Here is a 54,695-nt window from a genome sequence, read left to right on the forward strand (position 1 = left end):
ATCTACGGCCTATTCAAAGAGCCGTTACTGATAGAATTCCTCCGTTTCAGGGCCAGGTAAGCAAAATACGCTAGTCAGTAGGTGTGCGAGGTGACCAGTGCGAATCCGATCAGACTGCGTCAAGATTCGGAGCGTCGTACTGAACACGGAGCGCATAGTCAGCACGTTCCGACCGTAATCGAGGAGCATGGGCGATTGCTTATCTACAGAGAAAATCTGTATCTCGGACGCCGTCGGGCAGGCTGAAGTGACTGGAATCACTCCTCGCGTTTGCCGTACGTTTCCTCACCCCAACCATAGTCAGACGCTTCGTCGGTCCGTTCGAGGTAGTCTTCCAATACCCCCTGTACCGTTCGGCCAAGGTCGTCCAGCTCACCGTCAATCATCGAAACCGTGCTCGAATCGAGCGACTCAGTCGCATCTCGCTCCCGCCAGTCATCCGAAATCGTTGGGGGGTCGAAGCGAAGGCGGTCTTCGGTTGGATCCCAGTAGAAGTCGAACGCCTGGAACAGATGGGCATGCTAATCTGGGCCGTATCGTCAATGGTCTCGAGACAGCAAAGGAGTTCGCTGAGACCGACGGCGATGAGGTCGAACTCATCTTCGATGGTGCTGGTACCCAGTGGATTCCCGAACTCGAAGACCCAGACAGCGAACAGCACGAACTCTACCAAGCCGTCAGAGATGATGCGTCTGTGTGTGATTACTGCTCGGGAGCATTCGGTGTCGACGATGCAGTGAACGATTCCGGAGTGGTTCGGCTCGACGATCACGACGGGCATCCCAGTATCCGCTCGCTCGTCGACGACGGCTACGAAGTCATCACGTTCTGACGGTCAGAACAGCTGCTCCCGTCTCAGAACCAGTATACGAATATAATCCAGAGTGATTCTTACCGCTCTGGTCTGTATCAATCGTACGCGAAAGCGCTTGAATGGTTGTCGTATAATAGAGTCATCCCCACAGCGCGAAAGTGGAGGGTCACCCACGACCGCCAGCCAGTGCAGTTGCCTCGGGAAGCCGTCTGAGCCACAGCATTGCAACAGTCCCAACGACCGGTCCGATAACCAGTGGTGCAAAGGCCCATTGCCAGCCAACGGCACCGGCGATAATCGGCGTGATTTGGATCGACCCCACGATGAATAGAAAGCCGATGGCAGTCTGTAGCGTCAGGGCTGACCCGACGTAACTGTCCTCGGCGAGTTCAGAGACGGCCGCTGAGAACTGCGCGGAGTCGGCGACGATGACGAACCCCCACATCAACAGGAACGGGATGAGACGACCAGGGGCCCACCAAACACGAAGCCGGCACCAATACAGGCAGTGCCACTAACGATCATACTTCCGCTCGTGACGGAAACGAGGCGTCGCGACGCGTCACGAGCGGTCCTCCGTCAGCACTTGATTGGGAACACGAGACACGAGGTGGTCCGCGTCGAGGTGGTAGGCCCGGACGTACGAATCGTCGACATGTGCGTACAGCACGCCGCGGTCCGGGGAGATCTGCCAGAATGCGCTGGCGAAGGTGATCGTCTCCGCGTCGGGGTCGCTGACGAGCGGTTCCTCGGAGACCCACTCCACGATTCCATCCTCGTAGTTGTAGACCATGAGCCCGACCGAAAAGGACCCGAACACGGTCTGGCCGTCGACACGACGGTTCTCTTCGCGCCCGTTTAGCAGTCCTACCCGTCTGTTGTCGCCGACGTCCACGAACGACCGGGGCAACAGCGGTGCGGGCGAGACGTGACCGGCACACCAGTCGTGGGGATTGTGCGCCGGGTGGTACGCGATCTCCCTGTACTCCCAGGGGCCGCTCAGATCCGGCGCGACGGCTGTCCGCAGAACGGAGTACGACGTATTCTCGACCGTGTCCTGGGACTCGACTAGGTTGTAACGGTGCCCCGCGCTCGACCGGGGGGCGATGGCTACTTCCTTCGCACCGGAGTGGACGCTCCGTTCCGGGGAGAGGACTGGTTCCGTCATGGTTAGCGAGTCCACGCTGTCGCCTTCTGCATGGCCGAGATAGAGGGCGAGGTTCCCGGTGTTGCGGTCGCGAAACGGGATCGTACAGTAGTAGTGTAGCGTCTCGTTTTCCAGGTCACACCACAGGTTCGGGTCCTCAAATCCTAGGAACTCGCACATCTTGTGCTCCCTAAGATCGCTCACGACCTCTTTGGCGCCCTGTATCGCGATCTCCGGTCCCATATCGGCCTCGTACGGCGTCTTCCGCTCGACGAGGGAGACCTGGCTGCGGTCAACGAATCCCGAGACATCGACGCTCCCTTCCCGGCTTACGATACACCTGATGACGCCGTGGTCGTGGGCGGTACGGGGGTCGAAGTGGAGCGCCATGATGTGCGTACACGGGTCGTCGGCCACGATCACCGGCTCGACGACCCGCTCTACCGCGTCGTTCAGCCGGTCGGTGTTTTGACTCACGGTTGTGCTCGACGAGATATCCGAGTAGCCTCGTGGTACGATACCTCACCTTCCGCATCCAGTCGGACGTAGTCCTGACGAAGGCCGATCTCGCGGCGACAAGGAGAGGACTCCTCGCGTGCGTGTGGTGGAGTTACGCCGATCCGCTGGACCCGAGCGGCCATACTCCATCGCTTGTCTGGTCGGCCCATCGCTAACATACGGTTACTACACGGGGGAGACAGAAAGGTGCTTCCCGCTCTTTCGGCTCCGGATCGATACCGGAGTGGACATCCCATGTCCGGTGGACTGTAGTTGGTATCTTACCCTGTGACCTAGACCTTGCACTGCGTACTAGCGATCTGGGCCTTCAGGAACTAGATATAGAGGGGGATGGAATTATAGGCTCTTTCGAAGCTCTGACAAGCGTGACAAGACGGGTCTTCGAAGGCGATAATCGTCGCCTCGCCCTCCCCGATGTCGGGCCCGAGCGTCGGTTCGTCGGCCACTCCCTTTGCAGCGATATGAGCGAGTGGTGTCTCTGGGGATTGATCAGCAGTGTCCTGGTTCTCAGTGGTGGAGCTCTGCCTATCGTTCGTAGCCCCGTTCTGGTTGCTACCGAGGCAACCGGCGAGGAGGGGTGTCGTAGACAAAGCGGCGAGAAAGCGTCGTCGGGTACCGGCTTTTTCATCCATCATTGGCTCGATGGGTCTCTATAGCCAGATATTCGTAACACGGCGAGGGGTAGTTCAGAAGTGGTATTTATTCTACTGTAGTCTCGCGTAGGGCACGCACAATTAGTCAAGGTTTATACAAAATTGATTTATGCTTCGGTTAGAGCCAACAACGATGGAAAGGAGGCGTATTGAGAACAATATCTCATAATTCGAAGGGAACTAATTAGCATGTGTGAGAGAGGCACACAACCGGTCAACCGTTAATTCTCTATCATCCGTTCTATCCGTTAATGGAATTCACCCGACGCCAGTTCGTCGCAGTAGCCGGGCTCAGTGCACTCGCTGGCTGTACCAGCGACGCAGACCGTAATTCGGAGAGAGAACCGGCCACGACAGAGGGGTTGAGTGATGCCGGATCAACGTCAGTCGCTGACGGAGCCGTCCCAACTGCCGAAGAGACGCTGAAATTACCGATGGAACCCAGTGAACTCGAATCGCTCGCGGTTTCGGGCGGCCCGCCCAAAGACGGGATTCCATCCATCGACGACCCCTCGTTCGTCGGACCTGATGATGCCGATTTTCTCGATCCCGGCGATCCTGTATTCGGTGTTGCACTGAACGGTGATGTCAAGGCATACCCACAGAAAATCCTCGTCCAACACGAGATAGTCAACGACCACCTCGGTGACCGCTCCGTCGCAGTAACGTACTGTCCACTCACCGGGACCGTTCAAGGGTTCGAGCGCGGGCAGACGACCTTCGGTGTTTCTGGCCGTCTGATCAATAACAATCTCGTCATGTACGATCGGGCAACAGAGGCCTGGTGGCCACAGATTCTCGCCACGTCGATACCCGGCCCGTGGAACTCGAATCCCGAAATCCGCTCGTTACGGGAGTTCAGACTCGTATGGACGACCTGGAAGCAGTGGCGCGAGCGCTATCCCGAGACGCAAGTCCTCTCAACTGAGACGGGCTTCGCAAAAAACTACGGTAGAGACCCGTACGGCTCGTACAACCCACGCAGTGGATACTATACCAATGAGAACACGCTCTTCGAAACGCTCGAGGAAGACGACCGGTTCAGCCGGAAACGCGTCTTCATGGGTGCCCGGACTGCTGACGGGGCCGTCGCCTTCGACAAATCCACGCTCCTCGAAAAGCATATCCTGACGGGCGAACTGAGCGAGACACCGATTGTCGCAGTCGCCGACCAACGCCTGAATACCGGGTACGTCTATCTGAACCCTGACGAACGGACAGTCACAAGCGACGGTAACAAGGTGTTGGTTGGAGATTCCTCGTACGAACCGGATACCTTGCCGCTCACGAGAATCTATACGTTCGATGCGATGTGGTTCGCCTGGCACGGGTACTACCCAGATACCAATGTCTACGCCTAACAACTCCCCTCTCGGGCGGCTCGGGGCTGCCGTCTCCCGAACGATTGCAGCCACAGCAGCAGTATTCCGGCATCCTGATGCGACGCTCGTCGTCGTCGGGACGGCAGTCGGTTATCTCTTGATCTACCTCTACGCACTTGGGCATCTGGCACCGGGTATCGGCGGATTCGACATTATTGTCGTCTCTGGGGCCCTCGAGAAATTTTTCCAACCGGAACTCGGCCCGTTTTCGTTCACTCCCGTCGCTCGCGTGTCAGTCGGCCCGGTGACCTACTTGTTTTCGCTCAACACGGTCTTAGGTCTCGGTATCGCCAGCCTGGTCGGTCTAAACCTCGGTCTTACGTATCTCGTGTGGCGTCAGCCCGCAGCCTGCGGAATCGGGTCCTCGTCGTCCGGATTCCTCGCGAGCATTCCGGCGGTTCTGTCGGGAACCGCCTGCTGTGGACCCGTCGTCCTCATCGTCCTCGGAATCCAAGCATCGGGCATCATCGTGACTGCGTTCCAGTTCCTGTTGCCAATCGCTGTCGTGCTGTTGCTCGGGAGCCTCGTTCTAGTCGGTCGACAGATCAACCCGGCGAGGCTCTGAATGGGGATTTTGCCGAGAAATCTGGAGCTTTGACTGGACCTCCAGCCACTGCTGGAACTGTTCGCTAGCCTGAGCCTCATCGGTCAGCTCGGCGAGGTCCTCGACCCACGCATCGAGCTGGTCGCGCATGTCGTCGGCTCGGGTGTCCGAATCGTCGAAGGTGCAAGTATTGTGCTGGCTAGACGCCGCTGCGTTGGGAAGGTCAGTTTGGATTGTCGCCATTGGTCTGTATCGAGACGCACTCTCGGGTGCGCCCCCGCACCACCCCCCGGAGGGCAGAAAATCGCCGGCCGGGAACTACTCGTCGTTCCGTGCCTTCGCAGCCGTCCAGCCCGCGTGGAAGTACGCGAGCGCTTGGTTCGACTCGAACACTTCTCCCGACGGCGAGTGGGCGAGCAGCTGCTCCTCTGGGATAACGTCGATCACTCCCGCAGCACGGAGGTCCTCGACGAGATATCTCGTAGCTAGTCGAGCCTGCGTATCGGTCGTGGGCATCGAACTGGACGTATGCAAGCGGCACTGCGTGGACGAATGCCTCAACGCTTTCGTGTTCGTCCTGATTGAACCACGTTTCCGCGACGTGGCGGACGTCCGATTCCAGCACGGGAAGGGATGAGCGGTCGGACAGTGGGCTAGATTCGTACGTTGGCCATTCAACGTAGGATTGCTGGGCGATCTGGCGGAAGGCGGTGCGGCGAGACTCACATATCGAGGGCACGGAGGAATGCTGATTACGGGACGTTCAAGTATTAGTCTGACTGCTCAGTACAGGCCATTCATGTTCTAACGCTATCGAGTGCCTTATTCAAAATTGGAGTGATAACTATAAACCCAATAAAGATTGCAATAACGTAGAAGAGGAACTCGACACCAATCGTGACTGGGTCAGCAATATCGCCAGTGTAGGTGTTGTAGATTGTGAATATGGTTGCAGCAACTACCGCGTTTGGAAGGTAATCGGAGACCAACTTTCGCAACTCCATAACCGAGATTGTCGGCGAGTCTGTAAATTCGTATTGGTTAGGACGTAGTTGCCAGAGAATAGATACGAGTAGTATGCAGACACAGTGAGCAGTTGATCTACCCAGAACTCTTTGGGAATATCTTGACCTGCCCATCCATATGCATTGAGATGGCCAGTCTCAACTACTGTTGGAGTTTGTGAGTTGAGACTACACAGGCTATGGGTGCAGTTTGTTATCGTCTTCGAAGAGGTGTGGGACGATGGTTAGTTCGTCGTCGGTGTCGGCGCATTTCGCGCAGATGATGACGTACGGGTCGTTTTCGTTCGATTTCTCTGCCTCCGACGATGGCGACCTTGAACTGCACGTCTCCTCCACAGACGCGGACTACACCCAACACTACAGCCGAGCTCCGTCGACTTCCGGCAGCGATGCTACTTAGATATCACGCGAACCCATACTGAGGGCTGTACTACCCGGTCCCTGTTTCCTTCTTCAATAACGTCAGCGTCTTGTCGGCTGTCACGATGGGCGAATACATCATTGCGATGAGTCCAATTTCAACGTGATGGACATCCTGACTGAGTTGGGGTACCGACGGGAGCAACAAACCCGAGACCTACACCAATAGCCATCGCACCGAGAATACACACAGTGCGATACTTAGCAAGGAAGTCCATCACCCAAGACAGTCTCCGCAGTAGTAGAATGCAGTAAGACGGCCAGTCTCACGACTGGGATCAAGTCGGGAGTTACCGCCGCTCCAGTAGCCACGCGGCGAGCGCGACTGGGCCTGCGACCCATGTGAGGGCTGTTACGAGCGTGAGCGCTGTCGACAGCCCCGCCTCGCGAACGACCACGGCGAACCCGCCCGCGAGGTCGGCGAACTGGGCCAGCGCCAGCACGCGGAAGCAGTCCACCGGGTTCGTCAGGACGGCGACGACGACACCCGTCTTCGACAGGTCTAGCGCCGCAATGGTGCCCAGCGCGAGCAGGTCGTGGAGCAGGACGAACCAGAGCCAGACAGCCAGCGCGAACCCCAATGCGTGTGTTCGCTCGCGGGCGACTGTCGAGACCAGCAGGCCGATTGCGAGGAACCCACAGGCCGCGAGCAGCGCCGCGAGCACGACGACGGCGTACGGACCAATGGCGGCCGGACCGGTCAAAACGACCACCAGCGCGAGTCCGGGCGCGAAGCCGACGAGCAGCGACCCGGCGAGTGCACCGGCTCGACCGGCATACTTTCCGACGACGACGGTCCAGGCGGGAGCGGGGAGCGACCTGACGAGCGCTAGCGATCCGTTCGCTTCGGCCCCGACGATGGCGTCGTAGCCGACCGACAGCGCGACCAGCGGGACGAGATAGACGCCGAGTTCGACGAGGCTCACCAATACAGCATCGAACTGGCCCGGGCCCGCGGTGGAAGCCCCGAAAGCCACGACGCCGACCGAGAAGGCGGCGAAGACGAGCGTCGCGCCCAGGCACCACCGTCGCCGCATCGCCAGTCGATACTCGCGGGCTGCCAGCACCCACGTCTTATCGAGCGTGTCCCAGATTCCGTTCGCCATACCGCCGCTCAGCGCCGGCGACTCGCGGACGTAGCCACCGTCCGTCTCGGCGTCGTCCGGCCGCGTCGGTTCGGTCACGCGTTCGCCCTCCGTTCAGCCACGGCAGCCCGAAACGCCGATTCCAGTCCCGGATCTCGGACGGTGAACCGCTCGACATCGACGCTCTCGTGTAGCTCATCAAGGACGGCAAAGGCCCGCGTCGAAATACACTCGACGATCAACTCGGTGTCATCCTCGGTCACGTATTCGACGTCGTCGCGGGACCGGAGACGCTCGGCCGCCGAGTCCGCGTCTCCGTCGCTTCCCAGCGTCGCGTGGACGGTGACGTTCTCGTCCGTCTGCCGCCTGAGCGCGTCGACACCTCCGTCGACGACGACCCGACCGTCGTGGACGACGGCCGCTCGGTCACACAGCGTTTCGACCTCGTCGAGGACGTGCGAGGAGAAGACGACGGTGACGTCGGCGGTCGACGCGATTGCACCGAGCACGTCGTGGAACGCCTCGACGCCGTAGGGGTCGAGCCCCGCGGTAGGCTCGTCGAGTAGGAGGATGGCCGGGTCGGCGACGAGAACGGTCCCCAGTCCGAGACGGCGCGCCATCCCGTTCGAGTAACCCGCGACCCGCCGGTCGGCGGCATCGGTCAGTCCGACGGTCTCTAGGACACGCGCGATGCGGTGGTCGCGGTGCTCGGCATCGACACCTCGCATCCGGGCGTGGAACCGCAGCACTTCCCGGCCGGTCAGTTCGTCGGGGAACCCGGCGTGTTCGGGGAGGTATCCCACCCGTTGCCGAGTGGTTACCCCGTCCGTTGGATCGCGGTCGAGTACCTTGACGGAGCCGCTGTCGGCCTTTCGCAGACCGACCAGCAGTTCGAACAGCGTCGTCTTCCCGGCCCCGTTGGTCCCGAGCAATCCGACGGTCTCTCCCCGCTCTACCTGGAGGGTAAGCCCGTCGAGGGCCGTCACCGTGCCGTACTCCTTTCGTGCGTTCTCGACCTCAATTGCGTACATAGTATCGTCTCCAGTCGTCGTGAAGTGGCTCGGTCAGCGGTCGCTCGTCGACGACGCCGGGCGCGTCGAGGAGCGGAACGGTGCGCTCGGCGCGACGGACAGCGTCGAACGCCGGACTGGACGTAAAGACCCGCGCGCTCGGATGATCGGCGAGGAGGCGCTGGACGGCACCGGCGGGTTTATAGCGGCCGTCGCCGACGCCGTCGTCGTCGACGTCGGTCACTGTCGCGTCGCCCCAGTAGTTGCCGACGCTCTCGTTCCACGTCACCCGCTCGCCGACGACGGCCCACACGGCCTCGCCGTTGCGGAGAAATGTGTTGTTCGAGACGCGCTCTTCGACGCTCCCCGCGGTCAGGTGGACGCCCACGTCGTTTTCCAGCACCAGGTTCCGCCGCACGTCGTTGTGCAGCGAGTTATAGAGGAACAGCCCGTTCTCGTTGCCCACGAGGTCGTTCCCCCGAACCGTCGTCTCGTCGATGCTCTTGAGCAGGATGCCGTGACCGCTGGATCCGGTGTTGTTGATGGCGACGTTGTCGACGACGGTCAGACGCTTCGACACCATCAGCGCGTAGCCCACGTCGTTGTTCGCGGCGGTGTTGTTCACCAGTCGGTTGTCGTCCGAGTACATGTAGTGGACGCCGTAGCGCACGTCCCAGACGACGTTCTCCCGCGCGACGACCTCGCTGGCCCACGAGTAGTAGAGACCGTCGCGGACGTCGGTTATCCGGTTGCCCGCTATGAGCGAGTCCTCGGTCTTCCAGATCTGAACCCCGTTGCCGCGGTCGGTCAGCGGCGTGATTCGCTCGCGGCCGCGAATGGTGTTGTTCGTCACGCGAGCGCCGTCGACGCCGTCGAGCCAGACGCCGAACGTCGCCTCGGTGATTCGGCTGTCGCGCAGCGTGAGGTCGTCGCCCTCGACGAGAACGGCGGCGTCGTTGCTCTCGGTGCGATACCCGGAGTTTCGGATCCAGAGGTTCTGCACGGTGACATCGTCGGCCGCGACGGTGAGGACGTCTCCCGACCCGTTGCCGTCGAGGACCGCGGCGTCGGGACCGTCGGCGACGAGCGTCACGTTCGGCGTGTCGACGACGACGCGCTCCTCGAACCGACCGTCGAGGTGGACGGTGTCGCCCGGCCGCGCCGTGTTCAGCGCGGCGGCGACGCTATCGTATCGCTCCCCGCCGACGCGGGCCATGCCCTCATCTTGAGGCAGTTCGGGGTTCTCCTCGATATTGGGTAGTTCGATGCCAATGCGGGTCTCGTCGCCGTCCGTCGGCGCGCTGCCGGTCGCCGTCCCCGCCGCGACGAGCGTGACTAGCAGGAGGCCGGCCGACAGCAGCGCGAACGCACGGTCACGTTCGAGCGCCGGACTCATCGCTCACTCCGTGCCGGCGGCGTCTCAGTCGGATCGTCCCTACCGAGCACACGCTCTCGGACGGCGCGGAGGCGAGCGGCGACCCGACTGGGCAGGTCGCCGACCGTCACCGTCGTATCGCGGTAGTAGTAGGCGATTACGAGCAGCGCGATGGCCGCGCCAGCCATGAATCCGCCCGCGCCGAAGTGGGAGGTGCTCGTGATGTTCGCCACCTCGTACTTTCCCCACAGCGGCGGCGTGAAGCCGTCGACGCCCATGACCGGGGCGTCGGGGTCGAGCGTGTGGCCCGACTGGTAGAGACGGTACTGAATGTCGGCGAGCATGACGCCGAACACCGCGACGGAACCGACGAGTTGCCACGTCAACCCCCGCTTGAGCTTCGCCGCGGTCGGCGCGACGGCGACGAAGACGGCGAGCAGCGACACGCCGACGAACGCGAACGGTCCGACGGACCACTCGGGAACGTCGATAGCTCGCGGGTGCGGGGCGTAGTTCGGTTGCCAGTACACCGGGTCCGGGTAGTAGAACCCGATGTAGTGGTTGAGCCGCGCGACCTCGGTGTAGTCGCCGGCGATATGCGGGTACGCGTACAGTTCGAGGTGCAGTACCGTCTGGGGGTACTGGACCGCCTCGATGTGGATGTGCCACATCGGGAACAGCAGCGCCCCCGCGAACAGCAGCGCGGCGAGCGCTGGCAGGCCGCGGCGGACCTCGCGGAACTCGGAGCGTGATGGCAGGTTCATGGGCAGTTCGGTGCAGGCGAAACGGAATCGGTCGGCGACACGGTGCGTCGGGTCTTCGGAGTCCTCGGGGTGCTCACTCGCTCGGCTCGACGATCATGCGACTGCGCATCTCCAGGTGCAGCGCCGAGCAGAAGTACGTACAGTAGATCCAGTAGACGCCGGGGTCGTCTGCGGTGAAGGTGACCTCGCGGGTGTCCTGGGGCGCGACGGCGAGATTGACGTCGTGTTCCGGGATGGCGACGCCGTGGATGATGTCCTGCACGCCCTCGATGTTGGTCATCGTCAGGCGCACCTCGTCGCCCTCTTTGACCGTGAACTCCGGCAGACCGTACTCGGAGCGCTTGGTCGAGGCCTTGACGTGGACCGAGGACTCGCCGGTGCGTTCGACGCCGGAGTCTTTCTCCTCGACGTAGGGCTTCTCGTCGGCGTAATCGGCCTTGTCGTAGACCTTCTTGGGTGAAATCTTGTCTTTGTGCGCGAAGACGCAGTCGTGCGGTTCTGGGTAGGCCGGGTGGTCGGCGACCAGTTCCATCTCTTTCTCGCCCTGGCCGATGTGGACGAGCTGGTCGTTGTCGGGCATGATGGGGCCGACCGGGAGGAACCGGTCCTTCGAGAGCTTGTTCAGGACGACGAGCCACTCGCCGTCCGGGTCGGTGGTCATCGCCTCCAGTGCCTGGATGTGGCCGGGGTTGTAGTGGACGTCTAGCTTCTCGATGACCGGGTCCTCGGAGCCGTTCTCGGCGTCGACGGCCGCCTCGATGTCCCACTTGGCGACCTGCGAGTCGATGAAGAGAGACGTGTAGGCGTGCCCGTTGCCGTCGAAGGTAGTGTGCAACGGGCCGAGGCCGACCTTCGGTCGCCCGACGACCGCGTCCGCCGGGTCGGAGACCGAGCCGAGCTTTTCGAGGTCGAGCATCGTCACCGTCGGCGACAGTTTGCCCGCGATGAAGGCGTACTTGCCGTCGGGACCAACTTCGACGCAGTGGGGACTCTTCGGCGTCGGCACGTACTGGACGATTGGACGGTCTCCTTTGTTCAGGCGACTAGACATCGTCCCGTCGACGATGGGGACGCCGTTGACCTCCCGGTCGTACTGCCCGTTTTCGACTGCCTTCTCGATGGCGGGGATGTCGAACGCCTTGAGGTAGTCTCGGTCGTCGCGGGTCATCCCCTGGATATCGGTGGCCTCCTCGCTGTTGTAACAGGACGCGATCGCCCAGCGCCCCTCCTTGCCCGTGTCGACGATGTCGAGGTTGCCGTCGACGGACACCTGCCACTTCGTCTCCATCGTCTCCGGGTCGACGGCGACGAACAGCGACTCGTAGGCGTCGGGGTCGTTCACGGCGGTCCCGTCGTTGGGGACTGGCGCGCGGAACTCACCGTTGCCGAGGACGTACTTCGTGTCCGGCGAGAGGACAGTACAGCCGTGAATGGCCTGCATGTTCGGAACGTCCAGAATCGCGTCCGTCTCGAAGTACTTCAGGTTCACCCGGGCGATTCGGCCGTTGGCTTTGTCGTTGACGAACAGGTACTCGCCGTCGTAGTCGCCGTCGGTCTCCGAGAGGTTCGGGTGGTGGTTGTCACCCCACGTGTAGCCGCCGCCCTCCTCTAACAGCGCGCTCGTCTCGTCGTCGTAGCCGTAGCCGGACGCGCAGTCGGTGTTGAACACCGGGATACGGGTCAGTTCACGCATCGACGGAATGCCGACGACGCGCAGTTCCCCGGAGTGGCCGCCCGACCAGAAGCCGTAGTACTCGTCGTGCTCGCCCGGTGCGACCCGGTGGTCGACGCCGGACCCGGACGAGTCGGACTGTCCGCTACCGCTCCCGCCGCCGGGCGAGAGGCTCGAACACCCGGCGACTGCCCCCATCGCCCCGGCCGCGATGCCGGTCTTCATGAAGTCGCGCCGGTCGAGTTCCAGGCCGGCCAGTTCGAGCGTCGGCCCGTCGTCGTCGGGGACCGGTTCCTCAACCTCGGCCAGTACGTTTTCCAGTCGCTGTTCGTACTCGTCGACTACCGCTTCGGGACTGCGGCGCTCGCTCTCGTCGGTACCGGGGCTCATCTACACCACCTCCACCGTGCCGACCATCCCGTTCATCTCGTGGGGGATGCAGTAGTACTCGTAGGTGCCCTTCGTCTCGAACGTGTGCGAGTAGCTCTCGCCTTTCGGGACGTTGCCCTTCTGCCCGTTGCTGTAGCCGTCTTTGGCCGCCTGTTGGCTGTCGAAGTCGCCCGAGGCGAAGTACGCCGCACCGTCCGGAATCTTGCCCTCGTAGGCGGTCACGGTGTGGCCGATACTGCCGGTGTTCTTCCAGGTGACCTCCGTTCCCGCCGACACCTCGATGGTCTTCGGTTCGAACGCGAGTTCGTCGGTCATCTCCACCGTGCTCGTCTGTGCCGCGCCGCCGCCGCTCTGTTCGGTCGTCGGTTCGCTGCCACCGTCACCGCCGGACTCGCCGCCCTCGTCCGTGGACGACCCACCGCTGTTCGAACAGCCAGCGAGCGCGATGCCACCAGTCGTTACCACCGTCGCTCGGAGGAACTGCCGCCGTGATTGCGTGTTGCGGTTCATCGACATCTGGTGCTCGCTCCTCTGTAGCCATATACCGTCGAGCGGATTTCGACCACGTGGGAACGCGGGCGAACAGGTTCGCCCGCTTTTATACATACCCCCGAACGCCAGGAGCGAAAACCCAGTCACTCCTCCGAGCGGACGCCGACCTCCGCGTCGGTGAGGTAACACTGTGGGTCGGGCGCGAACAGGTCGTCGTGGACGGTGAGCGCCCGGAGGCGTGACCCACCCCGACAGATATCGCGGTACCGACAGTCGGCGCATCTGCCCGTCAACTGCTCGTCCCTGTTCCGGAGCGCACCCAAGAGCGGGTTCGACTCGTCGTCCCATATCGCGCCGAACGGCCGGTCGCGGACGTTGCCCAGCGAGTAACCCTGCCAGAACTGCGTCGGGTGGACGTTGCCCTGATAGTCGACGTTGGCCACGCGCTCGCCCGCCGGGTCGCCGCCGTTGACCCGGAGGTACTCGTGGATTCGCTCGGCCCGGGCCTCGCCGAGTCGGTCGCGGGCGTACTCGACCAGATAGCCCGCGTCGGCGTAGTTGCCGACCAGCAGCGTCTCGATTGCCTCGCCCCGAGCGTTGTACTCGCGGGTCAGGTCACAGACACGCCGGACGGCCTCCCGGCGCTCCGTCGGCGTCAGGTCGGCGTCCAGAATCTCGGTCCCGCGGCCGCCGTAGTCGAGGTGGTAGAAGCAGAAGCGGTCGAGACCGACGTCGGTCAGCAGGTCGACGACGCCCTCCAAATCGGCGGCGTTGTGGTCGGTGATGGTGTACCGGAGCCCGGTCTTGAGACCCGCGTCGAGGCAGTGTTCGATGCCGCAGACGGCCGCGTCGAACGCCCCCTCCTTGCCGCGAAAGTCGTCGTTGCGTTCGGGGAGGCCGTCGACGGAAACGCCGGCGTATTGCAGTCCAGCGTCCCGGAGCGCCGCGGCGCGTTCCGGGGTTATCAGCGTCCCGTTCGTCGAGAGAACGGGCCGCAGTCCCCGCTCGGCCGCGTGGGCGACCAGTTCCGCCAAGTCGTCGCGGACCAGCGGCTCGCCGCCCGAGAACAGGACTACCGGTGCGCCGTAGTCGGCCAGATCGTCCAAGAGTGCTTTCCCTTCCGCCGTCGACAGCTCTCCCGGTGCCGTCTCCGTGTCCGCCGAGGCGTAGCAGTGGGTGCAGTAGAGGTTACACTGCTTCGTGACGTTCCAGACGACGACCGGCCGGCGCTGCTTTCGCTCGGTTATCTGTGGCTTTCCGGACTCGCCAGCGGCGTCGTACCGGAGTCCGTCGCCTTCGGCGTCCGTGTCACAGAGCAGTTTGCTGACCGAGATCATCTATTCGAGAGCGCCGCGGTTTCGGTCGTTTGCCGCGTCACCTCGTCGGCCGGACAGAGCCACAGCGCCGCGGCGTCCCGTCCGACGTGGCGCTCGGCCCGTTTGAGCGCCGCCTCCCGCGTGGGCGCGGTGACACTCCCAACGTGTCTCGGCGATTCGGTGACATCCTCGCTGACGAACAGCTCCCACTCGCGAGCGGTACTCGCTCGCGGTGCCGTCACCTCGTGGTCCAGTTCCGGTGAGTCGTTCGGCATACCCGTCGGTTGCGCCTCCAGCTACAAACAGCCCACAGGCAGTTCCCAGCGACTGGGAACGCTCTCCTCCCGTTTTTCGGGACGAGGCGGTATCCCCCCGTATGCGAACACCCGTAGACACGGCCGAGCGCCCGCTGGTACTGATCTGGGAGGTCACGCAGGCCTGCGAACTCTCCTGTGAGCACTGCCGCGCCGACGCCCGGCCAGCCCGACAGCCCGACGAGCTCTCGACCGCCGAGGGAAAGGCGTTACTCGACGACGTTCGGAGATTCGGCGACGGCCAACTCGTCGTCCTCTCTGGCGGCGACCCGATGAAACGCCCCGACCTCGTCGAACTGGTCGACTACGGCACCGACCGGGGGCTCTCGATGACGCTGACCCCGAGCGGGACGAGCGAACTGACCGCCGACGCCGTCGAGAACCTCGCCGACGCGGGCCTCCGACGGATGGCGGTGAGTCTGGACGGCGCGGCGCCGGCGAGCCACGACGCTTTCCGCGGGGAGTCGGGGAGCTTCGAGGAGACGGTTCGGGCCGCCCGCGACGCCACCGCCGCCGGGTTGCCGCTCCAGATAAACACGACCGTCTGCGCTCAGACCGTCGACGAACTGCCAGCTATCGCCGACCGGGTCGCGGACCTCGGTGCGGTGCTCTGGAGCGTCTTCTTCCTCGTCCCAGTGGGCCGTGGACGGGTCCTCGATCCCATCTCGCCTGCGCGAGCCGAGGAGGTGATGGAGTGGCTACACGACCGCCGTTCGGAGGCCCCCTTCGGCATCAAGACGACCGAAGCGCCCCACTTCCGCCGGGTCGGTATCCAGCGGCGGCAGTCGGCCGACGGGGACGAACGGGCAGGCAACGCGAGGAAGCGCCGCGCTGGCATCGTCGCCGGCGACGGGTTCGCCTTCGTGAGCCATACGGGAGAGATCTTCCCGTCGGGGTTCCTGCCGGAAGCCGCCGGGAACGTCCGCGAGGACGACGTGGTGGAGGTGTACCGGCATTCGGAGCTGTTCACCGCGCTCCGCGACCGAAATCAGCTGACGGGGAAGTGCGGTGCCTGCGAGTACCGACAGGTCTGTGGCGGGAGTCGCTCTCGGGCGTACGCGACGACTGGCGACCCGCTGGCGAGCGACCCGCTCTGTGGGTACGTCCCCGAGGACTACGACGGCCCGCTTCCCGGAGAGGAACGAGCGGACGGCACGGCGTAGCTACGTGTTCCCCAGTGGGACACGCTGGCCGCACTATCCCGACGGGCGGTCCGCATAGTATCCTCACCCTTCCCAGCGCGTGAGAATTCGCGAGTGTAGTTTATATACCGTCACCGTACACTCTGTTGATGACAGCCGAAACCTACTCACGACGGACCGTCCTTCGAGCAGGTGCAGGCGTCGCCGTGGGCGGCGCTGCACTCGGAAACGTGCGCCCAGCACGCGGACAGACTGCCCTCGACGGGTGGTTGGACGGCGTCGAGAACTACGACGGCGTCGTCGACAAGACCGGGAGCGACTCGGTCACTATCGAAGTCGGCGTGAAAGCCAACGGCGGCAACTTCGGCTTCGGCCCGGCGGCCGTCCGCGTCGACCCCGGCACGACGGTCACGTGGAAGTGGGTCAACGGCAGCCACAACGTCGTCGACGACGCCGGCAACTTCGAGAGCGAGATGTCGGGCGAGACCGGCTTCACGTTCGAGCAGACGTTCGAGGAGACTGGCGTGGTGAAGTACTTCTGCCTCCCGCACAAGTCGATGGGCATGCGCGGCGTCGTCGTCGTCGGCGACGCCGAAGTCGGTGCCGCCGGCGGGGGCGACGGGCAGTCGAGCGGCGGGTCGGGGAACGCGAACGGCGACCTCAGCCCGGCAGACGTGGGTACGGCGGCGCTCGCGCTGTCGCTGGTCGCTGGCCTATTGTCGCCACTGGCCTTCGCTCCCGTCGTCAAACGAGACGACAGTCGGTAGCGGCGGCCGCCGGCCCGAACGTGTTCGGGGGAATCCTCCCTATCGAGCGGCGAGAATCCTCGTGCATGCAGTCCCCCGACCGTTCGATTGTACGAGAGACTGACGCACCGACCGACGCGCCCGTCGAGACGCTGGATGTCGCCGCCGCCGGTCCGCCCGCACCGCTCCGGCAGACGCTCGAACTGCTGCCGACCCTCGACGACGACGCGGTGCTCGTCCAGTACAACGACCGGGCCCCACAGCACCTCTACCCAAAGCTCGACGACCGAGGGTACGCCTACGAGACGGTCGAACGAGGCGATTCGGTCGTCACCGTAATCTGGCGGGAACCGTGACGCGCCAGTCGCCAGTGGCGGACGGTGAGCCGTCCCGGCGACGCGACCAGGCGGAAACCGTCCGCGACGAGGCCGTCGAACGCGCGTGCTCGCAGCTGCAGGCGCACGGTTCGGTCTCCGCGGAACAGCGGGCCGTCGTCGAAGAGCTGGCTGATCGCCTTCTCGAACGGCTGCTCCCGCTCTCGCTCGCTCTCCGGCAGTAGCGAGCGCTCGCGAAAAGTCGCCGAACTCGACGGCAGCGAGACCGGGTCGCCGACCAGCGCCTACGCCTTCGCAAGTACGACGAGCGCTCGCGCGTCCGTGACCGCTTCGGGCGATATCTGGCAGTCGCCGTCGAAGCGGAGAACGTCCCCCGCCGAGAGGTCGTGCGTCTCCTCGTCGAGGGTGAGCGCGATTTCGCCGTCGAGGACGTGAAAGAGAATCTGGCGCTCCGGGTGGTCGTGGGGCGGCACACGCTGGTCCGCCGAGAGAGACAGGTGAACAGTGCGGGGCTCGCCCTCGAACAGCGCCGCCCGTCCCTCTTCGTCCGCCGCATCGACGTTCGCTCGTTCGACGTCCATCCGACTCACTCTTTTGGGAGCGTCGCGACGAACTTTCCGGCGTCACGCCGCTCGCAGGTGTAGTTCTCGGCGTCGAACGCCTCGACTTCGGCCTGGAACTCGTAGAACAGCGGTTTCGGTTCGTGGTCGTTGACGATTTCCAGAGCGGTGCCGCTGTCGAGTGCCTCGAACGCCGCGTGAATCATCGGGTGGCGTTCGGGCGGCGGAACGTCGCGCAGATCGAGCGTGGTTTCCGGCATGCGACCGGAGATACCGCCCCAGCACCGGAGACGATTGCTGCGGACATGTTCGGGTCTGTCGTGATTCCTCACGTCTCCGGTTCGAACTCGCCCCGAGCGAGGCCACGTCTGACCGGGTCGTGCGCGGCGTCGTCCGGTGGCGGCGCGGTCACGAGCGTCGCCGCCAGCTCGGATTCGGCGCGGACCCCGCGGGCCTCGCCCGCCGGGACGACCACGACCGATCCCGGCTCGACGGAATGCTCGGTCTCGCCCTCGCGCACGATTCCCTCGCCTTCGTGGACCGTGATGGCCACGTCACTGTCGGGCGCGTGGACGGGGATGAACTGGCCGGGATGGAAGTAGCCCATGACCACTTTCTGCGCCGCCGACTCTGCGAGGACGTGTGCGCGGAATCGGTCGTCGTCGAACTCGCGTTCGCTGTCGAAATCTGTCGCGACCATACCGAGCAATCGTCGCCCGTCCGCCTCCCGATTGCCCCGAACACGTTCGGGGGCAGAGATAGACGCGGCGCTGCCGAACCGTCATCCATGAATCTCCCGCGACCGTTCGCGACGGGCGGTGACGAGACGTTCGACGATTACGACGAGTTCGTCGCCGACCACCTCCCAGACTCCGGGCCGTTTCTCGCAGGCAACGACGTACTGAGCGGCCGGGAACACGCCGCATTTCATCGCCTCGTGCGCGAGTGTTTCGAGGAGTGCGGCGTCTACGACGTCACCTTCGGCTACAACCTGGCCCGGCTCAATCTCGATCGCCGTCACCCCGACGCTGGCTTCCGCTACGCGCGGGAGGCCGACGACCCGTCGGTCCTCCGCGCGGAGTTCACGCCAACGACGGAGTTCTGCCCGCAGAGCGACACGCTCACGCTCGGCGCGTTCCGGGCGTGGAACGGGACTCTCGAACGCCACGAGTACGACCTCGTGCGCGTCCGAACGGCACCGATGCACCAGCAGGCGGTCGCCATCAACGAGCGATTACGCCACCAGGAAGAACAGTTCCAGGCGACGGGCGACCTGTCGACCAGCGACGGGAGCATCGGCGGGCTGTCCGGCGACACCCCCTTCTGACCGCTCACTCACAGCGTCGACGCACTCACTCTCGGTCCAGTAACGCCCGCGCCCGAGTCGGGGAGTACCTGCCGAGGAGAAGGCTCCCGACCGAGTGCTGGCTGTGATTTCGGAGCACGGACCGCATGTTCACGGCGAAGGCGACGACGCCGAGACCGACGAGTACGCCGCCGACGCCGCGGAGCGACCCCGCGACTCGGACGAGATCCGCCACGGCGAGAAGCGCCGTGCCGCTGACTAGTAACGCCGCGTCCGCGGCAGCGAGCTTGCTGTGGTAGAGGTCATCTATCATGGGTACGTCCTCGAACCCCAGTAGGTCGCTGTATCGGTGGACCCAGACGACGAACGGAACGACGTGATAGAGCGTCCCGAGGACGACGAACCCGATGGTCCCGAGGACGAGGAGGTGCGTGGTCCCCGGCCCGCCCAGCAGATGCGTCCGTGCGAGCGGCTCGGTCGCCCACGCTGGGACGGTCAGGAGCGCCCACGACGAGAGCGACGCCGCGACGACGGCGTATCGCGTGTGCATCGGCGTCCACTCGACTCGCATCTCCGAGAGTTTGCGGGCGAGTATCGTCCCGACCGAGAGCGCGGCGAGACAGACGAGCAGTCCGCCGAGCGAGGCGACCGGCTCCCAGTCGGCGAACCGACCGATAGCCAGAAGCGCGACGCCGACCGGATGACCGACTTCTTCGATTCGCTTGAGAGAGGTGTCGATACCGTGGAGTTCGGTCTGGGTGAACATCGTCCCGAGTTGGTACAGCGCGCCGTAGACCGTCGTGAGCACCGCGCCGAAGACGGCCAGCGTCGCGTGTGCCAGCACGACGTTCGACCGGCTCACCGCGTACTGAGCGAGGACCGGTCGAGTGAAATCGACGGCGAGCACGAATCCGAACGTGGTGAAGACGAGAAAGAACCCCAGCGAGAGGGCGAAGTGTCGCTCCGTGACGTCGAGACGGTCGACGCGGGCCAGCGTCCGACCGACGTTGTAGACGAACACCCAGAACCCGACGAGCATCACTCCTCCGAACACGGGTAACACGGAAAGCGCGCCGAGGAGGAGCGCGGCGACGAACCCGGTGAGTCCGACAGCGACGAGCGCGAGTTGGAGCGTCGCCAGTCGGCGCGAGTGAAGCGGGACGCCCGACCAGACGGGAACGAACTGCGTCATCGCGCCCAGTATCGTGACACAGACCCAGCCGACCAGAAACAGGTGGACGAGCGCGAGACGCCCCAGTCCGGGCACGACGCCGCCGACCAGACCGATGCCGACGAGCGAACCCGCCAACAGCGCGGTCAGCCCGACCCAGAAGTGGCGGAGCGGAACGGTCATCGGCGGCTGTAGATCGGTGTCGACGCTACCGGGAATGGCGGCCATAGCTCCCGATTCGGGCGAGACTGCCCTCTCGGTGTCTCCGAACATGTTCGTGTCCCATGTCGGTGGACGCTCCGGTAGGGGCGACGGTGCCGATTCGGTCGTACTGGGAGTTACTCGACGTGGACCCTCGTGACGTGGCCGCCGCAACCGCACCGCTCGACGTACTCGTATTCGATGGTGTCACCGTACGTCGTTTCGAGGTGGGAATAGAGGTACTCCTTCGGATGCCCGTGCGCGCCGTGTGTGACGAGGTTGACGTGGTGACCCAGTGTCGTGTGTTCGACGGCGTCGATGGCGTGGGCGAGGACGAGAGAGCGCTCCGCCGCGTGGTGGGGCTCCTCTAAGTTCGCCGACCAGGAGTTGTCGTGGACGCGGTCGGTTATCGGTTCGACGTCGCCGCTGGAGACATCACTCATAGCTAGACGCGGGAACTCGGACAGGGAGAACACTCGCCCGAACGTGTTCGCCTCACTCGCACCGCTTCGCGAGGTAGTCGAACTGGGCGTTCAGTTCGACGCGGCGCTGGCGGTCGATGACGGTGGCATCCAGTAAGGGACCGACGAGACGGGCCTGCAACGCGAAATCGGTCGTGGCGCTGACCGCGACGCCGTCGTTCGTCTCGGAGATGTCGTACCGAGTGACCATCTCCTCGAAGATGCCATCGCGTTGTTCGTAGGTCAACACCGAATTCGGGTCGTCGACGACTTCGAGGACCAACTCGATAGTGACGAGACCGACGCTGTTGGTGATAGTGACGACGTCGCCCTCGACGCTCACGTCGTCGAACCCGCCCGCACGCATGAACTCGCCGACGTCCAGTATCGCCGCGCGCACGCAGTCGGGGTCGGCGTCCAGGTCCCGCGTCACTGTGACGGTTTGCACGGGGACGACTTCGCGGCCCCCGCAGTCGAAGGTTCCGAAACGGCGCGGACGAGAGGCGAACATGTTCGGCAATACTCTTGGACGCGTGGGGCGAAGATGTTCGTATACAATGCCAGAAGCGAAACTCCGACTGACGATTCCACCGGATATCTGGATCGGCGACATCACTCGGGACCATCCCGAGACGCGGGTGCGAGTGCTCGCAGCGATTCCAGATGGGCTGACTGGCGTCGGTCTGGCGGAGGTGACGGGGCCGGGTGCAGCCGCAGTGGTTGCCGAGATGGCAGACGAGGAGGAACTGACCGATTTCGAGACGCTCCAACACCGAGACGGCGAGGCGCTCGTCCAGTTCGAGACGACGAACCCGCTGCTCCTGTTTCCCGCACGCGGGTCGGGGACGCCGCTCCAGATGCCGTTCGACATCCAGAATGGCGTGGCCAACTGGGAAGTCACTGCGCCGAACGACCGACTCTCGGCGCTGGGCGAGCAACTGGAGGAGTTCGGCATTCAGTTTACGGTCGACTACGTCCATCAGCACACGGCGAGCGAGCAGTTGCTGACGGACCGACAGCGGGAACTCGTTCAGACAGCCGTCGAGGAGGGATACTACGACACGCCTCGGGGCTGTTCGCTGACCGAACTAGCCGAGACGGTCGGTATTGCCAAATCCTCGTGTAGCGACACGCTCCACCGCGCCGAAGAGACGATAATCAAGTCGTTCGTCGAGCGACAGGTCACCGGCGAACCGCCGTCGGCGTGACCGTCTCCTCGGTGCCGAATTGCGCGTCGAACAGTTTGCCGATAGCCGCCGCCACGTGTTCCGCGAACGTCGAGCGATTGATACCCAGCGTGTCGGCGACCTCGCCGGCGTTGGCCCCTTTCGGGTACTCGAAGTACCCCATCTCGTAGGCAGTCTGCACGACATCGCGCTGGCGGTCGGTGAGTCTCTTTCCAGAGAACGACCCCCCGTCATCGTCTGCGTCCCCCACGGTCGTCAGCCGTCGGACGTTGACGCCGTCGAACGCCGCCCGGAGTCGCTCGACGACCGTTCGCACCGTCGCCAGTTCCTCGACGACGACGGTCACGAAGAGCGTCCCGTCCTCGGCTCGGATGTCGGTCGCGGGACCGGCTATCCGTTCGATGATCTCACAGACGCAGTCGCTCGCTGGGTCGCGCTCGAAGCGGTATATCGTCTCTGAATCGGTAGTAGCAACCACGTCGATACCTGGAATGGCCTCCTCGACTGACGCGTGCGCGGGGAGCCTGAACTCCTCGGTGATAACGCCATCACCGCGGAGTGACGTGCGGGCGACGTCCGTGACTCGCTCGCCCGACCGGTCCGAGGCTTTCGCGACCGGACAGCGACCAGGGGTGCCGACTGCGAACTCGACTACGAGTCCCATACGCCGAGCTACGCCGCTACCGACGAAGTGGCCGGCGGCGAACATGTTCGGGATCCGGTAACGCGGTCGAGGTACTACGCGAAGAGCTCGGTCGAGAGGTATCGTTCGCCAGTGTCTGGAAGGACGACGACGACAGCTTCGTCCGGTGCGTCGGTAGCGACTCGCTCGGCGGCCGCGATTGCGGCCCCCGACGAAATCCCGACGAGCAGTCCCTGTTCACTGGCGAGTTGACGAGCGGCCGCGGCCGCCTCGTCCGACTCGACGGTGTGGACCTCGTCTAACAGTTCGATCCGGAGTACTTCCGGGACGAACCCGGCACCGATGCCCTGTACCGAGTGGCTCCCCGGCTCGCCGCCCGAGAGCACCGCCGAATCGGCGGGCTCGACGGCGATCGACCGAACGTCGGCGTCGCGGTCCTCTTTCAGCGCCGCCGAGACGCCTGTGATAGTCCCGCCCGTCCCGACGCCCGCGACGACGGCGTCGACCGCTCCGTCCGTCGCTCTCCAGATTTCCGGGCCGGTCGTTTCCCGGTGGATGCGGGGATTCGCGAGGTTGGTGAACTGCTGTGGGACGAAACTGTTCTCCCGTTCGTCGGCGATGGCCTCCGCCGACTCGATGGCTTCGGCCATACCGCCGTCGGCAGACGTGAGGACGAGGTCGGCACCCAGCGCACGGAGGAGGGCGCGCCGCTCCTCGCTCATCGACTCCGGCATCGTCAACACGAGGTCGTATCCCTCAGCCGCCGCTGCGACGGCGAGCCCGATGCCGGTGTTACCGCTGGTCGGTTCGACCACCGTCCCGCCCGGCTCGAGGTGTCCCGCCTCACGGGCTCGTTCGAGCATGGCGACCGCGATCCGGTCCTTCACCGACCCGCCCGGGTTGGCCGCTTCGACCTTGCCGAGCAGGTTCGGCGCAAACGCGTCGAGTCTCAGCAGGGGCGTTTCGCCGACTAGCTCCGTAACATCGCTGGCTACGTTCATCGCACCGTATTTCTCCGCACCGACCTGTTACCTCCCACCCCCCGGATTGCGGGTATTTAAAACGAGAAATGACCGTATGAAGGCTGGCGGCGGGTGGCCGAACCTGTTCGGACGAACGGCTACACGACTGCGGTACCGACTACCCATCTATGTCTTCGGACACGACGCTTGACGTTCGCGACAGCGAGGACGAACCGTTCACTCGCATCGCAGCAGCCCTGTCTGACCTCGATCGTGACGAGACGCTCGAACTCGTCAACAGTTTCGAGCCGGAGCCGCTCTACGATGTCTTGCTCAGCCGCGGTTTCGAATACGAGACCGAGCAGGTCGCCGACGACCAGTGGCGCGTCCGCATCACCCGCGATTGACTACGAGGCGGCCGACGACCGTTGCGGACGGTGGGGTTTTCCGTCTCTCTCCCGTCAAGGTCTGGTATGGCCGGATTGATTCAGCGGACAGCACAGGCGATCGACGACATGTGGCAGTCGATATGGCACGAGTCGAGCCGCGCCGAGAAGATAGTGATCGCAGTTGTGCTACTCGTTACGGGACTGGCTATTCCGGTGATCCCGATCGTCTGGATTGCCCGGATCATCGCTAACTGAGCACTGCGGCGAGAAACGGAAGACGCTCCGCTCCGACTGGTGTCTTCGATCGACCGATTGCAGAGTAGCTATGTTGTATAGTCCACTTAGCTATAATTCATAGCTTATCCGAATGGCTATACTGTATAGCTTATCTGTATAGCTCAATTGTACTACCGGTGGTAGCGGGTGGTCCGGTTGGAATTCACCAGCCGACAGTTCCTTCGGGAGCAGTCGTCACCACTGAACCCGAGAAGAGACCCTACTGATTCCGTCGGATTCCGCGAGACTCACCCATGGCGAAGGTGGTCATATTCGGGTAGTCCGCGATCAGTCCGTCCGCGCCGAACTCGATGGGGTCCCGCGCTTCCCGCCAGGTGTCGACCGTCCAGACGTTCACTTCCCGGCCCTCGGCGTGAGCCGTCTCGACGAGGTCGGCGTCGAGTACACCGAGAGAGGGGTTGACCGCTTTGGCGTCGAGTTCGCGGGCGACAGCCAGATTCTCGGCGACGTTCCGTCCGAAGATCGGAGCCACGTCGATGCGCGGCGCGACGTCTTTTACCGCTCGAATAGCGTCCGGGTCGAACGAGGAGACGTAGAACCGCTTCGACTTGCACGATGCGATGCGTAGGGCACGCTCTGCGAACTCCGTCCAAGTGAGCGGGCCGGACGCCTTGAACTCGATGTTCATCGTGACGTTCGGGTCGGCCGCTTTGAGCACCTGGGCGAGCGTCGGAACCGTCTCACTGGAGCCGAGAACCTCGGCATCAAGGACTATCTCCGCGGGCGTCTCGGCGACGAGTCCCAATTCGTTCGTGAGGTCGTCGAGTCGCTCGTCGTGGAAGACGACTATCTCGCCGTCGCTCGTCGCCACGACATCGATCTCGATCCGGTCGGCTCCCAGTCGTGACGCGCCTTCGATGGCGGCGACCGTGTTCTGGGGGAACACGTCCCTGAACCCACGGTGTGCCGTCACGTACGGGCCGTCGCGTGACCCATGTCCTCGGTTCTGCTCCGTTCGTGCCGTGGTGGTGCCACTCGCCGCCGTCAGCCCGAGCATCGCCCCCGTGGCCTTGACCATGCTTCGTCGTGAGACGCGCTTCGCCAGATATGTTGTGCCTCGTGCCATCACCTATCTCGGCGCGGACGACCGGTATGAGAGTTTATATGAGGAATCTATCTCGTTCGGTACGTCTACGAGCGGCTATGCGCCGGCTCATATCGGTACCAAACCGATTGGAAGCAACGAATCGGTAGTCGGAACGTCCCCGTCTCGGACGGGGCTGTCAGGTGATTCGGCGGTAGTTGGCCCGACGGCAGCGCCGACGTATCACGGTTCCGTCTCGATCGGTCGGGCCCGCGGGCATGCCTGCGTCTTCCAAGCATGCAAGCAAACTTCCCAAGTGAAACGCGTTGCCACACCAGTCTATCGTTTATCCGATTCAGCGAGCGCGTCGGCGCTCGTCCGACAGTAGCGAGGGTCCACCGGGGAAACTATGAGTGCGAGCGAGCAGACGGAGAACGAAGGGACGCTGTTACAGCGAACCGGGTCCCGCCTCTCCGAACGAGTCGAACGGTGGATGCCGAGCCCGTTCATCTTCGCCATCCTCCTCACGTACATCGTTTTCATCATCGCGTTCCTCGTCCAAGGAACCGGGCCGGTACAGTTGGTCCAGTACTGGTTCGACGGCTTCTGGGTGTTGTTATCGTTTACTATGCAAGCAGTATTGATTCTGGTGACCGGGTTCGTGCTGGCCTATCACCCGTTCATCCAGAATCAGATAAAGCGGCTCCTCTCCATTCCATCGACTGCCAGACAGGGGATTCTGCTGGTAGCGCTAATAGCGATGGTGACGGCGTGGTTCCATTGGGGACTCGGTCTCATCGTCGGTGCACTACTGGCACGCGAGATGGGGCGACAGGCGAACGAGCGAGGGCTGAACATCCACTACCCGCTGCTCTGCGTGGCGGGGTACATGGGACTCGCGCTGACGTGGAACATGGGTCTCTCGGGGGCATCCGTCCTCCTGATGAACACCCCGGGTAACATCTTCATCGAGCAGGGGATCATCGACCAGCTCGTCCCCGTGACGGAGACGATATTCCACCCGTACATGGTGTCGCTGTTGGTGATTAGCATCGCCTACTCGTTAGTCGTGCTCTACTTCCTCTCGCCGCCTGACTCCCAGTCGGAGGGTATCACGGAGTTCCTGCCCGAGAGCGAGTTGACCGAGGCGAACGTCCGGGCCGGCGATACGACGGCGACCGACGGGTCGGGCGAGGCGGGTCCCGAGAAGGACCATGTCGGTGACGAGGCCCCGGACTCCCCGACGCCGTCCGACAAGATGAACAATAGTCGTGTGATCGGCGGCGTCATCGCGGTAACCGGCGTCGTCTTCGCCCTCTACACGTTCGCGACGAGAGGGCTAAACGCGCTGAACCTCAACACAGTGAACTTCGCGTTCCTGTTCATCGGGTTCGCCCTGTTCACGAGCCCGCAGGCCTATGAGGAGCGGTTCGCGGAGGCCGTCGACTCGACCGGTGACATCATCCTCCAGTTCCCCTTCTACGCGGGGATCATCGGGATGACGCAGAACTCCGGTCTCGCGGAGACCATCGCAGAGACCATCGTGGGAGTCGCCGGGCCGGAGACGTACCCCGCCGCCGTGGTCATCGTCTCGGCGGTCGTCAACACGTTCGTCCCGTCGGGTGGCGGCGAATGGACTGTTATCGGACCCATCGTCGTTCCCGCGGCCCAGGACCTCGGTGTCCCCCTCGGGCAGACGCTGGTCGCCTACACGTTCGGCGCGTCGCTCGCGGACCTCGTCCAGCCGTTCTGGGCGCTTCCGCTGCTGGCGATCACCGACATGCGCGCCCGGGACATCTTCGGCTACGCAATAATGATGCTGTTGCTGATGCTTCCGTTCGTCCTCATCGCCGTCATCGTCATCCCGTACGCCGGCGGCTTCTGGGCGGCAATCGTGCCGTTCTGACTGCGGTTCGTCACGACTCGGGAACGCGTCGCCAGTCGCGGCCCGCTTGAATTTCCCGGTCCAGCGAATTTATCGGAGGCCGTCGTTCGTCCGGTAATGAGCGACAAAGCGACCGGGCCAACCGATGGCACCTCGACGCTCAACGACGGGGTAACGCGGCGGGCGCTCCTCGCAGCGGGCGTGTTCGGATTCGGTTTCAGCGGGCTGATAGACGTCCTCGTGTTACACCACGTCCTCCAGTGGCACCATCTCGTCTCGGGCGTGTACCCGCAGGACACCCTCTCCGGGCTTCGGACGAACATTCTCGCTGACGGGCTCTTCTCTCTCACGATGCTCGTGATTATGTGCGTCGGCGGCGGGTTACTTTGGCAGTCCGAACGGCGAACGGACGTACCGCTGGCCTTGCGACCGGTGACCGGGGCAGCCGTTATCGGACTTGGCATCTTCGACCTCTTCGACGTGGTCGTCGACCACATGATCCTGGGCCTCCACCAGCCGCTCTCGCAAGCCGGCCGATACAACCCCCACTGGGCAGCAGTCAGTCTCCTCTTCGTCGCCGCCGGGTACTACATCTACAGGACCGGGACGGGGAATCGAGACGACAGCCCGACGGGAGCCACCTGAGCAGTCGTGGAGGATCGCAGTGTATGAGCGTGTGGACCCTCACGCTGAACTCCGTCTCGTCGCTCGCTCTCACACCACTCCACATCGGGCCAACGACGACGCCGGTCCCCGGCTGGCTGGTGCTGTTCGCCGCCGTCCTCGGCCTCTGGGCCGCCATCGCGGCCGGCGTCGTCCTCGGCGATAAACTTCTCGTCCGCCTCGGGGAGACGGAGTGACAGCCAGTTAGTCGCGGACAGTGACGGTGATACCCAGCGGTTCGTAGGCGTTGTTGCCGTACCCCTTCTGATTCCAGGGGTATTCGTCGTTCTCGATGCCCCGGCGGCCCGAATCTGGGTCGGAAATCGTCGCCGGTTGCGTTCGCCCTCGTTCGTCGGTCGCTCTGGAGAGAAGCGTGTGTTCGCCCGCCTCCGCTTCCCAGACGTACCGGAACTTTCGGACGGTGTATCGCCCGAGGTCCGGGCCGACAAAGTCCGCCTCGTCCCACGTCTCGCCGCCGTCGGTCGAAACCTCGACGCGTTCTACGGCGTCGTCGCCGGACCACGCGACGCCGGTGAGTTCGATACAGCTGTCCGACGCGGGGATAAGTTCCTCGCCGTCCTGCGGCGAAGTGAACAGTGACTTGACGAGTTGGTCGAAGAAGTAGGCGTTTCGAATTTCCTCCTCGGCTTGCATCTGGTCTTGCGTGTCGAATGTCTCGATGTCGGCGTAGCGCTTCGGTTCGCTGTCCTGGGCCGGGAGGAGCCGGTAGGAGGACTGTTGATACTCCGTGTAGTCCTGCCCGTCTCGCGATTCCCACGCCTCGCCGTTGACCATCTCGTCCATGACGTGCAACCGCTCGACCCATTTCACGCTGTTGTTGCCGAACCACCCGGGAACGAGCAATCGGACCGGAAAGCCGTGTTCCGCGCTCATCGGCCTCCCGTTCATCTCGTAGGCCAACAGACAGTCCTCCAGCGCTTTCTCCATCGGAATCGAGCGCGCGAACACGTCCTCGTCCTCCTTGGCCTCGCCGCCGACGGCCGTGAGCCACAGGCCGTCGTCGGTGGCTGCCCCGTGGTCGTCCAGAATCGCGCGAATCGGCGTCCCGGTCCAGATAGCGTTGCCGACGGCACCGACTGTCCACTGGTCACCCTCCGCATCGGGCGAGAAGTACGCGCGCCCGTTGCCCGAACACTCCATCATGTGCATCACGGAGTCGGTCGGATAGTCGTGCTTTAGCTCGTCCATCGAGAGGTCGACGGCCGACTCGACGAGACCGGTCAGCGAGACGGTCCATTCGCCCTCGTCGATGTTAGGCGTCCGATGGTGATTTCTGATGTAGTGTTGTTCGCGCGGCGTCAGGTAGTCTTCGAGGTGGGAACGCGACGCGGTCTGTGCGTTGTCGGGGTCGGTAGAGAGGACTTCGAGGCCGGGATATCGCTCCGCGACCGAGGAAGCCGAAGTGGAAGCCATGTCGTCCTCATCGCCGTTGCTCAGTGGCATTCGGGAGTGGCAATTTCCCAACGGCGATTATCTAGACTCTGCTTGCGTGTGAAACCGACATGCAGTATCGGGAGCCAGCCGCGCCCAGTCGAGCACTGTCGGAGACCATAGCCGCCAAATTCCGCCGCCGGGCCGTCCGTGGTCTCTTCAGGCTGCATATATATCACTCGCAGCTTCAAGCGGAGTGGGTAACCCGTTTAGGCTATTTCATACAGACGAGAACGTGAGGTCCTACACTGGTGAATTCAGGAACTACTGACCAACAGTTACGAGGAGCGACGCTATCCGAGTCGGCGGATAGCCAGTACCTCGTCGTCTCGAACAGGGAGCCCTATCGCCACGACCGGGACGGGACTGACATCACCGTCGACCGACCGAACGGCGGTCTGACGAGCGGCTTAGACGGCGCGATGCGGCGGCTCGGCGGGACGTGGATCGCCTGGGGCGACGGCGACGCCGACCGAGAGGTCGTCGACGACGAGAACCGCGTCCAAGTCCCGCCCGACGCCGACGAGGACCAGTACACACTCGAACGCGTCTGGCTCTCCGAGGAGGAGCAAGAGAACTACTACCTCGGGTTCAGCAACCGGGTCCTCTGGCCCGTCTGTCACTCGGCGCTGACCAAGATAGAGAGCGAGCGCCAACATTGGGAGGCCTATCGCGACGTGAACCAGCGCTTTGCCGACACCGTTGCCGAACGCGTAGACGAGGAGTCGGTCGTCTGGTTGCAGGACTACCACTTCGGCCTCGCTCCGAGCATGATTCGGTCGCAGACGGAGCACGATCCGGCCATCGCCCACTTCTGGCACATTCCGTGGCCCGGCCCGGACGCATTCAGAGCGTGTCCGCACGGGGAGGAGATACTGCGCGGCTTGCTCGGAAACGACTTGCTCGGCTTCCACGTCGACCGATACTGCGAGAATTTCCTGCGTTGTGTGGACGAGCTGATCCCCATGGCGACGGTGGACGTAGACGCTGGCATCGTCCACCAACCGGACGGACGGCTCACCGTCCGGTCGTTCCCGCTCGGCGTGGAAGCGGACCGCATCCAGAAGCAGGCTACCGAAGCGGCGTCACACGACCGCTTCAAAGAGTTTGCCGACGAGCACGGCATCGACGCCGACGGGATGCTAGCACTCGGCGTCGACAGACTGGACTACACGAAGGGAATCCCCGAGCGCCTGCAAGCACTCGAACGGCTCTTAGAGGAGCAGCCGAACCTGCGCGAGTCGTTCACGTACGTGCAGGTCGGCTCGGAGAGCCGATCGGAGATTCCCGCCTACGAGCAGGTTCAGGCGCAGGTGGCCGAAGCGGTGGAGCGCATCAACGATCGGTTCGGAACCGGCGGCTGGCAACCGGTCGTCTACGAGACGGGCTACGTCTCGAACGAGACGCTGTACGCGCTCTACCGGGAAGCCGACGCCGCGCTCGTCAGTCCGATCCGCGACGGGATGAACCTCGTCGCCCAGGAGTACGTCGCCGCACAGGCCGAGGGCCCGGGCGTGCTCGTCCTGAGCGAGCAGGCTGGGATCCACGACCGAATCGGCGACGACGTGCTCTCGGTGACGCCCCAGAACACCGACGAGTTCGCAAGCGCTATCCACGAGGCGCTCACGATGTCCGATACGGAGCGAGAACGCCGAATGACCACACTTCGCCGCGAGATTCAGCGCAACGACCTCGAATCGTGGACGGAAGCAATGCTCGACGAGATTGCCGTCGTCGACGCGTCGCGGAACGGGCGATAACGCCGTGCCCGAAATGACCGCACCGCCGTCGGCGCTGTCGAACCGAGACCGCATCGCTCGCACGCTCGACGGGAGCGACGGGCTACTGCTTGGCGTGGACTTCGACGGCACGCTCGCCCCAATCGTCTCCGACCCCGACGACGCGACTATCACCGACAGCGCGCGTGAGTCACTCGTCGACTTAGCGAGCCATCCTCGCGTGACCGTCGCCGCGGTCAGCGGCCGCGAACTCTCCGACCTCGTCGACCGGGTCGATATCGAGGGCCTCGTTTACGCCGGGAATCACGGCTTGGAGATCCGGGCGGGCGACACCACGTTCGTCCACCCGGCAGCCGCGCGGCAGCGAGCGCGCATCCAGCACCTGAGCGAGCGGCTCCGGGAGCGCCTGGCCGAGTTTCCGGAGTGTACGGTCGAGAACAAGAGCCTGACCGCGACCGTTCACGTCAGAGGGAGCGACCACGCAGAGCGGGTCGCTTCGGCGACCGAGACGTTCGTGGCGAACGCCGAGACCGATATCCGAGTCGTCCCCGGAAAATGCGTGCGAGAGTTGCGCCCGGCCGTCGAGTGGGACAAGGGCGCGGCGATGGAGTTGTTAGCCGAAGCCGCGGCTAATGGGTACCGACCGCTGTACATTGGCGACGACACGACCGACGAGGACGGGTTCCAAGCGGTGCAACCCGACGGCGTCGCCGCGAAGGTCGGCACCGCCGCGGAGGCGGGGACGGCGGCGGATTTCAAGCTACACGAACAGGCGGCGGTGCCGCGGCTGCTCGACTGGCTGGCCGAGTACGCCGACGAGCGATGGACGGCCGACCGACAGTCCAGCCCTTCGACACGGCAGTTGCGCGCAGACGACCTACGGGTCGCAGAAGATTCCTTCGTCGTTCGGGACGAGTAGTCCTGAGAGTCGGGCAACCTGGCGAGCTACTGTCGCCGGTCCGCCGCGTCGCTTTCGAGGTGTTTGCTCGTCCACTTCTGTATCGGGTCGTCGGTTTCTGCCATCCACTCGTCCAGTAGCCCTCGTAACCGGTCGCGTTCGGACTCGTACTCGGGATGGTCGACGAGATTCTGCAGTTCGTGCGGGTCCCGTTCGAGGTCGTACAGTTCGTCGATATCGGGGGCGTTGAACACGTACTTGTAGCGCTGGGTCCGCACCATCCGCTGGGAGTACAACCCCATCTCGTCGCCGTGATACTCTGCGAAGATTGCTTCCCGCCGGCCGTTCTCGCGATCGTCGAGAAGCGGCCAGAGGCCCCGGGCGTCGACGCCGTCGGGTTCGGGCACGCCGGCCAGGTCCAGGAACGTCGGCATGAGGTCCATCAGCGAGACGAGGGCATCGCATTCCTGCCCTGCTTCGACGCCAGGCCCGCGCATCATGAGCGGAATCCGGTACGTGTCGTCGTACATGAACGGCCCCTTGTTGAACTGCCGGTGGTTTCCGGTGAAGTCACCGTGGTCCGAAGCGTGGACGACGAGGAGGTCCTCGCGGAGTCCGTACTCCTCGACCGCGTCGAGAATCCGGCCGATCTGGTCGTCGATGAGGTCGACGAATCCGAAGTACAGTGAGACGGCTTCGGCCCACTCGTCCCACGTCAGGTGGTCGACGCCGCGGTATTCGAGATAGTTCTCCTGCACCTGTGGTTTGTCCGCGAACGTCTCCTGATAGGACGGCCAGCGCTCGATGTCCTCGGGGTCGTACTTCGACGCGTACGGTTCCGGGACGACGTAGGGATGGTGCGGGCCGAGAAAATCCGACCGATGGAAGAACGGGTCGTCCTCGGCGGCGGCCCTCTCCAGTCGGTCGATGGTTCGCTCGGCGATGTAGTACGAACGGGTCGCCTCGACCGGAATCGGCGACTTGGCGGCGATGAGACTCTCCTCACCGTCGCCGTGTCGGTTGTAGAGGGTGTCTTCGAGTTCGATATCGTCTGAGTCGATGCCCATTTCCGCTCGGTATGAGCGAAGGCCCCCCTCCAGATGCCCGTTGTGAGCGTCGCTCGCTCCCATGTAGTCGAAGCCGAAGTCCGCGGGCGTAGCGTTCTGTCCGACGTGCCACTTTCCTACGTAGGAGTTATTGTATCCAGCGTCCCGAAGCAACGCTCCGAACGTCGGAACCGAGGTGGAGAGATCCGTCTGGATGGCATCCTGTTCGTGGACGTTGTTGAGAAGACCGTGGTTGTGGGGATAGCGCCCCGTCAGCAGCGACGCTCGCGCGCTGCTGCAAATGCTGATTGGGGTGTAAGCGTGGGTAAAGCGTACACCGTCCGCACAGAGCCGATCCAACGCGCCGGTATCGACCGGCGGGCCAGTCGGCGTCGTGACGTCGTACCGCTCCTGGTCTGTCAAGAGCAGGAGGACGTCGTCCCGAGAGTCGTCTCGTAACATCACTTGACTCGATAAACACTGACTGACGCTTTATTAGTATTATTGCGCGCTTCGTACAGGTCACAGGCGCAACGAGTAGTATCGAGAAATAGTCGCTGGGCGGGACGCCTCTGCTGGACCGACGGCAGCGTTACATGTACCCGAGGTCGGCCAGTCGCTGTTCGGTCGATTGTTCGACGGAGACGCTCTCTTCGGCCTCAGTCTCCTCGAACGACGCAGCCCACTCCTCGAGGGTTGCTTCGAGGTCGGCAACGCGTTCGGTCGCCTCCTCCGCGATGTCGTGTGTCTCTTTAGGGTCGGCGGCGACCCGGTAGAGTTCCTCGGTTCCGTCCGAACAACGGACGTACTTGTGCGTCTCCGTTCGAACGGCTTGTATCGACCGCTGAAGCTCGTAGATGCGGTCGGGGATCTCGTCGAATCGCTCTTCGAGTTTCTCGACAGGCGGCCGGGGGGCGGCGTACTCGGCAAACACCTTCGACCGCGGACCGCCGTCGGCCGGAGGGTGAAACGACTGTCCTTGGAACTCCTCGCGAGCGTCCGGAGCCCGAATGCCGGCCGCGTCGAGGAGCGTCGGTGCGAGGTCGAGCGTCTGCACCAGCCGCTCGCCCGTGACAGCGTCGTCGTCAAACTGACCGCCGCTGAGGACGAGGGGGACGTGAAGTACCGTATCGTACAGGGAGTACTGGTGCCCGAGGAACCCGTGTTCCCCGATGTTCTCGCCGTGGTCACTCGTGACCGCCATGACCGTCTCGTTCCACTCGCCGGTCGCTTCGAGGGCGTCGGTGAGTTCGCCGAGCTGGTCGTCCATGTAGGCTATCTCGGCGCGGTACAGTCGCCGCAACACGGCCAGTTCCTCGGTTGAAAGGTCGAACTTCTCGACGTCGTACTTTCTTGGATCCTGCGGAATCGCCATCGCCTCCTCGTAGGACCAGCCCTCGGGAAGGAACTGCTCGGCGTACTCCCGTGGCGGGCGATACTCGAGGTGCGGTTCGATACAGTTGACGAACAGGAAGAACGGTCGGGTCTGATTACGCGTCTCTAACCACTCTCGAATCCACTCGATGGATTTCTCCGCGCCCTCGTCACCGGCGGGTTCAGAACCGCTACCGAGACAGTTCGATAGCGCCTCGGAGAAAGAGAAGCCGGGACCGTCGGACCCGAACGGATTCCGAAACAGGTCACCGAGCGTCTCCCGGTCCTGCCACGACCCGTCGCGCTCGTGGAATGTCTCGAAGCCCCGAGAGAAACCGAACTCCTCGGTGATCCAGACGTTGTTCGAGACGCCGACGGTTTCGTAGCCGGCCGAGCCGAACAGTTCCGCGATGGTCGGCAGTTCGCCGTCGAGTCGCGTCCGCTTTCCGGTCGCGCGGTGTTTCGATGGATAGGTTCCGGTAAACAGCGACCCATGTGATGGGAGCGTCCACGGTGCCGTAGCGAAGGTCTGCCCGTACTCGGTTCCCTCCTCGGCAAGCGCCGCTCTGGTTGGCGAGACGTCGCTGTCCGCTGGGACCGTATCGAGCGCTCGCGTCGTATCCATTACGAATACGACCACGTTCGGACGGGAGTTCTCCCGTCCGCCCTTCGTGTGGGCACTCATCGGTACCCCTCCAGCCGGCGACTGACGCCGGGTAAGACGGTGTTGAACACGTTGTATAATCGACCGATAGCTCTATCGAGCTACTGCTTGCCTATGCGCGGCGAATCCGGGGCCGAAACGGATGTGACATAGACCCACGATTGTTGACTGGGAAGGAAGGCCCGCTCGAGGAGCCACATCGCCCGTTTCGAAGCCCATCGTGAGGATGGGTCTCGCAAGGCGAGGCTTTGGGGGGAGCGGTGTGCGTTCTCCGCCGGTCTCTCGGCTCGTCGCTACCCGTTCACTGGGTCGGACCGCCGACCGAAGCCGAGGCCGATTCCGACGAGTACGAGGACGACGAGTGCCGTTAGACCTGGTTTCTCGACTGCGATAGCGAACGCCGCTTCGAAGAACGATTCCTCGCGGCCGTAGTAGACGAGCGCCCCCGTCGCGGCGTAGAAACCGGTCGTGCCGACCGCCGTGAAGACGCCGAATTGCGCCGGATTCATCTCGGCGAATCCCGCCGGGATAGAGATAACTGAGCGAAGGACGGGGAGAAACCGCCCCCAGAGCACCGACGACTGGCCCCACCTTTGGAACCACGTCTGCCCCCGTTCTATCTGCTCGTCCGAGACGCGGATACGCCTGCGGAGCCAGCCGTGCTCGCCGGGACGAGTGCGGTAACAGACGTAGAACGGGACAAACGCGCCCACCGTCCCGCCGACGGTGGCAGCCAGCACGAAGACGAGCAGCGACACCGGGTCGGTTATGAGCAGTGCGGCGGCCGCCGGAACGACGACCTCGCTCGGCAGGAACGGAAAGAGCATCGACGTCTCTAGAAAGGTGAATAGACATAGCGCCAGCGGGCCGTAGAGGCGCAAGAGATCCAGCGCCACAGCAGTCGCGTCGACCATAGGAGCGGTTGGGGGCGGCGCCGTAACACCCTTCTGCCCGCGAGCCGCGCGGCGGGCGACGAGTCCGAGGTGGTGAGCAGAGCCGCGGTGTATTCAACGCCGCGCCGACTAGCGAGGATATGGACGTGTTCGTCTACGGGACGCTCGTGCAGACACAGACAGCCGCCGCAGTACTCGACGAGTTCGAGTATCGCGGTCCGGCCACAGTCTCGGGCCTGCACCGCGTCGAGGGTCGATATCCGACGCTCGCCCCAGGCGGATCGACCAGCGGCCGACTGCTACACACCCCCGAGATCGACGCGCTCGATCGATACGAGGGCGTCGAATCGGCCCTGTACGTCCGCTGTACGCTCCCGTTCGAGGGGGATGAGACGGGAGATACCGTCGAGTGTTATCTGGGGGACCCAACCCCGCTCGACGCCCCCGCCGAGTGGCCAGGCGACGGCACCTTCGAGGAACGAGCTAGGCGCTACTGTCGAAGCGAGCGCGTCCTCGTCAGACGGGAGTAATCGCTGCCGGTCTCTCACGGAGGTGAAACGCGCCGGGCAAGAACATCCCAGCGCGGTCGGGGTCAAGGTGTCCGCAACCATACTATATTTCTTAAATGCGAGATTTATTTTGGCTGTTATCGGGAAAATAAAATTGCTAATTCGCAGACGAGCCGCTGTTAGGCGAGTGTTTCCCCGGAGGTCGCGTTCGAACCGGGCGAGTATCCGGCAATACGCACTTTTCTTCTAGAACAGCCAACACTTATACGGTGAACTAGACGATGAGCTCACAAACCTATGGCTTCCCACGGATACGGTCTAGCAGAACCTGGGGAGAAGCGGCTGCAAGCGGCCTGATCGCCGGTGCCGGCATGGGCCTGATAATGCACTTCGTGATGGGCGCGATGCCGTTGATCGGAGCGCTCTACGGGCAGCCGACGGTCGCGGCCGGCTGGCTCGCACACCTGTTCCACAGCGTCGTCTTCGCACTGGTGTTCGCCGCTGTCCTCACGAGACCAACCTTCCGCGAGTACGAACTCTACGGAATCGTCGGGCTCGGGGCGGTCTACGGAATTATCTTGGAACTCGTCGCCGCCGCGTTCGTCCTGCCCGTCTGGGCAAACGCGGTCGGGGCCGCGGAGCTCCCGGTTCCGTTCTTGGTCCCGATCGGGTTCCTTACGCACCTCGTCTACGGAGTGCTCCTCGGAGCCGTCTTCGGACTGCTGACGATGCGCGAACGGTCCCGGTTGGTCGCGCCGGTCAAAGAAGCGGACTCGTGACCGGGACGGACACTCGATACACTCCGTTTGTCGGTCCGATGCTCCGACGAACGTACCACACGACTACTGATAGCAGCCACTTACATCACAGCGACCGTAGCTATAAACGCGGCACGGTCGTATCGACCCCTCGATGGATTTCCCCGCCCGTCTCGGTGGCTTCGGGACATGGCAGCTCCTGTGGGTACTCGTGACTGTCGGCCTCCTCTTACCGTTCGAGAACGCGTTTCCTCCGTCGCTCAGAGTTTTCGAGATGGCGTTTCTCACCTGGTTCATCGGCTTTCTGGTCGGTGTCGAGCTCCTCGTTTCGGACGGTGCCGCTCAGTCGATGCGGCAGAAACGCTACGTCGTCGTTGCGGGTGGCATAGCCGTGACGGTAGCCATCGTCGTTCGGCACGTCTTCTTGCTTCGTCTCTAGTCCTATTCGAGGTTGTCGCCGGTCTCCCAGGACGATGCCACCCGAATCGGGTCTCCCTCGAACTCGCCGAGTATCGTGTTGTTCGTAAACGAGCACGTCTCGAACTCGCCGTCACGGGCGTATATCGCACTTCGTATCGTCTCGTCGTCGCTTTTCTCGTGAAACGTGTTGCCTCGAACCTGTAGCCCCTCGATTCGATTCCCGTCGGTGGTACAGGTGATACCGTCGCGATACGACCCGCGGACGATATTGCCGTCGACGTGGTTGGCTATCGAATCGACCCCTTTCCTCGCCTGAACCGTAAGACACGGATTGTGAGGCCGATATTTCGAGATGTCGTTGTCAATTATCTGGTTATAATCGCCCCGGTCGATCTCAACGTCGACACCGCCATTGGCGTAGAACTTGCTGTTGGTGACGATGTTCGCGCTCCCGCGGATTCTGATCGCGTATCCGGTGTTCCGGCCGAACCAGCACGAGTCGACTCTCGTGACACCGACAGCGGGTCCCGCCCGCCGGTTCAGCCCGATTTGTAGCGCATCCCTGTTGGACCCGACGAACCGACACGTCCGAAAGTAGTTGTCGTCGGTGGACGCTGCCGACCCCGCCAACCAGAACGCCTTGTCCTCGGCGTTGACGAAGTCGCAGTCGACGAACCGGCCGTTCCAGAACGCGCCGTACACCAGGCTGCCACTCGCGTTGTTCGCCTTGTTGCCGTCTAGTGTCAGATTCTCCAGTCGAGCCTGCATGCAGTTCCTGTCGGGTGGATTTCGACTCGTTATAAGGTCCGTGTTCGCGCCGTCCGCCAGTTTGAGCACCGTCGCGTTGCGGCCGGTCCCGACGAGCTGGACGCCGTGGTCTACCGTGAGAGCCGACCCGCGGTACTCGCCTCGTCCCAGCGTAATCGTCACGTTCGGCGCGTGCTGGTCGACGATTCGCTGGATACCGGTGATACCGTCGCTCGGCGGAACGTGGTAGACGTTTCCCGACTCGTCCGGGGCATCCACCTGTGCCGCCGACCCCGAGTCGGATCCGCGGGTGCGAGAGTCGATGGATTGCCAGCCCAGAGCGCCCGCTACGAAGCCGAGAAATCCTCTACGTGTCCTACTCATGCTCAGTCACTGAACGAGAAATACGGGAAGTAGTAACATAAGTCATTGTTCTAACATCATTGCGCGATTATTACGCATATTGGTCAGCGCGCGTCGGTGTGACTGCTAGCAGTTCTCGGACGGCCCTCGCTCGCGAACCGTGGAGCGTGACCGATAGACGGCGGCCGTCCCGCTGGCGTAGATGCGGTCCGACGGGCGTATGACCTCCCGATAGAACGTCGTCTCACGCGGTTCGATGTAGTTTCGACTGCCGACGGCCCGTACCATGGGGCGGTCGCTGACGTAAATATAGGACCGACAAGCCAGTCGGGTCTGCGCTGGCCAGACCAATCCGACTTGCCTCGACTCTATGACTTCGCGAACCAGTAGTCCATCTCTGCTTTTCACCTGCGACCACTGGTTGAACACGGCGACATCGGTTCCGCTCTGAACGTTCGAATCGAGCCACCGCGTCGCCGCCACCTCCGAGGAGTCGTACACCGGCCATCCCGCTTCCTCGTCTAAGTTGATGCTGTAGGACGGTTCATCCGCCCCCGTGAACGTAAACGCGCCACCGGAGCTGAAGACGAACAGCACCGCAAGGAACACGGCGAACAGGCGGAGAGACGTCTGCCGCGAGGGGAAGACAGCTGGGCCGGAATGCGCCGCGGCGAGGAGCTTCCGCGGCACTAGCGTCACTCCCAGTAGCAGGGTTCGAAAGCCGGTGACGGTAAAGGGGGCGAGCGTCGCTAAGACGAGGAGGAGAATTCTGTCGAACCCTAGTCCGTACGATAGCAGCAGTCCCGAGACGAGAAAGGCACAGAGAAACGTCGCCAAGAGGACGTACTCCGGGTCCGTCTCGGTGTCTTCGCTGAACGAGATGGCGTACCCGGTTCGCAACACGCCGAGTCCGACGCATCCGACCAGTATCGCAGACAGGGCTTGATAGCCGAGCCAGACGGACGACCGAAACGTCTTCGTCGCGTAGCCGACCCCGCTCCGGCCGGAGATATCGCCGAAGTTCGTCACCATCGCGCGACCGATTCGGACGACTCGCTCGAAATTTGTCCCGTCAGCGGTAAAGAGGTACCACGCCACCCACCCGACTGCGAGCAGTTGGACGAGCGTGGGTCGGACGAGATACTCCTCGGGAGGGTCGACGACACCGAGACGAACGGCGAGTCGAACCGAGACCACCACCGCTCCGAGAAAGAGAACGAACAGCAGACTGAACCCGTAGTGGGAGACGAGGAACATCCCGGCGAAAGCGACCGAGAGCGCCCGTCCCCGCTTCCCCCCAAACGAGCGGTCGAACGCCGTCAGGAGGAGCAAGACCAGGAACAACTGACTGAACACCTGCTTACCGGGGATGTTCTTGAAGTAACCGTAGTAGAATATCAGAGCGTACGGCGAGAGGGCGGCGACCCAGTCGTCGGCGAACTCCACACTCGCGAGGTGATACACCGCGACGGGGAGCAGTGAGGCGAGGACGGGGAACAGCAACTTGAATATCCAGACGAGTTCGAGTCCCGTCACTTCGGCCGCGACGGCGGCGAGAAACGTCACCGAGAGCAGCGAGTTCGTCGGACTGCCGAACCCCGGGTCCCAGTGACCGTCCGCGAGAATCGTGTGTGCGGTGGCGTACTCGAAGTGGACGTCCCACCCCCAGATGTGCGACGTTATCAGCGTCATCTGGAGCAACACCGCCACGGCCACCGCCCAGATGGCGAACGGATGGAGTCCGGACGGGACGACGCGGACAGCGACGAGGAGGACGACGACTGCGACGAGCGCGATGAAGACGAACATCGGGACGCTGTCGTCGGCGACGTTTCGGGCGTACGCCGCCGAGATTGCCACGAATGGGAGGACAGTGAGGAAGACCCCCGACAGGAGCATTCGCCGCGAGAAGGCGGGAGGGAAGCACGAGCTCGGTTCCTGAGCCGAATCCGACAGCAAGACTGCGCCGCTCAGACCGAACAGTACTCCCGCGTGGACCCACGGGACGATGGCTAGAGGGTGGTCGCTCCCGAGAGCGGTGAACAGGTAGTTCGTTCCGAGCGCCACCAGAACGAGAATGGTGATGCTCACCCCCACTGCCAAAAGGAGCAGCTTCGAGAAGCGAACGCGGGTCACCTTGGCGAGACGTAACACGAGATATCCCGGCGCGACGAATCCGGCGACGAATCCGAGGACCGCACGAATCGGCGCGGCCTGTCTCATCTCCGGCGTTATCTCGAAGGTGAGTAGCGCCACCGCCAGCACCATCGCGAGGAGGGCGATTTTACCGTCGATCCCGTTCTTGGTCTGCATCTGTACGTTGCGTGAAGTCATGAATGGGAAGCGGAACGGGTAGGATCGGGAATGGTCATTGCGCTATGTGTCTCGAATCGTCCGCTTCGAACGTCTCGGCCAATGGGCTCCTGTCGACCGTACAGCACGCGTTTTCATCGTCCCCCTGTGCTCGTTTGACAAGACGCGAACCGAAAGTGGAAACGAGTTCGTTCGCTCTCCCCGACAGCGTTTCCAAGTCCGGGCCGCTATTTGAGTACGACCAGTCCGATTCGGGTGGTTGGTCGACAGCTTCTGAAAACGGAAATGCCCTTTTCGGGACCGGGTGGGCCCGGCGAGGCGTTCGACCGCCGGAATAGTCCGTAAAGAGGGGCAGGGAGACCACTGTCTTCGAGCACGAGTCACGTTAATAGAGTAGTAGCAAACGCTATCACCACTTCGTTCAATTTTCCCTACCGTGCGAAAATGAGGAGTTTATCCCAGTTATATGATATTCTACCGTCTCGTCCCGGAGACGGCTATGTACGGGTGTAATGGGCGGACTCGTGCCGTGGGCTGTCGTTACTCGGAAGTAATCACCGGAAACGTCGATGTATCACGGCGGTACTGAGAGCAGTGCGAAACGGTAGTAAACGGAGTTCGGACTCACGCTCGCTCGAACAACCGATCGACGAAAGGACGAAGCGCGTCGCCGTGGAACCGACATCGACGAGAGCTATCAGTTGGTACGATACCGGTACCGAACGCACCCGAGCGCGTAAGTGCTGCTTCTTATAGTTGCCCCGAGGTCCACCGTTCGGCGAGGGCAGCGGTAGTACTGGTAGTGTAGCGTCACTATGGCCGGCAATAGGTTCTGACGACCGGCGGTAACTTCGGAGTTCGGGTTACCAGCAGGCAGCAGTTGTGCCACGTACTAAGCCCCGTCTCGGGAAAGTCAGGCAGAATATATCACATTTAGTAATAGTAACAGCACGCCGAGTCGAATAATATCATACGTGTTATAATACCGCGCTACTATAATACCTATTTGATTTACGCAACGCTACTCGTCGAGTATTCGCAGCGGTTGCAGATACGGTATTGTTAATTAAGTTACCTGTATTCGAACGGCTGTTTTGGCGTCGTACGGGCCAGTTCGCCCGTGGATGCCAGACGATCAGTTTGACTGTGATAAGACATGGCACGACCCGACAATCACCAAGACGATACGCCGGCTTTTCTCTCGTCCGGCGAACCGGCGGTCGGAATACTGGCGAGTGACGAGTACGCTGAGTGGGTAGCGGGAGAGATTATTCGTGCACGCAGAAGCGGGCATCAGGTGTTCGTCGCTGGGACAGGGGACACTGAACGGGACTGGCAGATGTATGCACGCGCGCTCGACGCGACAATACTCGAACAGGAGCGGCGCACTGACGGGACTGTTTCCCTCCGACAGCAACTGAGAGACGCCGCGTGGAAAGAGGGCTTTCCGGGCCTCATCGTACACACCGATTCACCAAAGCGGATCGACCTGGAACGAAGCATCGAGGAGCTCCAGGCGACGGATTCCTACACCGTCGATGCGTACGTCGATCCCCCCGTGTCCGGGGAGACGACAGTGCTCGCCGGGATACCCGCGTACAACGAGGAAAACACCATCGAAGAAGTCGTCACGGAAGCGGCCGAATACGTAGACGAAGTTCTGGTAGTAGACGATGGAAGCGACGACCGGACGGCGCTCGCGGCCAAAGCGGCCGGAGCGGCCGTCGTCGAACACGACTACAACCGCGGATACGGCAGCGCTCTCAACACCCTGTTCGAGCAAGCCAGTCGAGCCAGGGTCGACCACCTGGTCGTGCTCGACGCGGATAGCCAGCATGACCCCGCCGATATCCCGAAACTCGCCGACTCCCAGCACCGAAACGAGGCCGAGATTGTCGTCGGAAGCAGGTTCGTCGAGGACGGGACGATGAACGCGCCGTTCTATCGGCGCGTCGGGTTGATGGCGATTAACTCCCTGACGAACATCAGTCACGGCGCGATTCACCCCCGTTCGTGGATCAGAGACACGCAAAGCGGATTCCGAGCCTACTCGCGGAAAGCGATACAGAGCCTCGCGTCGGACGACGCTATCAGCGCTCGGATGAGCGCCAGTACCGACATTCTAAACCACGCTCGTCGGAACGGCTACTCCGTCAAAGAGGTGGGGACGACCGTCGATTATGCGGTCGACGGAGCCAACTGTCACCACCCGCTGTCACACGGCTTCACGCTGGTAAACAACCTGTTCCAGACCGCCGAAGTCGAGCGACCGCTGTCCGTCCTCGGCATCCCCGGTTTCGTCAGCTGGTTCGGGGGGCTCGGCTTCGCGTCCCTATGTGTCGTGCGATATACGTCGACGGGACGGATTCCCCTGCTGTTCGGACTGCTTGCCGGCCTCCTGACCCTCACCGGATTGGTTGCCTGTTTCACCGCAAGTATCCTCTATTCACTCCCACAACAGTGACGCCCGGCTGTGGCAAGGACTCTTCGAGTGACGGCGGCGCCTCGGCCGTTCCGACGGATGCGCTGCAGTGACGCGGCGGTCACGAACTAGTAGCTCGCAGGAAGTAGACGCCGTCGCGGTTCGTCGACGGGTCGGCCAGCCGCTCCCTGGTGAATCCCAGTCGGTCGAGTAGCCGCTCGACGTCCTCTGGTGACGCACCGTATCGGTCGCACTTTCGCTCGTGGACTTCGACGAATACCGTCTCGACACCGTTTAGTGTCTCCGTCAGGCCGTCGAGAACGTCCAGTTCCGCGCCCTGTACGTCTATCTTCAGCACGTCGGGCGCGGGGACGCCGCGCTCGACGAGTTCGTCGCCGCTTACCGTCTGAACTTCGATGCCGGACTCGACGCTTCGCTCCGGTGTCACGTAGTGGTGGCCACCTCCAAGTTCGGTCGTCTCCGACCGGAGAGACGCTGTCGCGTGCTCTCTCCCGAGCGCAATCGGCGTGACCGTCCAGCGCTCTGCCGGGGCGTTGGCACGGAGATTCTGTCGAAGGCGTTCCCGATTCGTCGGTTCGGGTTCGAACGCGACGACGTGATCTCCCCTCCGTATCGCGAAACAGGCGTACGTCCCGACACAGGCACCGACGTCCCAGACGGTCTCGTCGCCGTCAAGGGCGTCGAGAAACGCCCGGAGGACGTGGCGCTCCCCACCCTGTTTCGTCGCGCGGACGTACTCCGTCCGCGTGGCGACGTGAAACCGACTCTCGGTCGATCCCACGCGGACCGTCCGCGGCGTTCGCCGCAGCGCTAGAACGGCCTTCCAGCAGGCAGCGTACAGTCGGATGGCGGCTGCTGGTCTACGCATCGTCGGTGTTCGCTCCGGTCGAGAAAATGTTATATGCCTCCTATCGAGGCGTAATCCGACCTGTCTCCGAGAAGTCTATGAGTAGTTATACCGGTGTTGCGGTAACGGTCAGGAAATGCGGAAAGAATACGACACGGAAGACGCCGTTCTCCTCCCAGCAGGAGTCTCCGGGAAGAGCCTCACCTGCGTCCGGTCGCTCGGATCGAAGGGCGTCCGGACTATCGTCGCGTCGTCGAAACGGTCTGTACCGGCCGCCGCGTCCCGGTACTGCGACGAACACGTGACCGTCCCCTCGGCGTATCAGGACCTCTTGGCGTACAAGGAGGCCATCCTCGCGCTAGCGAGTCGCGAGAACGTGCGTACGATAATTCCCAGCCGCGAGGTCGATGCGTTCGTCCTCTCGCGGTATCGGTCGTCGTTCGCGGACCACGTAGAGCCCATCTGGCCGCCGATGGAGACCCTTCGGAAGGTACAGGACTGTCTACTCGTTCCGGACGTCGCCGCGGCAGCAGACGTGCCCATTCCGGAGACGGTGTCGTTCGACGATGTCGAGGACTGGCAGCGCGAGCGCATCGTCAAGCCGCGGTACGCGCTCCTCACCGGAGCCTACGTGGACTCGCTCTCCGCACGCGAGTGTAACGGTCGCCTCTCGCCGATACACCCTACTCCGGGGGTCGAGCCCGACCGAGACGAGGTGCTCTCGGCGATGGACGGTCACGTCCCCATCGTCCAGTCCTACACCCCGATCGAACACGAGTACTCGTTTCGCGCGCTATACGACCACGGCGAACCGGTCCTGACCAGCCTCCGACGGCAGATTCGGGGGCAGACGTACGCGGGCGGCGCAAGCGTCTACCGGGAACTCGTCGAGATTCCCGAACTGTCGGCGCTCGGCCGTCGGGTCCTCGACGAACTCGACTGGCACGGGCTCGCGACGGTGCAGTTCATCGAGAACGCGGACACCGGCGAGTACGAACTGCTCGAAGTCAATCCGCGGACCTGGACGTCGATTCCGACCGACGTGCGCGCGGGTGCCGATTACCCCTACGCGTTCTATCTGTTGGCCACCGGTCAAGCGGACGAGATTGATACGGACCACGAGATCGGGTTCGGGACCCATCTCCTGTTCGGGGAACTCCAGTACCTCAAGAGTGTGGCGTTCGACGACTACCCGAACGCACCCAGACCGGCGCTCAGCGAGGCGGTCTCGGCAGTGTTGCGCTCGACGTACGAACACCCGCACTTCGACTATCTCGTGGCAGACGACGCCGCGCCGTTCGTCCGCGGCGTCCTGAACGTCCTCGAAGAGCGGGTATCGTCGTGACTCAGCCGCGGACAGCGTTCACGCCCGGATAGAGTATCCGGTCGCGGACGCTCGGAATCGCGATTGAGAGAACGAGATAGACACAGACCCCTAGTCCGACGTGGGCGAGGAGGGCGACTAGTCCGTCAACCGGAACCATAGTCCGGACCGCGACGAGAACGGCCCCCATTCCGAGCGAAGAGAGGGCATACCAGCAGACGAGGTCGGTGGGATAGCTGAGCGTGAGAAAGCGGGAGAGATATCGGGTCTGTAAGAGCGCGTTCACCAGCCATGCCCCGGCGGTGGCGAGGGCCGCGCCTTCGAACCCGATTGTCACGACGAGGACGGGACTGGCGACGAGGTTCAGGCCCACCGCAGAGACAGTGGCGCGTGCCGTGAGGTCCGGGCGGTCCAGCGCCCGGATGGACGCGCCTACGATGTCGTTGTACGACTGGACGAGCTTCTCCACCATGAGAATCACCAGGACGGTCGAAGCGATGGTGTACTCCGGCCCGAAAATGAAGTCGAGCGCCGGTCTGGCGTAGAGAAAGGCCCCGACGAGCGCCGGGACGGAGACGAACGTGACGAACCCCAGCGCGCGGGAGACGGTATTCTCGATGCGGTCGGTCGAGGAATCGGCATCCCATCGGCTTATCTGTGGAAACAGGTTCAGTTCGATGGACTTGCTGAACAGGAGAACCAGCAGTGTCAGCTGCCACGCTACCTCGTAGGCGCTGACGAACCGACCCGAGAGGAAGAATCCGATGACGACGACGTCCATCCACTGGTAGACGCGCCCGCCGGCGACTGTGAACGTCTCGAACTTCGAGAACGCCAAGAGCGACCGAATTCGGTCGACGTCGGGCCGGCCGATGGCCGTATCACAACGGTGAAACGCTCGGAGAAACTCGACCGTCCGACCACAGATCAGGGCGACCAGAATCCCGCGGCTCCCCCAGCCGAGGTTCAACAGGAGGACAGCGAGACCAACCCACACGATTCGGCGGGAGAACTCGATGGAAGCCGTCTCGCCGACGCGTAACTCGCCGCGGATGGCCTGTAGATAGAACCGCGCCAGTTCCTGGACGACCAACCCCGCGACGAGGAGGGTAACGTAAGGCATTCCGAGCGCCGACCTGATGAGCGACCGCCCCAGCCACACGCCCGTACAGACTACGGCGAGCGTCCCGAGCTTGAACGCTAGCGCAGAACCAAGCGTGCTCGACGGCGCTTGCCCCTCCGAGAGCCGTTTCTCTAGCGCACCCCGCATGCCTAGGTCCGCCGGAATCGATAGGAGTCCCAGCAAGGCGAGATAGAGGAAGAACGTACTGAGTTCCTCGGGCAGAAGCATCCGGGTGAAATACGTTATCGCGCCGAAGAAGAGAAACGCGTTTCCGAACTTCGCGACGAGCACCTTCGCCGTCGACCGACCGAGGTCCATGGCCGAAGTGCCGTTTCCGCACCAATCGTTATAGACAACGTAGCGGCCGAAAGTAGGCGATCGAGATGCCGTCTCGTTTTGAGCGAGGCAGTGTCACCCGCCCGAGATGCAGTTCCGCGAGGCGGCAGCTCGGTGTGAACGGCGGTTGCCACCGCTATCCGCGGACAAACGTGGCCATATATCGACAAGATTGGCGTATAGCTATGCAACCCCGCCCTATCGGGCCGATAACACGGGGTTTCTCCTCGCTACGCTCGGTTTCCAGCGCCTTCTCCCGCGAACAGTCCTCCAGACTTTTCAGCCGCGGCCGCGCCCGTAGAACGATGTCGTCTCCGCCGACGCTCCCGACCCGCCTCCTGCGATGGCTCCGGACTGGGCGATACCTCCGCTATAGAGTTCCAGTAGTGACCGACCCGTTGGACAACAGAGCGGGTGCGTGGCTCGGGCACCTCCTGATACTCGGATGCCTCCTCGTCGCCGTCGGCACTATCGGATACGGTTTCACGAAGCCGACGCAGGACGCGGGCTACACCGAATTCGCCGTCTTCACCGAGGAGGGCGGTGAGCTGATCGCGGCCGAGTATCCGTCACAGCACGCGGAAGACGGCACCGTCGTCGTCAGGGTCTCGAATCACGAGGGACGGACGCTGAACTACACGGTCGTCGCCGTCTCACAGCGTGTCGACGGAGGCGAACAGCAGACGCCAACGATACAGGCGCAGTCCACGCTCGGGCGGCGTCGTCTCGCACTCTCGGACAACGAGACCGGCCGCGCTCGGTTCGACGTGACCGGCGGTCTGACCGGTGGAGACGTCCGTGTCGCGTTTCTGCTCTACCGGGGCGACACCCCGGAGAGCCCGCGACGTGAGACGGCCTATCGATCGCTGTATGTCTGGGTGAGTTGAGAGACGAGCGACGGCACCCGAGACAGAGAACAGCAGCTCTCACGTCGTGGAATCAGTGCTTACCGGAGCGTGCTCGGTGTGAGTGACGCGTACGGGCACAATTACAATCACCGTCAACCTCGCTCCCTGCAGACGAGAACGATGTTTGGCTCTCTCTCCGAACGTGCGTCGGTCGAACGCGTCGAGAACGTCGTGTTGTTCGTCTCGGACGCGATGCGGTACGACTTCCTGCCGCAGTCGGTCCGGCGGCTCGGTGTCACGGCGAAAGGCATCGCGCCGAGTACCTTCACCGCGTCGTCCCTGCCGTCGCTGACGAGCGGGCAGTATCCCGCCACGCATCGGGTCTGGATGTTCGACGACCAACTCGCGGAGACGCCGCCGCTCCTCGACGGGAGCGCAACGGACGTTGGATTCGACGCCGAGGCGGTCTGGCCGGAGCTGCCAGCGCCGGAGAAACCACCGCTCCAGATTCACCACCTCACCGAAGAGCGTACGCTCGACGACCTCGAACCCCCGTTCACGCACGTCGTTCACGACGTGGGTCCGCACGCGCCGTACGGGTTCGACAACGGCGTCTTCGAGTCCACCAAAGCGTTCTTTGAGGAGCACGAGCGCCGGCGCGCGCCGCTGGTGTCCCTCTATAGAGAGGACTGCCGTCGGTCCGCGTCCAGATTTCTCGACATCTACGACGACCTCGAAGAGCGCGGCCTCCTCTCGGAGACGCTCGTCATCTTCACCAGCGACCACGGTCAGTGTCTCGGCGAACCCGCGAACGGCGGTCGGTTCGGTCATGGCCATCCGATGGTCCCGGAGACAGTCGAAATCCCGGTCGTCTTCGCCGGGGCTGGCCTGCCCCGCGGGAGAGAGTACGGCGCGCTCGTCTCCGGGACCGACATCGCACCGACCGCACACTCGGCACAGCGTGGCCGGGTCTCCGACCTGGTCGACGGCCTCGATCTCTGGACGGAGACGCCGCCCGAAGACCGGACGCCGCGGTCGGACGTCTGGCAACACCTCGACGTGGGCGTCGGCCCCCTGGACTACGAACTCACCGTCTATGCGGCGACGTCGGCCTGGAGCGAAGACGGCGGCCACATCTTCCAACGGGGGTCAAGCGCCGAACGGACTGTGGCGCTCGGTTACGACAACTGCTTCAGAGGCTACTCCCCGGCGTGGCGGCACAACTCCTCGCCCGGCAGCCTGCTCTCCTTTCTCGCTCTCTCGCTACAGCGGGAACTGACCTTCGGGGCCCCCGATTTCACCCGCGAAGCGGCCCGAGAAGAGGTTCCGTCGGCGTTCCAGACCGGCGACCCCGCGGTCACCGATACGACCCTGAGCGACCGACAGGAGGACAGGCTCCGCGACCTCGGCTACCTGAAGTGAGCCGATGCGGCCGGACATCCACGCCGGGCTAGCCTATCTCGCGTGGACGGCGTACACGCATCTCTCGGCCACCCGACCGCCGACGGACGCGGAGTTCTGGGTAGTCATCTTCGGGAGTCAGTTCCCAGACCTCGTCGACAAACCGCTAGCGTGGACGTTCGGCGTCTTGCCGTCCGGGCGGTCGCTCGGCCACTCGCTGCTGACGGCGGCGATACTCGTCGTCGTCCTCCGGCGGTACCTCTCTCGCGACCGCGACGTACTCGTGACCGCCTTCGCCGTCTCGGTCGTCGGACACGACCTCCTCGATGCGATTCCCCCGCTCCAGCGAGGACAGCCCGCCTACGTGCGCTATCTCCTCTGGCCGGTCGTCGACCAACCGCCCTACGACACCTCGCGGTCGCTGCTGGACTCCCTCGTAGGCGGTATGTTCCACGGCGAATGGGGACTGTCGTCGCTCGCGATTCTGCTCGTCGCGCTCGTCTGGATAGCCGACGGAACGCCGGGACTTCCCATCGGTGACGGCGAGTGACGCGAGAGCTATCCCTAAGGAAACATATCGGACGATAAGACGGCGTTAGCGTAGATAATTTGTCGATACTGCTTGTACCGACGATTGCAGGCCCGTTCGCGGACGCTCTGGCCGTCTCCGGACTACCTCGTAACGGAGTAAGTCGGGACAAGGGATAGGGCGGTTCGACCCGTCGTTCCGTCCCCGAGCGACGTGAGTTCGGTAGGGCCGTTCAATCGGCGCTACCCGCTGAATTACAAATTTACCGCTGTTCCTCGCGTCGTGGTAGTGACCGCGAGCGAGACGAGTTCGAACGCACTCGGGTTCGACCTAGAACACTGGTACACCGCCACGTTACTCAGCGAGTCGGTCAGCGACCCGACCGACCACGTCGAGAGTTCCGTCGACATCGTGTTAGGTCTGCTCTCCCGGCACGACGTCCGGGCGACGTTCTTCGTCGTGGGCGAGGTGGCGGCGACGTACCCGGACCTCGTCGCCCGCATCGCTGACGCGGGCCACGAACTCGCGTCACACGGACAGACGCACACCCCGCTGTTCGACCTCGACAGGGCGCAGTTCGCAGACGAACTGCGCCAGTCGCGGATTGCGATACGGGAGGCGTCGGGCGTCGAACCGGCCGGGTTCCGGGCACCGAACTTCTCGGTGACCGAAGAGACTGCGTGGGCTCTCGACGTCCTGCAAGAGAGTAATTATGAGTATGATTCGAGCGTCTTCCCGGTCCGGACGCCGATGTACGGCGTCTCGGGCGCGCCGCGGCGACCGTACGTCGTCGAACGCGGGTCGCCGTTCACCGCCGGAGCGGCCGGCGGAGACGGATTGCTCGAATTTCCGCTGGCCGTTGCGGAGTCGCGGTACCGGTTCCCGGTCGCCGGCGGGTTCTACGCGCGAGTGCTCCCGACGCGACTGCTCGAACGCGGCATCCGGCGGCTGAACCGACGGGGCATCCCCGCGAACCTCTACTTTCACCCGTGGGAGTTCAACCCCGCCGTCCAGACCAGCGAGCCGCCGCTGAAAGCCCGGCTGATCAGTTTCTACGGACTCGGACGGCTGTCGGATTCGCTCGAATCGCTGCTCAAATCGTTCGAGCTCGCACCCGTCGGGCGGGTTCTCGGCAACCAACCGGGCGTCGACTTCGACGCCCCGACACGCGGTACACGGAGAGGTCACCACCACAGATGAGTTCCGACACCACATCACGAGAGACAGTAGCGACCGCCGTCGAACAGGTAGACGACCCGGACGCGTGGGATTCGTTCGTCCGCCGCTGTGACGGGCCCCCGTTCGCGCTCTGGGGCTGGAGCGAGGCCGCGGCAACGTATGGTCACGAACGCTGGCATCTCGCGCTACGCGCGAACGGAGAAATCGTCGCCGGAATTCCGGTCGTGGCCGTCGAGAGCCAGCTGTTCGGGTCGAAGCTCGTCTCCCCGCCGTACGGTGAACGCGGCTCCGTCCTCACGACGGACGCGGCCCCGGCCGACGCGGAGAGACGGTTACTCGAACGGGTTCGCGACCTCGCCGACGACCGCTCGGTGGACTTCGTCAGCCTCAGGGGTCGCGACCTCGGCGACGTGCCCGAGTTCGAGTCCCGGACCCGCTTCGTCACGTTCTCGATTCCGGTCACGGACGAGGCGTCGATGTGGGAAGCCATCAAGGACAGTCGATCCAGACAGATACGGCAGGCCGAGGAGAACGACGCGCTTACTTACACCGTCGGAACGTCGGTCGACGACCTGCGGGAGTACTACAGACTGTACCTCCGCTCGGTTCGCGGGCACGGCACGCCCCCGCACGCCTTCGAGTTCTACCGGACGATATGGGACCGACTGGCCGACGCCGGCGACGTCCACCTCGGGATGGTCCGGCGGAACGGTGAACTGATCAACGGAATCATCAACTTCACCGTCGGTGACACGGTGTTTCAGTGGGGCGTCGTCACGGACTACGAGCGACGCGATCTGAACGGCGGGAGCCTTCTGATCTGGAAGACGCTTCAGCAGGCCGCGAACGAGGGGTACGATGCCTACGAACTCGGACGGACGCGGGAAGGGTCCGGCGTCTACATGTTCAAGAAGAGCTTCGGCGGCGAGAAGACGTGGTACGACGACTACCACTACTTCCCGACCGGCGACGCGGAGTTGCCACACCCCGACGCAGATCAGTACGAACGATTAAAGGAGATTTGGAAACGACTGCCGGTTCCGGTGACCCGAGTCCTCGGCCCGCCCATCCGACAGTCGGTGACGCTGTGACCGCCGATGCGCGTACTCTATATCGTCGGGCAAGGGGAGGGCGGCCTCGCCCACTACACGGCCGAGCTCGCCAACGCCGTCGCTGCGGACCACGAAGTCGTCGTGCTGAAACCGACCGAGACCGACGCCGACGACCTGTTCGGGAGCGACGTCGAACTGCTAGAGCGGTTCGCACCCATCGACCTGTCGATGCCACGCATCTACAAATTCGACGTCGATCCCCGGTCGGTGGTTCGCGGGCTCCGATCCTACCGGAACCTCGGCGACGTGTTCGACGTCGACCCCGACGTCGTCCACGACCCGACAGGCCTGTTTCCGCAGGTCCGGTACTACGCCAGTCGGCACGAAATCGACACCGCGTTCCCGTTCGTCCTCACGAAACACGAGGTGCCGAAGAACCGCTTCTCGCCCGCCCGGCCGCCGGTGATGGTAGAGGAGACGATACACGCAGTTCTCCCGAATGTGGACGCGGACAGGCGAATCGTCCACACGCCACAGCAGCGAGCGGCGATGGAAGGCTGGGGCGAGGACCCGGAGACCATCTCCGTCATTCCCCACGGAGCGTACTCGGTGTTCGGCAATCACGAGGATGTAGACGACGACCCGGAACCGAACACGGTCCTGTTCTTCGGGAACGTCGTGCCGCCGAAGGGGCCGGACACGCTGGTAGAGGCGATGGTGCGCGTCGGTGAGCGCCTCCCGGACGCGAAACTCGTCATCGCCGGCGACGGGTCGCTGCCGAGGGAGCAGCGGCGTCTCCTCGAAGCGCATCCGGAGCGCTTCGAGTTCCAGAACCGCTACGTCCCCAACGACGAGGTGAAAGACGCCTTCGCGCGGGCAGCGCTGGTGGCCACGCCGTACCGGGAACTCGACGGGACGAAGGGACACAGCGGCGCGCTGACGACCGCCTTCTCCTTCGGGAAACCCGTCGTCGCTTCGACGGCGGGCGACTTCCGCCGACTCGTCGGCGAGAGCGGGGCCGGACGGGTCGTCCCGCCCGAAGACCCCGAACGACTCGCCGACGTCATCGTGGATGTGCTCACCGACGAGCGAGCGAGAACCGAGATGGGCGAGGCGAGCAAGGCGATGGCGGACCGGCTCGCGTGGGACAGCATTGCCGACGAACACGTCGAACTCTACCGAGAGATACAGTAACGGCGTGAGAGTGGGATATCTGGGCAGAGGAGAAGAATTCAAGCCCCGACCGGCACAACTGATTTACTCCGCGAAGCCGACGACCGGGCAATGGGCGGCGACGGACGCAGACAGTCGAAAGTCGAACGGCTCGTCGAGGCCTACGACCTCGGCAACATCGGGGCCGACCTCGAAGCCGCGTGGCTCGGCGAGGGCCGCGAACGCCAGAGCCTCCGCAAGTTAGCCGACCGATTCAATCAGGCGCTCCTGATGGGCGCGCTCAGGGACAGCGGGATGAGCGTCATCGACGGCGAGCCGAAGAACTTCTATCGGCTTCTGACCGACGACGACGTGAGCGCGGGCCAGCGGGTCGAGGCGCGGAACCGTCTCGAACGCAACGGTATCGACGTCGAGGAGTTAGAGGAGGATTTCGTCACGTATCAGGCCGTCCGCCACTATCTCACGGAAGTCCGGGGCGTGACTTACGAACAGTCGGACGAAGGCGAGCAGGTCGAACGCGAACGCGACAGTATCGACCGGCTCCAGGCCCGGGTCGAGACCGTCGTCCGGGATACGGTCGACCGCCTGCGAAATGCGGGAACGCTCTCGATAGGCGACTATCGCGTGTTCGTCAGCGTCGACATCCTCTGTCAGGACTGTGGCGGTCAGTTCGGTATCGGCGAGTTACTCGCGGCGGGTGGCTGTGACTGCGAGTAGCGAACGGTACCTCAGATGTCCGTAACCCGAGGGTATTCGTCGGAGAGCGCCTGTGCGTCCTCCGGCAGTAGGGCGACCACGAGGTACGTCGGATACTCCGCGAAGTACTCGACGAGCGACGCGATGCGTTCGGCGTCGATGGCTTCGAGCGAGTCTAGCAGCATGAACGGGACCGTCTCGTAAACGTCGTGGACGAGATATCCCGCGAGGGCGAACACCAACCCCGTCACCTCACGTTCACTCTCGCTGAGGTGGCCAACCGTGTCTTCGTACACCGTCCCGCCCTCCGAACTCCGGACGACGTGTAGCTCGAAGGTCGACCCCTCGATTACGTCGTCGGCTTCGACGGTCTCGACGGTGCTACTCGGCGTGTCCACCCGTTCGAGCCAGATGCGCTCGACGTTGTCGTAGTCGAGCAACGCGAGGAGGTCCGCCATCCGCTCGTTGAACTGCTCGGTCGCCTCGGCCTCTAAGGTATCGATGCGGGTCCGCAGGTCGATGAGTTCCTCGACGATGTCCTCACGGCGGGCGAGAAGCGCGTCGTCGCGCCGGATTTCGGCCTCCATCTCCTCGATTTCCTCGTTTACGTCGTCGTACTCCGATTCGAGGGCGTCCAGTTCGAACTCCAGTTCGTTCGCCTCGGTGTGGAGTTC

General features: G+C 63.4%; 59 protein-coding genes and 3 pseudogenes (1 of these 62 cut by a window edge). 28 read left to right on the forward strand and 34 right to left on the reverse strand.

The window, feature by feature from the left end:
* Positions 1-257: 257 nt before the first annotated feature.
* Positions 258-512 (reverse strand): annotated as a pseudogene (locus tag E4S61_RS26845) (hypothetical protein); the annotation flags it as partial.
* Here E4S61_RS26845 and E4S61_RS20780 point away from each other — a divergent pair.
* Complete coding sequence (locus tag E4S61_RS20780) at positions 479-832, forward strand: DsrE family protein (protein WP_135305847.1); 354 nt, start codon at positions 479-481, stop codon at positions 830-832. The pseudogene E4S61_RS26845 and the gene E4S61_RS20780 sit on opposite strands and share 34 nt — an antisense overlap.
* A 148-nt stretch (positions 833-980) precedes the next feature.
* Here the strand turns inward: E4S61_RS20780 and E4S61_RS20785 are convergent.
* The 3 genes and pseudogenes from E4S61_RS20785 to E4S61_RS20795 all read right to left on the reverse strand — a co-directional run.
* Positions 981-1,357: pseudogene (locus tag E4S61_RS20785) on the reverse strand (MFS transporter); the annotation flags it as partial.
* 19 nt (positions 1,358-1,376) lie between these two features.
* Positions 1,377-2,438 carry a hypothetical protein gene (locus E4S61_RS20790; protein ID WP_135305848.1) on the reverse strand — a complete coding sequence of 354 codons (1,062 nt, stop codon included), beginning with the start codon at positions 2,436-2,438 and terminating at the stop codon, positions 1,377-1,379.
* Between the two features lie 356 nt (positions 2,439-2,794).
* Positions 2,795-3,115, reverse strand: a complete 321-nt coding sequence (locus tag E4S61_RS20795; RefSeq protein ID WP_135305849.1) for a hypothetical protein — start codon at positions 3,113-3,115, stop codon at positions 2,795-2,797.
* Positions 3,116-3,384: 269 nt separating this feature from the next.
* Here E4S61_RS20795 and E4S61_RS20800 point away from each other — a divergent pair, with 269 nt between their 5' ends.
* The gene (locus E4S61_RS20800; RefSeq protein WP_135305850.1) at positions 3,385-4,494 is read left to right on the forward strand and encodes a DUF3179 domain-containing protein; all 1,110 of its coding nucleotides are present in this window, start codon (positions 3,385-3,387) and stop codon (positions 4,492-4,494) included.
* Positions 4,481-5,080, forward strand: a complete 600-nt coding sequence (locus E4S61_RS20805) for a hypothetical protein (RefSeq protein WP_245180886.1) — start codon at positions 4,481-4,483, stop codon at positions 5,078-5,080. The genes E4S61_RS20800 and E4S61_RS20805 overlap by 14 nt, the downstream gene beginning before the upstream one ends.
* Here the strand turns inward: E4S61_RS20805 and E4S61_RS20810 are convergent.
* The 12 genes and pseudogenes from E4S61_RS20810 to E4S61_RS20865 form a co-directional block, all read right to left on the reverse strand.
* Entirely contained in the window at positions 5,045-5,302 is a 258-nt protein-coding gene (locus tag E4S61_RS20810; protein WP_245180888.1) for a hypothetical protein, read from the reverse strand. The two genes, E4S61_RS20805 and E4S61_RS20810, sit on opposite strands and share 36 nt — an antisense overlap.
* Before the next feature lie 75 nt (positions 5,303-5,377).
* Positions 5,378-5,575 (reverse strand): hypothetical protein, encoded by a 198-nt coding sequence (locus tag E4S61_RS20815; RefSeq protein ID WP_135305851.1) that lies wholly within the window; start codon positions 5,573-5,575, stop codon positions 5,378-5,380.
* A 281-nt stretch (positions 5,576-5,856) separates the two neighbouring features.
* A complete protein-coding gene (locus tag E4S61_RS20820; protein ID WP_135305852.1) occupies positions 5,857-6,063 on the reverse strand; it encodes a hypothetical protein in 207 nt (68 codons plus the stop codon).
* A 493-nt stretch (positions 6,064-6,556) separates the two neighbouring features.
* Positions 6,557-6,722, reverse strand: a pseudogene (locus tag E4S61_RS26365) (ACR3 family arsenite efflux transporter); the annotation flags it as partial.
* Positions 6,723-6,794: 72 nt separating this feature from the next.
* Entirely contained in the window at positions 6,795-7,688 is an 894-nt protein-coding gene (locus E4S61_RS20830) for an ABC transporter permease (protein WP_135305853.1), read from the reverse strand.
* Positions 7,685-8,620, reverse strand: coding sequence for an ABC transporter ATP-binding protein (locus tag E4S61_RS20835; RefSeq protein ID WP_135305854.1), 936 nt, complete (start codon positions 8,618-8,620; stop codon positions 7,685-7,687). Before E4S61_RS20835 ends, E4S61_RS20830 begins: the two co-directional genes overlap by 4 nt.
* Entirely contained in the window at positions 8,607-9,995 is a 1,389-nt protein-coding gene (nosD, locus tag E4S61_RS20840; RefSeq protein ID WP_135305855.1) for a nitrous oxide reductase family maturation protein NosD, read from the reverse strand. Before nosD ends, E4S61_RS20835 begins: the two co-directional genes overlap by 14 nt.
* Complete coding sequence (locus tag E4S61_RS20845) at positions 9,992-10,738, reverse strand: hypothetical protein (RefSeq protein WP_209309573.1); 747 nt, start codon at positions 10,736-10,738, stop codon at positions 9,992-9,994. The genes nosD and E4S61_RS20845 overlap by 4 nt, the downstream gene beginning before the upstream one ends.
* Positions 10,739-10,811: 73 nt before the next feature.
* Positions 10,812-12,800 (reverse strand): TAT-dependent nitrous-oxide reductase, encoded by a 1,989-nt coding sequence (gene nosZ, locus E4S61_RS20850; RefSeq protein WP_135305856.1) that lies wholly within the window; start codon positions 12,798-12,800, stop codon positions 10,812-10,814.
* Positions 12,801-13,316 (reverse strand): plastocyanin/azurin family copper-binding protein, encoded by a 516-nt coding sequence (locus E4S61_RS20855; protein WP_394346464.1) that lies wholly within the window; start codon positions 13,314-13,316, stop codon positions 12,801-12,803.
* Between the two features lie 119 nt (positions 13,317-13,435).
* Positions 13,436-14,629 carry a TIGR04347 family pseudo-SAM/SPASM protein gene (locus E4S61_RS20860; RefSeq protein ID WP_135305858.1) on the reverse strand — a complete coding sequence of 398 codons (1,194 nt, stop codon included), beginning with the start codon at positions 14,627-14,629 and terminating at the stop codon, positions 13,436-13,438.
* Entirely contained in the window at positions 14,626-14,883 is a 258-nt protein-coding gene (locus tag E4S61_RS20865) for an Htur_1727 family rSAM-partnered candidate RiPP (RefSeq protein WP_135305859.1), read from the reverse strand. Before E4S61_RS20865 ends, E4S61_RS20860 begins: the two co-directional genes overlap by 4 nt.
* Before the next feature lie 101 nt (positions 14,884-14,984).
* Here E4S61_RS20865 and E4S61_RS20870 point away from each other — a divergent pair, with 101 nt between their 5' ends.
* From E4S61_RS20870 to E4S61_RS20885, 4 genes are all read left to right on the forward strand, one after another.
* Positions 14,985-16,085 (forward strand): TIGR04053 family radical SAM/SPASM domain-containing protein, encoded by a 1,101-nt coding sequence (locus E4S61_RS20870; protein ID WP_135305860.1) that lies wholly within the window; start codon positions 14,985-14,987, stop codon positions 16,083-16,085.
* 128 nt (positions 16,086-16,213) lie between these two features.
* Positions 16,214-16,831 (forward strand): halocyanin domain-containing protein, encoded by a 618-nt coding sequence (locus tag E4S61_RS20875; protein WP_135305861.1) that lies wholly within the window; start codon positions 16,214-16,216, stop codon positions 16,829-16,831.
* A 65-nt stretch (positions 16,832-16,896) separates the two neighbouring features.
* Positions 16,897-17,166, forward strand: a complete 270-nt coding sequence (locus E4S61_RS20880) for a DUF2249 domain-containing protein (RefSeq protein ID WP_135305862.1) — start codon at positions 16,897-16,899, stop codon at positions 17,164-17,166.
* Positions 17,167-17,180: 14 nt separating this feature from the next.
* A complete protein-coding gene (locus tag E4S61_RS20885; protein ID WP_135305863.1) occupies positions 17,181-17,369 on the forward strand; it encodes a hypothetical protein in 189 nt (62 codons plus the stop codon).
* Positions 17,370-17,429: 60 nt separating this feature from the next.
* On the opposite strand, the gene E4S61_RS20890 is transcribed toward E4S61_RS20885, so the two are convergent.
* The 3 genes from E4S61_RS20890 to E4S61_RS20900 form a co-directional block, all read right to left on the reverse strand.
* Positions 17,430-17,726, reverse strand: coding sequence for a cupin domain-containing protein (locus E4S61_RS20890; RefSeq protein WP_135305864.1), 297 nt, complete (start codon positions 17,724-17,726; stop codon positions 17,430-17,432).
* Between the two features lie 5 nt (positions 17,727-17,731).
* Entirely contained in the window at positions 17,732-17,965 is a 234-nt protein-coding gene (locus E4S61_RS20895) for a DUF2249 domain-containing protein (protein WP_135305865.1), read from the reverse strand.
* Positions 17,966-18,033: 68 nt separating this feature from the next.
* Complete coding sequence (locus E4S61_RS20900; RefSeq protein ID WP_135305866.1) at positions 18,034-18,405, reverse strand: cupin domain-containing protein; 372 nt, start codon at positions 18,403-18,405, stop codon at positions 18,034-18,036.
* 87 nt (positions 18,406-18,492) lie between these two features.
* Between E4S61_RS20900 and E4S61_RS20905 the strand changes: the two genes are divergently transcribed.
* Positions 18,493-19,032: a hypothetical protein gene (locus tag E4S61_RS20905; RefSeq protein WP_135305867.1), complete on the forward strand. Its 540-nt coding sequence runs from the start codon at positions 18,493-18,495 to the stop codon at positions 19,030-19,032.
* A gap of 25 nt (positions 19,033-19,057) precedes the next feature.
* On the opposite strand, the gene E4S61_RS20910 is transcribed toward E4S61_RS20905, so the two are convergent.
* The 3 genes from E4S61_RS20910 to E4S61_RS20920 form a co-directional block, all read right to left on the reverse strand.
* The gene (locus E4S61_RS20910) at positions 19,058-20,365 is read right to left on the reverse strand and encodes a hypothetical protein (RefSeq protein ID WP_394346465.1); all 1,308 of its coding nucleotides are present in this window, start codon (positions 20,363-20,365) and stop codon (positions 19,058-19,060) included.
* A 155-nt stretch (positions 20,366-20,520) separates the two neighbouring features.
* Positions 20,521-20,826, reverse strand: coding sequence for a CGCGG family putative rSAM-modified RiPP protein (locus E4S61_RS20915; RefSeq protein WP_135305869.1), 306 nt, complete (start codon positions 20,824-20,826; stop codon positions 20,521-20,523).
* A 52-nt stretch (positions 20,827-20,878) separates the two neighbouring features.
* Complete coding sequence (locus tag E4S61_RS20920; RefSeq protein ID WP_245180890.1) at positions 20,879-21,355, reverse strand: SRPBCC family protein; 477 nt, start codon at positions 21,353-21,355, stop codon at positions 20,879-20,881.
* A 46-nt stretch (positions 21,356-21,401) separates the two neighbouring features.
* Between E4S61_RS20920 and E4S61_RS20925 the strand changes: the two genes are divergently transcribed.
* Positions 21,402-22,052 carry a helix-turn-helix domain-containing protein gene (locus tag E4S61_RS20925; RefSeq protein ID WP_135305870.1) on the forward strand — a complete coding sequence of 217 codons (651 nt, stop codon included), beginning with the start codon at positions 21,402-21,404 and terminating at the stop codon, positions 22,050-22,052.
* On the opposite strand, the gene E4S61_RS20930 is transcribed toward E4S61_RS20925, so the two are convergent.
* Together E4S61_RS20930 and cysK are read right to left on the reverse strand one after the other, a co-directional pair.
* Entirely contained in the window at positions 22,027-22,695 is a 669-nt protein-coding gene (locus tag E4S61_RS20930) for a helix-turn-helix domain-containing protein (protein WP_167768600.1), read from the reverse strand. The genes E4S61_RS20925 and E4S61_RS20930 overlap by 26 nt on opposite strands.
* A 74-nt stretch (positions 22,696-22,769) precedes the next feature.
* A complete protein-coding gene (gene cysK / locus E4S61_RS20935) occupies positions 22,770-23,675 on the reverse strand; it encodes a cysteine synthase A (protein WP_135305872.1) in 906 nt (301 codons plus the stop codon).
* Between the two features lie 149 nt (positions 23,676-23,824).
* Here cysK and E4S61_RS20940 point away from each other — a divergent pair, with 149 nt between their 5' ends.
* Together E4S61_RS20940 and E4S61_RS25685 are read left to right on the forward strand one after the other, a co-directional pair.
* Positions 23,825-24,043, forward strand: coding sequence for a DUF2249 domain-containing protein (locus tag E4S61_RS20940; protein ID WP_135305873.1), 219 nt, complete (start codon positions 23,825-23,827; stop codon positions 24,041-24,043).
* Between the two features lie 66 nt (positions 24,044-24,109).
* The gene (locus E4S61_RS25685) at positions 24,110-24,280 is read left to right on the forward strand and encodes a hypothetical protein (protein WP_167768601.1); all 171 of its coding nucleotides are present in this window, start codon (positions 24,110-24,112) and stop codon (positions 24,278-24,280) included.
* A gap of 241 nt (positions 24,281-24,521) precedes the next feature.
* On the opposite strand, the gene E4S61_RS20945 is transcribed toward E4S61_RS25685, so the two are convergent.
* Positions 24,522-25,388, reverse strand: a complete 867-nt coding sequence (locus tag E4S61_RS20945; RefSeq protein WP_135305874.1) for a glycerophosphodiester phosphodiesterase — start codon at positions 25,386-25,388, stop codon at positions 24,522-24,524.
* Between the two features lie 367 nt (positions 25,389-25,755).
* On the opposite strand from E4S61_RS20945, the gene E4S61_RS20950 reads away from it, so the two are divergent.
* The 3 genes from E4S61_RS20950 (at position 25,756) to E4S61_RS20960 (ending at position 28,091) form a co-directional block, all read left to right on the forward strand.
* Positions 25,756-27,252 (forward strand): short-chain fatty acid transporter, encoded by a 1,497-nt coding sequence (locus E4S61_RS20950; protein ID WP_135305875.1) that lies wholly within the window; start codon positions 25,756-25,758, stop codon positions 27,250-27,252.
* 96 nt (positions 27,253-27,348) lie between these two features.
* A complete protein-coding gene (locus tag E4S61_RS20955) occupies positions 27,349-27,876 on the forward strand; it encodes a DUF2243 domain-containing protein (protein ID WP_135305876.1) in 528 nt (175 codons plus the stop codon).
* Between the two features lie 23 nt (positions 27,877-27,899).
* Positions 27,900-28,091: a hypothetical protein gene (locus E4S61_RS20960; RefSeq protein WP_135305877.1), complete on the forward strand. Its 192-nt coding sequence runs from the start codon at positions 27,900-27,902 to the stop codon at positions 28,089-28,091.
* A gap of 7 nt (positions 28,092-28,098) precedes the next feature.
* On the opposite strand, the gene E4S61_RS20965 is transcribed toward E4S61_RS20960, so the two are convergent.
* Positions 28,099-29,358 carry a sulfite oxidase gene (locus E4S61_RS20965; RefSeq protein ID WP_245180893.1) on the reverse strand — a complete coding sequence of 420 codons (1,260 nt, stop codon included), beginning with the start codon at positions 29,356-29,358 and terminating at the stop codon, positions 28,099-28,101.
* A gap of 239 nt (positions 29,359-29,597) precedes the next feature.
* Between E4S61_RS20965 and E4S61_RS20970 the strand changes: the two genes are divergently transcribed.
* Positions 29,598-31,106 carry an alpha,alpha-trehalose-phosphate synthase (UDP-forming) gene (locus tag E4S61_RS20970; protein ID WP_135305878.1) on the forward strand — a complete coding sequence of 503 codons (1,509 nt, stop codon included), beginning with the start codon at positions 29,598-29,600 and terminating at the stop codon, positions 31,104-31,106.
* Positions 31,107-31,119: 13 nt separating this feature from the next.
* Positions 31,120-32,004, forward strand: coding sequence for a trehalose-phosphatase (gene otsB / locus E4S61_RS20975; RefSeq protein WP_245180895.1), 885 nt, complete (start codon positions 31,120-31,122; stop codon positions 32,002-32,004).
* A gap of 26 nt (positions 32,005-32,030) precedes the next feature.
* On the opposite strand, the gene E4S61_RS20980 is transcribed toward otsB, so the two are convergent.
* From E4S61_RS20980 to E4S61_RS20990, 3 genes are all read right to left on the reverse strand, one after another.
* Positions 32,031-33,491: a sulfatase-like hydrolase/transferase gene (locus E4S61_RS20980; RefSeq protein ID WP_135305880.1), complete on the reverse strand. Its 1,461-nt coding sequence runs from the start codon at positions 33,489-33,491 to the stop codon at positions 32,031-32,033.
* A 130-nt stretch (positions 33,492-33,621) separates the two neighbouring features.
* The gene (locus E4S61_RS20985; protein WP_135305881.1) at positions 33,622-35,088 is read right to left on the reverse strand and encodes a sulfatase; all 1,467 of its coding nucleotides are present in this window, start codon (positions 35,086-35,088) and stop codon (positions 33,622-33,624) included.
* Positions 35,089-35,360: 272 nt separating this feature from the next.
* Positions 35,361-35,981, reverse strand: coding sequence for a DedA family protein (locus E4S61_RS20990; RefSeq protein WP_135305882.1), 621 nt, complete (start codon positions 35,979-35,981; stop codon positions 35,361-35,363).
* A gap of 119 nt (positions 35,982-36,100) precedes the next feature.
* Between E4S61_RS20990 and E4S61_RS20995 the strand changes: the two genes are divergently transcribed.
* From E4S61_RS20995 to E4S61_RS21005, 3 genes are all read left to right on the forward strand, one after another.
* Positions 36,101-36,490, forward strand: coding sequence for a gamma-glutamylcyclotransferase family protein (locus E4S61_RS20995; RefSeq protein ID WP_135305883.1), 390 nt, complete (start codon positions 36,101-36,103; stop codon positions 36,488-36,490).
* A 260-nt stretch (positions 36,491-36,750) separates the two neighbouring features.
* Positions 36,751-37,248, forward strand: coding sequence for a hypothetical protein (locus tag E4S61_RS21000; RefSeq protein WP_135305884.1), 498 nt, complete (start codon positions 36,751-36,753; stop codon positions 37,246-37,248).
* Between the two features lie 133 nt (positions 37,249-37,381).
* Entirely contained in the window at positions 37,382-37,666 is a 285-nt protein-coding gene (locus tag E4S61_RS21005) for a hypothetical protein (RefSeq protein WP_135305885.1), read from the forward strand.
* A 2-nt stretch (positions 37,667-37,668) separates the two neighbouring features.
* Here the strand turns inward: E4S61_RS21005 and E4S61_RS21010 are convergent, their stop codons facing one another.
* Complete coding sequence (locus tag E4S61_RS21010) at positions 37,669-38,778, reverse strand: right-handed parallel beta-helix repeat-containing protein (protein WP_135305886.1); 1,110 nt, start codon at positions 38,776-38,778, stop codon at positions 37,669-37,671.
* Positions 38,779-38,883: 105 nt separating this feature from the next.
* Complete coding sequence (locus E4S61_RS21015) at positions 38,884-41,091, reverse strand: DUF2206 domain-containing protein (RefSeq protein WP_135305887.1); 2,208 nt, start codon at positions 41,089-41,091, stop codon at positions 38,884-38,886.
* A 1,135-nt stretch (positions 41,092-42,226) separates the two neighbouring features.
* On the opposite strand from E4S61_RS21015, the gene E4S61_RS21020 reads away from it, so the two are divergent.
* Positions 42,227-43,534: a glycosyltransferase family 2 protein gene (locus E4S61_RS21020; RefSeq protein ID WP_135305888.1), complete on the forward strand. Its 1,308-nt coding sequence runs from the start codon at positions 42,227-42,229 to the stop codon at positions 43,532-43,534.
* Between the two features lie 79 nt (positions 43,535-43,613).
* On the opposite strand, the gene E4S61_RS21025 is transcribed toward E4S61_RS21020, so the two are convergent.
* Positions 43,614-44,381 (reverse strand): FkbM family methyltransferase, encoded by a 768-nt coding sequence (locus tag E4S61_RS21025; protein WP_135305889.1) that lies wholly within the window; start codon positions 44,379-44,381, stop codon positions 43,614-43,616.
* 115 nt (positions 44,382-44,496) lie between these two features.
* Between E4S61_RS21025 and E4S61_RS21030 the strand changes: the two genes are divergently transcribed.
* Positions 44,497-45,705, forward strand: a complete 1,209-nt coding sequence (locus E4S61_RS21030; protein ID WP_135305890.1) for a carboxylate--amine ligase — start codon at positions 44,497-44,499, stop codon at positions 45,703-45,705.
* Position 45,706: 1 nt separating this feature from the next.
* On the opposite strand, the gene E4S61_RS21035 is transcribed toward E4S61_RS21030, so the two are convergent.
* A complete protein-coding gene (locus E4S61_RS21035) occupies positions 45,707-47,125 on the reverse strand; it encodes a lipopolysaccharide biosynthesis protein (protein ID WP_135305891.1) in 1,419 nt (472 codons plus the stop codon).
* A 323-nt stretch (positions 47,126-47,448) separates the two neighbouring features.
* On the opposite strand from E4S61_RS21035, the gene E4S61_RS21040 reads away from it, so the two are divergent.
* The 7 genes from E4S61_RS21040 to rdfA all read left to right on the forward strand — a co-directional run bounded on the left by E4S61_RS21040 (position 47,449) and on the right by rdfA (position 54,042).
* Entirely contained in the window at positions 47,449-48,030 is a 582-nt protein-coding gene (locus E4S61_RS21040) for a DUF1616 domain-containing protein (protein WP_167768602.1), read from the forward strand.
* Positions 48,031-48,171: 141 nt separating this feature from the next.
* On the forward strand, positions 48,172-49,413 hold the full coding sequence (locus tag E4S61_RS21045) for a sulfatase-like hydrolase/transferase (RefSeq protein ID WP_135305893.1): 1,242 nt from the start codon (positions 48,172-48,174) through the stop codon (positions 49,411-49,413).
* 4 nt (positions 49,414-49,417) lie between these two features.
* Entirely contained in the window at positions 49,418-49,942 is a 525-nt protein-coding gene (locus tag E4S61_RS21050) for a metal-dependent hydrolase (protein ID WP_135305894.1), read from the forward strand.
* A gap of 267 nt (positions 49,943-50,209) precedes the next feature.
* Positions 50,210-51,121 (forward strand): polysaccharide deacetylase family protein, encoded by a 912-nt coding sequence (locus E4S61_RS21055; protein WP_135305895.1) that lies wholly within the window; start codon positions 50,210-50,212, stop codon positions 51,119-51,121.
* Complete coding sequence (locus tag E4S61_RS21060) at positions 51,118-52,191, forward strand: GNAT family N-acetyltransferase (RefSeq protein ID WP_135305896.1); 1,074 nt, start codon at positions 51,118-51,120, stop codon at positions 52,189-52,191. The genes E4S61_RS21055 and E4S61_RS21060 overlap by 4 nt, the downstream gene beginning before the upstream one ends.
* Before the next feature lie 6 nt (positions 52,192-52,197).
* Positions 52,198-53,346, forward strand: coding sequence for a glycosyltransferase family 4 protein (locus E4S61_RS21065; RefSeq protein WP_135305897.1), 1,149 nt, complete (start codon positions 52,198-52,200; stop codon positions 53,344-53,346).
* A 90-nt stretch (positions 53,347-53,436) separates the two neighbouring features.
* A complete protein-coding gene (gene rdfA / locus E4S61_RS21070) occupies positions 53,437-54,042 on the forward strand; it encodes a rod-determining factor RdfA (protein WP_135305898.1) in 606 nt (201 codons plus the stop codon).
* An 11-nt stretch (positions 54,043-54,053) separates the two neighbouring features.
* On the opposite strand, the gene E4S61_RS21075 is transcribed toward rdfA, so the two are convergent.
* Positions 54,054-54,695, reverse strand: partial view of an archaea-specific SMC-related protein gene (locus E4S61_RS21075; RefSeq protein WP_135305899.1) — the 3' portion only. 1,323 nt of this gene lie beyond the right edge of the window; the window shows 642 of its 1,965 coding nt (coding positions 1,324-1,965); its start codon lies off the right edge, out of view; its stop codon occupies positions 54,054-54,056.

Source organism: Haloarcula amylovorans, assembly GCF_004681185.1.
Taxonomy (GTDB): domain Archaea; phylum Halobacteriota; class Halobacteria; order Halobacteriales; family Haloarculaceae; genus Haloarcula; species Haloarcula amylovorans.

Bases quoted from the DNA above. Each gene is read 5' to 3' on its own strand.
- E4S61_RS20795 (WP_135305849.1), bottom strand. From the start codon at position 3,115: ATGATGGATGAAAAAGCCGGTACCCGACGACGCTTTCTCGCCGCTTTG.
- E4S61_RS20800 (WP_135305850.1), top strand. From the start codon at position 3,385: ATGGAATTCACCCGACGCCAGTTCGTCGCAGTAGCCGGGCTCAGTGCA.
- E4S61_RS20805 (WP_245180886.1), top strand. From the start codon at position 4,481: ATGTCTACGCCTAACAACTCCCCTCTCGGGCGGCTCGGGGCTGCCGTC.
- E4S61_RS20810 (WP_245180888.1), bottom strand. From the start codon at position 5,302: ATGGCGACAATCCAAACTGACCTTCCCAACGCAGCGGCGTCTAGCCAG.
- E4S61_RS20815 (WP_135305851.1), bottom strand. From the start codon at position 5,575: ATGCCCACGACCGATACGCAGGCTCGACTAGCTACGAGATATCTCGTC.
- E4S61_RS20820 (WP_135305852.1), bottom strand. From the start codon at position 6,063: ATGGAGTTGCGAAAGTTGGTCTCCGATTACCTTCCAAACGCGGTAGTT.
- E4S61_RS20835 (WP_135305854.1), bottom strand. From the start codon at position 8,620: ATGTACGCAATTGAGGTCGAGAACGCACGAAAGGAGTACGGCACGGTG.
- nosD (WP_135305855.1), bottom strand. From the start codon at position 9,995: ATGAGTCCGGCGCTCGAACGTGACCGTGCGTTCGCGCTGCTGTCGGCC.
- E4S61_RS20845 (WP_209309573.1), bottom strand. From the start codon at position 10,738: ATGAACCTGCCATCACGCTCCGAGTTCCGCGAGGTCCGCCGCGGCCTG.
- nosZ (WP_135305856.1), bottom strand. From the start codon at position 12,800: ATGAGCCCCGGTACCGACGAGAGCGAGCGCCGCAGTCCCGAAGCGGTA.
- E4S61_RS20855 (WP_394346464.1), bottom strand. From the start codon at position 13,316: ATGTCGATGAACCGCAACACGCAATCACGGCGGCAGTTCCTCCGAGCG.
- E4S61_RS20860 (WP_135305858.1), bottom strand. From the start codon at position 14,629: ATGATCTCGGTCAGCAAACTGCTCTGTGACACGGACGCCGAAGGCGAC.
- E4S61_RS20865 (WP_135305859.1), bottom strand. From the start codon at position 14,883: ATGCCGAACGACTCACCGGAACTGGACCACGAGGTGACGGCACCGCGA.
- E4S61_RS20870 (WP_135305860.1), top strand. From the start codon at position 14,985: ATGCGAACACCCGTAGACACGGCCGAGCGCCCGCTGGTACTGATCTGG.
- E4S61_RS20875 (WP_135305861.1), top strand. From the start codon at position 16,214: ATGACAGCCGAAACCTACTCACGACGGACCGTCCTTCGAGCAGGTGCA.
- E4S61_RS20880 (WP_135305862.1), top strand. From the start codon at position 16,897: ATGCAGTCCCCCGACCGTTCGATTGTACGAGAGACTGACGCACCGACC.
- E4S61_RS20890 (WP_135305864.1), bottom strand. From the start codon at position 17,726: ATGGACGTCGAACGAGCGAACGTCGATGCGGCGGACGAAGAGGGACGG.
- E4S61_RS20895 (WP_135305865.1), bottom strand. From the start codon at position 17,965: ATGCCGGAAACCACGCTCGATCTGCGCGACGTTCCGCCGCCCGAACGC.
- E4S61_RS20900 (WP_135305866.1), bottom strand. From the start codon at position 18,405: ATGGTCGCGACAGATTTCGACAGCGAACGCGAGTTCGACGACGACCGA.
- E4S61_RS20905 (WP_135305867.1), top strand. From the start codon at position 18,493: ATGAATCTCCCGCGACCGTTCGCGACGGGCGGTGACGAGACGTTCGAC.
- E4S61_RS20910 (WP_394346465.1), bottom strand. From the start codon at position 20,365: ATGACCGTTCCGCTCCGCCACTTCTGGGTCGGGCTGACCGCGCTGTTG.
- E4S61_RS20915 (WP_135305869.1), bottom strand. From the start codon at position 20,826: ATGAGTGATGTCTCCAGCGGCGACGTCGAACCGATAACCGACCGCGTC.
- E4S61_RS20920 (WP_245180890.1), bottom strand. From the start codon at position 21,355: ATGTTCGCCTCTCGTCCGCGCCGTTTCGGAACCTTCGACTGCGGGGGC.
- E4S61_RS20925 (WP_135305870.1), top strand. From the start codon at position 21,402: ATGCCAGAAGCGAAACTCCGACTGACGATTCCACCGGATATCTGGATC.
- E4S61_RS20930 (WP_167768600.1), bottom strand. From the start codon at position 22,695: ATGGGACTCGTAGTCGAGTTCGCAGTCGGCACCCCTGGTCGCTGTCCG.
- cysK (WP_135305872.1), bottom strand. From the start codon at position 23,675: ATGAACGTAGCCAGCGATGTTACGGAGCTAGTCGGCGAAACGCCCCTG.
- E4S61_RS20940 (WP_135305873.1), top strand. From the start codon at position 23,825: ATGTCTTCGGACACGACGCTTGACGTTCGCGACAGCGAGGACGAACCG.
- E4S61_RS25685 (WP_167768601.1), top strand. From the start codon at position 24,110: ATGGCCGGATTGATTCAGCGGACAGCACAGGCGATCGACGACATGTGG.
- E4S61_RS20945 (WP_135305874.1), bottom strand. From the start codon at position 25,388: ATGGCACGAGGCACAACATATCTGGCGAAGCGCGTCTCACGACGAAGC.
- E4S61_RS20950 (WP_135305875.1), top strand. From the start codon at position 25,756: ATGAGTGCGAGCGAGCAGACGGAGAACGAAGGGACGCTGTTACAGCGA.
- E4S61_RS20955 (WP_135305876.1), top strand. From the start codon at position 27,349: ATGAGCGACAAAGCGACCGGGCCAACCGATGGCACCTCGACGCTCAAC.
- E4S61_RS20960 (WP_135305877.1), top strand. From the start codon at position 27,900: ATGAGCGTGTGGACCCTCACGCTGAACTCCGTCTCGTCGCTCGCTCTC.
- E4S61_RS20965 (WP_245180893.1), bottom strand. From the start codon at position 29,358: ATGCCACTGAGCAACGGCGATGAGGACGACATGGCTTCCACTTCGGCT.
- otsB (WP_245180895.1), top strand. From the start codon at position 31,120: ATGACCGCACCGCCGTCGGCGCTGTCGAACCGAGACCGCATCGCTCGC.
- E4S61_RS20980 (WP_135305880.1), bottom strand. From the start codon at position 33,491: ATGTTACGAGACGACTCTCGGGACGACGTCCTCCTGCTCTTGACAGAC.
- E4S61_RS20985 (WP_135305881.1), bottom strand. From the start codon at position 35,088: ATGAGTGCCCACACGAAGGGCGGACGGGAGAACTCCCGTCCGAACGTG.
- E4S61_RS20990 (WP_135305882.1), bottom strand. From the start codon at position 35,981: ATGGTCGACGCGACTGCTGTGGCGCTGGATCTCTTGCGCCTCTACGGC.
- E4S61_RS20995 (WP_135305883.1), top strand. From the start codon at position 36,101: ATGGACGTGTTCGTCTACGGGACGCTCGTGCAGACACAGACAGCCGCC.
- E4S61_RS21000 (WP_135305884.1), top strand. From the start codon at position 36,751: ATGAGCTCACAAACCTATGGCTTCCCACGGATACGGTCTAGCAGAACC.
- E4S61_RS21005 (WP_135305885.1), top strand. From the start codon at position 37,382: ATGGATTTCCCCGCCCGTCTCGGTGGCTTCGGGACATGGCAGCTCCTG.
- E4S61_RS21010 (WP_135305886.1), bottom strand. From the start codon at position 38,778: ATGAGTAGGACACGTAGAGGATTTCTCGGCTTCGTAGCGGGCGCTCTG.
- E4S61_RS21015 (WP_135305887.1), bottom strand. From the start codon at position 41,091: ATGACTTCACGCAACGTACAGATGCAGACCAAGAACGGGATCGACGGT.
- E4S61_RS21020 (WP_135305888.1), top strand. From the start codon at position 42,227: ATGGCACGACCCGACAATCACCAAGACGATACGCCGGCTTTTCTCTCG.
- E4S61_RS21025 (WP_135305889.1), bottom strand. From the start codon at position 44,381: ATGCGTAGACCAGCAGCCGCCATCCGACTGTACGCTGCCTGCTGGAAG.
- E4S61_RS21030 (WP_135305890.1), top strand. From the start codon at position 44,497: ATGCGGAAAGAATACGACACGGAAGACGCCGTTCTCCTCCCAGCAGGA.
- E4S61_RS21035 (WP_135305891.1), bottom strand. From the start codon at position 47,125: ATGGACCTCGGTCGGTCGACGGCGAAGGTGCTCGTCGCGAAGTTCGGA.
- E4S61_RS21040 (WP_167768602.1), top strand. From the start codon at position 47,449: ATGTCGTCTCCGCCGACGCTCCCGACCCGCCTCCTGCGATGGCTCCGG.
- E4S61_RS21045 (WP_135305893.1), top strand. From the start codon at position 48,172: ATGTTTGGCTCTCTCTCCGAACGTGCGTCGGTCGAACGCGTCGAGAAC.
- E4S61_RS21050 (WP_135305894.1), top strand. From the start codon at position 49,418: ATGCGGCCGGACATCCACGCCGGGCTAGCCTATCTCGCGTGGACGGCG.
- E4S61_RS21060 (WP_135305896.1), top strand. From the start codon at position 51,118: ATGAGTTCCGACACCACATCACGAGAGACAGTAGCGACCGCCGTCGAA.
- E4S61_RS21065 (WP_135305897.1), top strand. From the start codon at position 52,198: ATGCGCGTACTCTATATCGTCGGGCAAGGGGAGGGCGGCCTCGCCCAC.
- rdfA (WP_135305898.1), top strand. From the start codon at position 53,437: ATGGGCGGCGACGGACGCAGACAGTCGAAAGTCGAACGGCTCGTCGAG.